The 57,671-nt window shown below is 44.0% G+C and carries 54 protein-coding genes, 2 tRNA genes and 2 rRNA genes (2 of these 58 only partly in view); 3 read left to right on the plus strand and 55 right to left on the minus strand.

Translation table 11 applies throughout. The features are described from left to right. The 20 genes from ACSQ2E_RS22510 to spoIIE form a co-directional block, all read right to left on the minus strand. Positions 1-2,257 (minus strand): 23S ribosomal RNA (locus ACSQ2E_RS22510); it reaches 679 nt to the left of the window's first position. Between the two features lie 349 nt (positions 2,258-2,606). Further along, positions 2,607-4,158 (minus strand): 16S ribosomal RNA (locus ACSQ2E_RS22515). Together the 16S and 23S rRNA genes form the textbook arrangement of a ribosomal RNA operon. Before the next feature lie 422 nt (positions 4,159-4,580). Continuing rightward, the gene (lysS, locus tag ACSQ2E_RS22520) at positions 4,581-6,077 is read right to left on the minus strand and encodes a lysine--tRNA ligase (RefSeq protein WP_435994257.1); all 1,497 of its coding nucleotides are present in this window, start codon (positions 6,075-6,077) and stop codon (positions 4,581-4,583) included. A gap of 239 nt (positions 6,078-6,316) precedes the next feature. After that, positions 6,317-6,541, minus strand: a complete 225-nt coding sequence (locus tag ACSQ2E_RS22525) for a helix-turn-helix domain-containing protein (protein WP_435994259.1) — start codon at positions 6,539-6,541, stop codon at positions 6,317-6,319. Beyond that, positions 6,493-7,017, minus strand: coding sequence for a 2-amino-4-hydroxy-6-hydroxymethyldihydropteridine diphosphokinase (gene folK / locus ACSQ2E_RS22530; protein ID WP_435994261.1), 525 nt, complete (start codon positions 7,015-7,017; stop codon positions 6,493-6,495). The genes ACSQ2E_RS22525 and folK overlap by 49 nt, the downstream gene beginning before the upstream one ends. A 1-nt stretch (position 7,018) precedes the next feature. After that, the gene (folB, locus tag ACSQ2E_RS22535) at positions 7,019-7,378 is read right to left on the minus strand and encodes a dihydroneopterin aldolase (protein WP_435994263.1); all 360 of its coding nucleotides are present in this window, start codon (positions 7,376-7,378) and stop codon (positions 7,019-7,021) included. After that, positions 7,371-8,144, minus strand: a complete 774-nt coding sequence (gene folP, locus ACSQ2E_RS22540; RefSeq protein WP_435994690.1) for a dihydropteroate synthase — start codon at positions 8,142-8,144, stop codon at positions 7,371-7,373. The genes folB and folP overlap by 8 nt, the downstream gene beginning before the upstream one ends. 52 nt (positions 8,145-8,196) lie before the next feature. Continuing rightward, entirely contained in the window at positions 8,197-9,066 is an 870-nt protein-coding gene (gene pabC, locus ACSQ2E_RS22545; protein ID WP_435994265.1) for an aminodeoxychorismate lyase, read from the minus strand. A gap of 3 nt (positions 9,067-9,069) precedes the next feature. Continuing rightward, complete coding sequence (gene pabA / locus ACSQ2E_RS22550; protein ID WP_435994267.1) at positions 9,070-9,654, minus strand: aminodeoxychorismate/anthranilate synthase component II; 585 nt, start codon at positions 9,652-9,654, stop codon at positions 9,070-9,072. Beyond that, on the minus strand, positions 9,651-11,054 hold the full coding sequence (gene pabB / locus ACSQ2E_RS22555; protein WP_435994269.1) for an aminodeoxychorismate synthase, component I: 1,404 nt from the start codon (positions 11,052-11,054) through the stop codon (positions 9,651-9,653). The genes pabA and pabB overlap by 4 nt, the downstream gene beginning before the upstream one ends. Positions 11,055-11,215: 161 nt before the next feature. Continuing rightward, positions 11,216-12,145, minus strand: coding sequence for a cysteine synthase A (gene cysK, locus ACSQ2E_RS22560; RefSeq protein ID WP_435994271.1), 930 nt, complete (start codon positions 12,143-12,145; stop codon positions 11,216-11,218). A gap of 233 nt (positions 12,146-12,378) precedes the next feature. Further along, on the minus strand, positions 12,379-13,260 hold the full coding sequence (locus ACSQ2E_RS22565) for a peptidyl-prolyl cis-trans isomerase (RefSeq protein WP_435994273.1): 882 nt from the start codon (positions 13,258-13,260) through the stop codon (positions 12,379-12,381). A 25-nt stretch (positions 13,261-13,285) separates the two neighbouring features. Next, entirely contained in the window at positions 13,286-14,167 is an 882-nt protein-coding gene (gene hslO, locus ACSQ2E_RS22570; RefSeq protein ID WP_435994274.1) for an Hsp33 family molecular chaperone HslO, read from the minus strand. A 19-nt stretch (positions 14,168-14,186) separates the two neighbouring features. Continuing rightward, positions 14,187-14,954, minus strand: coding sequence for a type III pantothenate kinase (locus tag ACSQ2E_RS22575; RefSeq protein WP_435994275.1), 768 nt, complete (start codon positions 14,952-14,954; stop codon positions 14,187-14,189). A gap of 622 nt (positions 14,955-15,576) precedes the next feature. Further along, complete coding sequence (ftsH, locus tag ACSQ2E_RS22580) at positions 15,577-17,538, minus strand: ATP-dependent zinc metalloprotease FtsH (RefSeq protein WP_435994277.1); 1,962 nt, start codon at positions 17,536-17,538, stop codon at positions 15,577-15,579. A gap of 103 nt (positions 17,539-17,641) precedes the next feature. Then, positions 17,642-18,190 carry a hypoxanthine phosphoribosyltransferase gene (gene hpt / locus ACSQ2E_RS22585; RefSeq protein ID WP_034762998.1) on the minus strand — a complete coding sequence of 183 codons (549 nt, stop codon included), beginning with the start codon at positions 18,188-18,190 and terminating at the stop codon, positions 17,642-17,644. 3 nt (positions 18,191-18,193) lie between these two features. Continuing rightward, positions 18,194-19,597 (minus strand): tRNA lysidine(34) synthetase TilS, encoded by a 1,404-nt coding sequence (gene tilS, locus ACSQ2E_RS22590; RefSeq protein WP_435994280.1) that lies wholly within the window; start codon positions 19,595-19,597, stop codon positions 18,194-18,196. Between the two features lie 68 nt (positions 19,598-19,665). Continuing rightward, positions 19,666-20,673, minus strand: coding sequence for a protein kinase domain-containing protein (locus tag ACSQ2E_RS22595; RefSeq protein ID WP_435994692.1), 1,008 nt, complete (start codon positions 20,671-20,673; stop codon positions 19,666-19,668). Continuing rightward, on the minus strand, positions 20,642-21,382 hold the full coding sequence (locus ACSQ2E_RS22600; protein ID WP_060674201.1) for a VWA domain-containing protein: 741 nt from the start codon (positions 21,380-21,382) through the stop codon (positions 20,642-20,644). Before ACSQ2E_RS22600 ends, ACSQ2E_RS22595 begins: the two co-directional genes overlap by 32 nt. A 91-nt stretch (positions 21,383-21,473) precedes the next feature. Continuing rightward, positions 21,474-23,960 carry a stage II sporulation protein E gene (gene spoIIE / locus ACSQ2E_RS22605; RefSeq protein ID WP_435994283.1) on the minus strand — a complete coding sequence of 829 codons (2,487 nt, stop codon included), beginning with the start codon at positions 23,958-23,960 and terminating at the stop codon, positions 21,474-21,476. Positions 23,961-24,249: 289 nt separating this feature from the next. Here spoIIE and ACSQ2E_RS22610 point away from each other — a divergent pair. Together ACSQ2E_RS22610 and ACSQ2E_RS22615 are read left to right on the plus strand one after the other, a co-directional pair. After that, positions 24,250-24,326, plus strand: a tRNA-Met gene (locus tag ACSQ2E_RS22610). 9 nt (positions 24,327-24,335) lie between these two features. Continuing rightward, a tRNA-Glu gene (locus ACSQ2E_RS22615) sits at positions 24,336-24,407 on the plus strand. 324 nt (positions 24,408-24,731) lie between these two features. Here ACSQ2E_RS22615 and ACSQ2E_RS22620 read toward each other — a convergent pair. The 26 genes from ACSQ2E_RS22620 to metG all read right to left on the minus strand — a co-directional run bounded on the left by ACSQ2E_RS22620 (position 24,732) and on the right by metG (position 50,448). Further along, positions 24,732-25,157, minus strand: coding sequence for a S1 domain-containing RNA-binding protein (locus ACSQ2E_RS22620; RefSeq protein ID WP_435994285.1), 426 nt, complete (start codon positions 25,155-25,157; stop codon positions 24,732-24,734). A 74-nt stretch (positions 25,158-25,231) separates the two neighbouring features. Next, on the minus strand, positions 25,232-25,621 hold the full coding sequence (locus ACSQ2E_RS22625) for an FtsB family cell division protein (protein WP_435994287.1): 390 nt from the start codon (positions 25,619-25,621) through the stop codon (positions 25,232-25,234). A 43-nt stretch (positions 25,622-25,664) separates the two neighbouring features. Further along, the gene (yabQ, locus tag ACSQ2E_RS22630; RefSeq protein WP_435994289.1) at positions 25,665-26,318 is read right to left on the minus strand and encodes a spore cortex biosynthesis protein YabQ; all 654 of its coding nucleotides are present in this window, start codon (positions 26,316-26,318) and stop codon (positions 25,665-25,667) included. Then, the gene (yabP, locus tag ACSQ2E_RS22635; RefSeq protein WP_060674270.1) at positions 26,315-26,614 is read right to left on the minus strand and encodes a sporulation protein YabP; all 300 of its coding nucleotides are present in this window, start codon (positions 26,612-26,614) and stop codon (positions 26,315-26,317) included. Before yabP ends, yabQ begins: the two co-directional genes overlap by 4 nt. Before the next feature lie 99 nt (positions 26,615-26,713). Continuing rightward, complete coding sequence (locus tag ACSQ2E_RS22640) at positions 26,714-26,980, minus strand: RNA-binding S4 domain-containing protein (RefSeq protein WP_435994694.1); 267 nt, start codon at positions 26,978-26,980, stop codon at positions 26,714-26,716. A gap of 22 nt (positions 26,981-27,002) precedes the next feature. Continuing rightward, on the minus strand, positions 27,003-28,463 hold the full coding sequence (mazG, locus tag ACSQ2E_RS22645; protein WP_435994291.1) for a nucleoside triphosphate pyrophosphohydrolase: 1,461 nt from the start codon (positions 28,461-28,463) through the stop codon (positions 27,003-27,005). 13 nt (positions 28,464-28,476) lie between these two features. Beyond that, a complete protein-coding gene (locus tag ACSQ2E_RS22650) occupies positions 28,477-30,093 on the minus strand; it encodes a putative polysaccharide biosynthesis protein (RefSeq protein ID WP_435994293.1) in 1,617 nt (538 codons plus the stop codon). A gap of 158 nt (positions 30,094-30,251) precedes the next feature. Then, a complete protein-coding gene (gene spoVT, locus ACSQ2E_RS22655; RefSeq protein ID WP_435994295.1) occupies positions 30,252-30,788 on the minus strand; it encodes a stage V sporulation protein T in 537 nt (178 codons plus the stop codon). A gap of 299 nt (positions 30,789-31,087) precedes the next feature. Next, positions 31,088-34,618: a transcription-repair coupling factor gene (mfd, locus tag ACSQ2E_RS22660; protein WP_435994297.1), complete on the minus strand. Its 3,531-nt coding sequence runs from the start codon at positions 34,616-34,618 to the stop codon at positions 31,088-31,090. An 85-nt stretch (positions 34,619-34,703) separates the two neighbouring features. Beyond that, on the minus strand, positions 34,704-34,934 hold the full coding sequence (locus ACSQ2E_RS22665; RefSeq protein WP_435994299.1) for an anti-sigma-F factor Fin family protein: 231 nt from the start codon (positions 34,932-34,934) through the stop codon (positions 34,704-34,706). A 115-nt stretch (positions 34,935-35,049) separates the two neighbouring features. Next, on the minus strand, positions 35,050-35,607 hold the full coding sequence (gene pth / locus ACSQ2E_RS22670) for an aminoacyl-tRNA hydrolase (protein WP_435994301.1): 558 nt from the start codon (positions 35,605-35,607) through the stop codon (positions 35,050-35,052). Positions 35,608-35,692: 85 nt separating this feature from the next. After that, positions 35,693-36,346, minus strand: a complete 654-nt coding sequence (locus ACSQ2E_RS22675) for a 50S ribosomal protein L25/general stress protein Ctc (protein WP_435994303.1) — start codon at positions 36,344-36,346, stop codon at positions 35,693-35,695. A gap of 244 nt (positions 36,347-36,590) precedes the next feature. Beyond that, positions 36,591-37,550 carry a ribose-phosphate diphosphokinase gene (locus ACSQ2E_RS22680; RefSeq protein ID WP_435994305.1) on the minus strand — a complete coding sequence of 320 codons (960 nt, stop codon included), beginning with the start codon at positions 37,548-37,550 and terminating at the stop codon, positions 36,591-36,593. 13 nt (positions 37,551-37,563) lie between these two features. Continuing rightward, complete coding sequence (gene glmU, locus ACSQ2E_RS22685) at positions 37,564-38,937, minus strand: bifunctional UDP-N-acetylglucosamine diphosphorylase/glucosamine-1-phosphate N-acetyltransferase GlmU (RefSeq protein ID WP_435994307.1); 1,374 nt, start codon at positions 38,935-38,937, stop codon at positions 37,564-37,566. 282 nt (positions 38,938-39,219) lie between these two features. Continuing rightward, the gene (spoVG, locus tag ACSQ2E_RS22690; protein ID WP_032085215.1) at positions 39,220-39,513 is read right to left on the minus strand and encodes a septation regulator SpoVG; all 294 of its coding nucleotides are present in this window, start codon (positions 39,511-39,513) and stop codon (positions 39,220-39,222) included. Positions 39,514-39,682: 169 nt separating this feature from the next. Then, positions 39,683-40,057 carry a RidA family protein gene (locus ACSQ2E_RS22695; protein WP_435994309.1) on the minus strand — a complete coding sequence of 125 codons (375 nt, stop codon included), beginning with the start codon at positions 40,055-40,057 and terminating at the stop codon, positions 39,683-39,685. Positions 40,058-40,072: 15 nt separating this feature from the next. Continuing rightward, complete coding sequence (gene purR / locus ACSQ2E_RS22700; protein ID WP_435994311.1) at positions 40,073-40,909, minus strand: pur operon repressor; 837 nt, start codon at positions 40,907-40,909, stop codon at positions 40,073-40,075. A 71-nt stretch (positions 40,910-40,980) separates the two neighbouring features. Continuing rightward, a complete protein-coding gene (ispE, locus tag ACSQ2E_RS22705) occupies positions 40,981-41,835 on the minus strand; it encodes a 4-(cytidine 5'-diphospho)-2-C-methyl-D-erythritol kinase (RefSeq protein ID WP_435994313.1) in 855 nt (284 codons plus the stop codon). 231 nt (positions 41,836-42,066) lie between these two features. Then, positions 42,067-42,249, minus strand: a complete 183-nt coding sequence (locus ACSQ2E_RS22710) for a small, acid-soluble spore protein, alpha/beta type (RefSeq protein WP_435994315.1) — start codon at positions 42,247-42,249, stop codon at positions 42,067-42,069. A 118-nt stretch (positions 42,250-42,367) separates the two neighbouring features. Then, entirely contained in the window at positions 42,368-42,637 is a 270-nt protein-coding gene (gene veg / locus ACSQ2E_RS22715; protein ID WP_435994317.1) for a biofilm formation stimulator Veg, read from the minus strand. A gap of 560 nt (positions 42,638-43,197) precedes the next feature. Next, a complete protein-coding gene (gene yabG / locus ACSQ2E_RS22720) occupies positions 43,198-44,091 on the minus strand; it encodes a sporulation peptidase YabG (RefSeq protein ID WP_435994319.1) in 894 nt (297 codons plus the stop codon). A gap of 230 nt (positions 44,092-44,321) precedes the next feature. After that, the gene (rsmA, locus tag ACSQ2E_RS22725) at positions 44,322-45,200 is read right to left on the minus strand and encodes a 16S rRNA (adenine(1518)-N(6)/adenine(1519)-N(6))-dimethyltransferase RsmA (RefSeq protein WP_435994321.1); all 879 of its coding nucleotides are present in this window, start codon (positions 45,198-45,200) and stop codon (positions 44,322-44,324) included. After that, complete coding sequence (rnmV, locus tag ACSQ2E_RS22730) at positions 45,193-45,753, minus strand: ribonuclease M5 (protein WP_435994323.1); 561 nt, start codon at positions 45,751-45,753, stop codon at positions 45,193-45,195. Before rnmV ends, rsmA begins: the two co-directional genes overlap by 8 nt. A 118-nt stretch (positions 45,754-45,871) precedes the next feature. Beyond that, positions 45,872-47,098, minus strand: a complete 1,227-nt coding sequence (locus ACSQ2E_RS22735) for a ubiquitin-like domain-containing protein (RefSeq protein ID WP_435994325.1) — start codon at positions 47,096-47,098, stop codon at positions 45,872-45,874. A 250-nt stretch (positions 47,099-47,348) separates the two neighbouring features. After that, complete coding sequence (locus ACSQ2E_RS22740) at positions 47,349-48,116, minus strand: TatD family hydrolase (RefSeq protein WP_435994327.1); 768 nt, start codon at positions 48,114-48,116, stop codon at positions 47,349-47,351. Positions 48,117-48,441: 325 nt separating this feature from the next. Continuing rightward, the gene (metG, locus tag ACSQ2E_RS22745) at positions 48,442-50,448 is read right to left on the minus strand and encodes a methionine--tRNA ligase (protein ID WP_435994696.1); all 2,007 of its coding nucleotides are present in this window, start codon (positions 50,446-50,448) and stop codon (positions 48,442-48,444) included. Between the two features lie 446 nt (positions 50,449-50,894). On the opposite strand from metG, the gene ACSQ2E_RS22750 reads away from it, so the two are divergent. Further along, entirely contained in the window at positions 50,895-51,176 is a 282-nt protein-coding gene (locus ACSQ2E_RS22750) for an AbrB/MazE/SpoVT family DNA-binding domain-containing protein (protein ID WP_034762946.1), read from the plus strand. Positions 51,177-51,232: 56 nt separating this feature from the next. Here the strand turns inward: ACSQ2E_RS22750 and rsmI are convergent, their stop codons facing one another. The 9 genes from rsmI to ACSQ2E_RS22795 all read right to left on the minus strand — a co-directional run. After that, positions 51,233-52,105 carry a 16S rRNA (cytidine(1402)-2'-O)-methyltransferase gene (gene rsmI / locus ACSQ2E_RS22755; RefSeq protein WP_435994330.1) on the minus strand — a complete coding sequence of 291 codons (873 nt, stop codon included), beginning with the start codon at positions 52,103-52,105 and terminating at the stop codon, positions 51,233-51,235. 26 nt (positions 52,106-52,131) lie between these two features. Beyond that, positions 52,132-52,887 carry a tRNA1(Val) (adenine(37)-N6)-methyltransferase gene (locus ACSQ2E_RS22760; RefSeq protein WP_435994332.1) on the minus strand — a complete coding sequence of 252 codons (756 nt, stop codon included), beginning with the start codon at positions 52,885-52,887 and terminating at the stop codon, positions 52,132-52,134. A 358-nt stretch (positions 52,888-53,245) separates the two neighbouring features. Beyond that, positions 53,246-53,620, minus strand: coding sequence for a DNA replication initiation control protein YabA (yabA, locus tag ACSQ2E_RS22765; RefSeq protein WP_034762941.1), 375 nt, complete (start codon positions 53,618-53,620; stop codon positions 53,246-53,248). 14 nt (positions 53,621-53,634) lie between these two features. Continuing rightward, the gene (locus tag ACSQ2E_RS22770; protein ID WP_098438567.1) at positions 53,635-54,462 is read right to left on the minus strand and encodes a PSP1 domain-containing protein; all 828 of its coding nucleotides are present in this window, start codon (positions 54,460-54,462) and stop codon (positions 53,635-53,637) included. A gap of 7 nt (positions 54,463-54,469) precedes the next feature. Further along, positions 54,470-55,453, minus strand: coding sequence for a DNA polymerase III subunit delta' (gene holB / locus ACSQ2E_RS22775; RefSeq protein WP_435994335.1), 984 nt, complete (start codon positions 55,451-55,453; stop codon positions 54,470-54,472). Positions 55,454-55,470: 17 nt separating this feature from the next. Beyond that, positions 55,471-55,911 carry a YaaR family protein gene (locus tag ACSQ2E_RS22780; protein ID WP_435994337.1) on the minus strand — a complete coding sequence of 147 codons (441 nt, stop codon included), beginning with the start codon at positions 55,909-55,911 and terminating at the stop codon, positions 55,471-55,473. Positions 55,912-55,926: 15 nt separating this feature from the next. Further along, a complete protein-coding gene (locus tag ACSQ2E_RS22785; protein ID WP_034762933.1) occupies positions 55,927-56,256 on the minus strand; it encodes a cyclic-di-AMP receptor in 330 nt (109 codons plus the stop codon). Between the two features lie 135 nt (positions 56,257-56,391). Beyond that, positions 56,392-57,024, minus strand: a complete 633-nt coding sequence (gene tmk, locus ACSQ2E_RS22790) for a dTMP kinase (RefSeq protein WP_435994339.1) — start codon at positions 57,022-57,024, stop codon at positions 56,392-56,394. Positions 57,025-57,039: 15 nt separating this feature from the next. Then, a protein-coding gene (locus ACSQ2E_RS22795) for an aminotransferase class I/II-fold pyridoxal phosphate-dependent enzyme (protein ID WP_435994341.1) crosses the window boundary here: on the minus strand, positions 57,040-57,671 show its 3' portion. Its footprint extends 784 nt past the window's final position; only the last 632 of its 1,416 coding nucleotides appear in the window; the start codon falls outside the window, past its right edge; its stop codon occupies positions 57,040-57,042.

Here is a 57,671-nt window from a genome sequence, read left to right on the forward strand (position 1 = left end):
CACCCCGATAAGGGGCGCGGGTTAGAATTTCAATACAGCCAGGGTAGTATCCCACCGATGCCTCCACCGAAGCTAGCGCTCCGGTTTCCAAGGCTCCTACCTATCCTGTACAAGCTGTACCAAAATTCAATATCAGGCTACAGTAAAGCTCCACGGGGTCTTTCCGTCCTGTCGCGGGTAACCTGCATCTTCACAGGTACTATAATTTCACCGAGTCTCTCGTTGAGACAGTGCCCAGATCGTTACGCCTTTCGTGCGGGTCGGAACTTACCCGACAAGGAATTTCGCTACCTTAGGACCGTTATAGTTACGGCCGCCGTTTACTGGGGCTTCGATTCGCACCTTCGCTTGCGCTAAGCACTCCTCTTAACCTTCCAGCACCGGGCAGGCGTCAGCCCCTATACTTCGCCTTACGGCTTCGCAGAGACCTGTGTTTTTGCTAAACAGTCGCCTGGGCCTATTCACTGCGGCTCTCTCGGGCTTGCACCCTACCAGAGCACCCCTTCTCCCGAAGTTACGGGGTCATTTTGCCGAGTTCCTTAACGAGAGTTCTCTCGCTCACCTTAGGATTCTCTCCTCGCCTACCTGTGTCGGTTTGCGGTACGGGCACCTTTTTCCTCGCTAGAGGCTTTTCTTGGCAGTGTGGAATCAGGAACTTCGCTACTATAATTCGCTCGCTGTCACAGCTCAGCCTTCACGATGACGGGATTTGCCTCATCATCAGCCTAACTGCTTAGACGCACATATCCAGCAGTGCGCTTACCCTATCCTCCTGCGTCCCCCCATTGCTCAAACGGAAAAGAGGTGGTACAGGAATATCAACCTGTTGTCCATCGTCTACGCCTATCGGCCTCGACTTAGGTCCCGACTAACCCTGAGCGGACGAGCCTTCCTCAGGAAACCTTAGGCATTCGGTGGATGGGATTCTCACCCATCTTTCGCTACTCATACCGGCATTCTCACTTCTAAGCACTCCACCAGTCCTTACGGTCTAGCTTCGCAGTCCTTAGAACGCTCTCCTACCACTGACACCAAGAGGTGTCAATCCACAGCTTCGGTGATACGTTTAGCCCCGGTACATTTTCGGCGCAGAGTCACTCGACCAGTGAGCTATTACGCACTCTTTAAATGGTGGCTGCTTCTAAGCCAACATCCTGGTTGTCTAAGCAACTCCACATCCTTTTCCACTTAACGTATACTTTGGGACCTTAGCTGGTGGTCTGGGCTGTTTCCCTTTCGACTACGGATCTTATCACTCGCAGTCTGACTCCCATGGATAAGTCTTTGGCATTCGGAGTTTGTCTGAATTCGGTAACCCGATGAGGGCCCCTAGTCCAAACAGTGCTCTACCTCCAAGACTCTTACACATGAGGCTAGCCCTAAAGCTATTTCGGAGAGAACCAGCTATCTCCAAGTTCGATTGGAATTTCTCCGCTACCCACACCTCATCCCCGCACTTTTCAACGTGCGTGGGTTCGGACCTCCATTCAGTGTTACCTGAACTTCATCCTGGACATGGGTAGATCACCTGGTTTCGGGTCTACGACCACATACTAAATTCGCCCTATTCAGACTCGCTTTCGCTGCGGCTCCGTCTTATCAACTTAACCTTGCATGGGATCGTAACTCGCCGGTTCATTCTACAAAAGGCACGCCATCACCCGTTAACGGGCTCTGACTACTTGTAGGCACACGGTTTCAGGTTCTATTTCACTCCCCTTCCGGGGTGCTTTTCACCTTTCCCTCACGGTACTGGTTCACTATCGGTCACTAGGGAGTATTTAGCCTTGGGAGATGGTCCTCCCAGCTTCCGACGGGATTTCACGTGTCCCGCCGTACTCAGGATCCACTCAAGAGGGAATGAAGTTTCAACTACAGGGTTGTTACCTTCTTTGACGAGCCTTTCCAGACTTCTTCGTCTACTTCATTCCTTTGTAACTCCGTATAGAGTGTCCTACAACCCCAAGAGGCAAGCCTCTTGGTTTGGGCTATATCCCGTTTCGCTCGCCGCTACTCAGGGAATCGCAATTGCTTTCTCTTCCTCCAGGTACTTAGATGTTTCAGTTCCCTGGGTCTGCCTTCCATACTCTATGTATTCAAGTAAGGATATTGTTCCATTACGAACAATGGGTTCCCCCATTCGGAAATCTCTGGATCAAAGCTCACTTACAGCTCCCCAAAGCATATCGGTGTTAGTCCCGTCCTTCGTCGGCTCCTAGTGCCAAGGCATCCACCGTGCGCCCTTCATAACTTAACCTAAATTTCGCTTTATCAGCTTCGAATCTCTTCGTCAGCTTCAGTCGTTCACATCCTCACGCACGCTAAGTGCGCTCCGGTGTTCACTCCTTCGCTTCCTCGACCTTCTCGCTGCTAAATCAAAATTTGATCACTTACTAATTAAGGTTTAAAACCTAAAATGGCGATACTCGGTAATTTCTTGACTATCAATTTATCTTTATCTAGTTTTCAAAGAACAAATCCTTTTTTATCTCGTAAGAGACAAAAAGTTTTGATGGTGGTTATTTTGCTGTCGCAAAAAACCTTGTTGAACCATCAAAACTGAACAAAACTTCGACGTGTCAAACGTTTTTGTAAATCTTCCTTAGAAAGGAGGTGATCCAGCCGCACCTTCCGATACGGCTACCTTGTTACGACTTCACCCCAATCATCTGTCCCACCTTAGGCGGCTGGCTCCAAAAGGTTACCTCACCGACTTCGGGTGTTACAAACTCTCGTGGTGTGACGGGCGGTGTGTACAAGGCCCGGGAACGTATTCACCGCGGCATGCTGATCCGCGATTACTAGCGATTCCAGCTTCATGTAGGCGAGTTGCAGCCTACAATCCGAACTGAGAACGGTTTTATGGGATTGGCTAAACCTCGCGGTCTTGCTGCCCTTTGTACCGTCCATTGTAGCACGTGTGTAGCCCAGGTCATAAGGGGCATGATGATTTGACGTCATCCCCACCTTCCTCCGGTTTGTCACCGGCAGTCATCTTAGAGTGCCCAACTGAATGCTGGCAACTAAGATCAAGGGTTGCGCTCGTTGCGGGACTTAACCCAACATCTCACGACACGAGCTGACGACAACCATGCACCACCTGTCACTCTGTCCCCCGAAGGGGAAAGCCCTATCTCTAGGGTTGTCAGAGGATGTCAAGACCTGGTAAGGTTCTTCGCGTTGCTTCGAATTAAACCACATGCTCCACCGCTTGTGCGGGCCCCCGTCAATTCCTTTGAGTTTCAGTCTTGCGACCGTACTCCCCAGGCGGAGTGCTTAATGCGTTAGCTGCAGCACTAAGGGGCGGAAACCCCCTAACACTTAGCACTCATCGTTTACGGCGTGGACTACCAGGGTATCTAATCCTGTTTGCTCCCCACGCTTTCGCGCCTCAGTGTCAGTTACAGACCAGAAAGTCGCCTTCGCCACTGGTGTTCCTCCAAATATCTACGCATTTCACCGCTACACTTGGAATTCCACTTTCCTCTTCTGCACTCAAGTTCCCCAGTTTCCAATGACCCTCCACGGTTGAGCCGTGGGCTTTCACATCAGACTTAAGAAACCACCTGCGCGCGCTTTACGCCCAATAATTCCGGACAACGCTTGCCACCTACGTATTACCGCGGCTGCTGGCACGTAGTTAGCCGTGGCTTTCTGGTTAGGTACCGTCAAGGTGCCGCCCTATTCGAACGGCACTTGTTCTTCCCTAACAACAGAGCTTTACGATCCGAAAACCTTCATCACTCACGCGGCGTTGCTCCGTCAGACTTTCGTCCATTGCGGAAGATTCCCTACTGCTGCCTCCCGTAGGAGTCTGGGCCGTGTCTCAGTCCCAGTGTGGCCGATCACCCTCTCAGGTCGGCTACGCATCGTTGCCTTGGTGAGCCGTTACCTCACCAACTAGCTAATGCGCCGCGGGTCCATCTGTAAGTGATAGCTAAAAGCCACCTTTCAACATTTCCTCATGCGAGGAAATGAGTTATCCGGTATTAGCCCCGGTTTCCCGGAGTTATCCCAGTCTTACAGGCAGGTTACCCACGTGTTACTCACCCGTCCGCCGCTGATATCAGGGAGCAAGCTCCCTTCAATCCGCTCGACTTGCATGTATTAGGCACGCCGCCAGCGTTCGTCCTGAGCCAGGATCAAACTCTCCGATAAAAGTTTGAATAGCTCTTTAAAAATAAATCTTAAATTAACGTTGACGTATTGTCTTGTTTTGTTCAGTTTTCAAGGTTCAATGTGTATGTGCTTCTGTTTGAAGCGACCCTTTAAATATTACATTATCGACTCTTTTAAGTCAATAACTTTTTTCAAAAAGTTTTTCATGTTGTGTGTCGCGTTTTGCGGCAACAGATAATACTATACCACCATAAAAACCTTGGCGCAAGAGTTTTTACGGTTCTTTTTTAACTTCTATATAATATCAGTCTAATGACATTGTTTCCTTTCATTTTTACGTAAGAGAAAGAACATCTTTAGTCCCGATTGAGTGTTTGCACCAAATTATTATCTACCATTCTTTTCAATACAATTCAAAAAAACAGCCAAGGTTGAACCCTTGGCTGTTTCTACATATCTTATTAGTCACGGTGACGCATTAATGGGAATAATAGTACGTCCCGGATGGAAGGGGAATTGGTTAACAGCATAACCAGTCTGTCGATGCCGATTCCAAGGCCACCAGTTGGGGGCATTCCGTATTCAAGAGCCTCGATGAAATCATTATCCATCATGTGGGCTTCGTCGTTTCCTTCTTCTCGCTCTTTTAATTGTGCCTCAAAGCGTTCTCTTTGATCGATTGGATCATTAAGCTCCGTGAAGGCATTGGCATGTTCACGGCCTACGATGAATAGTTCAAAGCGATCCGTGAAGCGTGGGTCTTCGTCATTCTTCTTCGCAAGTGGAGAAATTTCCACTGGATGACCATAGATGAAGGTAGGCTGAATCAGCTTATCTTCCACCTTTTGTTCGAAGAATTCATTGACGACGTGACCATATTGCATATTGTCTTTTATTTCGATTCCGTGTTCTTTCGCAAGGGCACGGGCATCTTCATCGGACATTTTCTGCCAGAAGTCCACACCTGTGTGCTCTTTAACGGCGTCTACCATATGAAGACGAGTCCATTCCGGCTCAAGATTGATTTCATTGTCGGCATATTGAACCGTAGTCGATCCGAATACTTCCTTTGCAATATGGGCAACAAGATTTTCAGTTAGAGCCATGATATCACGGTAATCTGCATACGCTTCATAAAGCTCGATCATCGTGAACTCAGGGTTATGTCTTGTTGAGACTCCCTCGTTACGGAATACACGTCCAATTTCGTATACTTTTTCAAGCCCACCGACGATCAGGCGTTTTAGATGAAGTTCGATTGCGATACGCATATAAAGCGGCATATCAAGAGCGTTATGATGTGTATTGAATGGACGGGCAGAAGCCCCTCCTGCGATTGCGTGCATCATTGGTGTTTCTACTTCCAAATAACCGTTACTGTCCAGGTATCTTCTCATAGATTGAATGATGCGGCTTCTGGCGATGAACGTTTCTTTGCTTTCCTGACTTGTAATCAGGTCCAGATAACGCTGACGGTAACGTTGTTCAACGTCTTTTAAACCGTGGAATTTTTCAGGAAGCGGTCGAAGTGCTTTCGTCAGCAGGTGGAATTCTTTCGCTTTAACAGACAGTTCCCCTACTTTTGTTTTGAATACAGTACCGGTGATCCCTACGATATCACCAAGGTCTGCTGTATTGAAAACCTCATATGCTTCTTCACCGATGGCATCTTTACGAACATAGATTTGAACTTGTCCTGCCAGATCCTGAAGATGGGCAAATCCCGCTTTTCCTTTTCCACGCTTCGTCATGATACGGCCTGCGATCGTGACAGTGATATCTTTCTCTTCCAGTTCCTCTTTAGAAAACTCATCGAATTGAGATTTGATATCCAATGAACTGTGTGTACGATCATAGCGTTTACCGAATGGATCCTGTCCTTTTTCACGGATGGCATCCATCTTTTCGCGTCTGACGCGAAGCTGGTCATTGATTTCTTCGTGACTCATGTGTTTCACTCCTATTCTATCTGCTTGCTTTAGTAGACTAATACGGTTATATACCATACTATTTTACACAATATCTATGTTTGTAACACCCCTAAAGTATGAGTAATTTCAGAAACGTACGTCGGGGTGCCTGAAAACCTATTGAAAAAATCTAAAAAAGGCCGATCCAATTGGGTGACAGTGTCACATATTGGTTACAGCCTTATCTAGAATAACATAAAAAGGAATACAGGTGAATCAAGCGGCTTTTACTCACTACGGTCAGGTTTTTCTTGAGGGATCAGATCGTTCAGAGGAATGTTCAGTACTTCTGCAACGTTCACCAAAAAATCCTCTTTCGGTATCCGACTCCCTCTTTCCACTTCTCCAAGGACCGAAACGGAGATGGAGAGTTCCTTCGCCAAACTTTCCTGAGTAAATCCTTTTAGCTTTCTGAATGCACGAATGCGTCTTCCCCATTTATCTGTTTCCATAACCGAACTCCTTCTTTGTCAGGTATTTCGTCCAGAAATTCAGCTAACGGGGCATTAAAAGAAGGATGCTCAACCCTCGGAGCCACCTCTAATAACGGGATTAATACAAATGCTCTTTCTTGCATCCTTGGGTGAGGGATGTATAGATTCTCTGTTTCGATCGTTTCTTGATTAAAGAGTAAGATATCGAGGTCGATTATCCTCGGACCCCATTTGAACTCCCTTTCCCTTCCAAGATCGATTTCCACCTGCAAGCACTGATGTAATAGAGTTTCTGGACTTAAACTGGTACGAATTTCGATGACCATGTTCAAAAATTGATCTTGTTCTGTAAATCCTACGGGGTCTGTTTCATACAGAGAGGATCGTTTCGTTACCTCTATCTTACCATGACTGCCTAAGATGTTTATGGCTTTTTCTAAATAAACCGCCCTGTCTCCCATGTTGGAACCAAGGGAAATATATGCAGTATTCATCCTATCGACTCCTATTAATCTCCACCGCCACCGATTGGTAATGACCAGGAATGGGTGGGTCAGGCTTGATTAGTGTGATTTTACAGCTTTTGACCGCGTTGAATGTTTCCAGGATCCGGGAAGAGATGTCTTCAGCCACGGCTTCGACCAAATTCTTGGGCTCTCCCTCCACAACAGACTTAGTGATGGAATAGATCTCCGCATAGTTTACGGAGTCTTCAAGCTGATCGCTTTGACCGGACTTCCTTAAATCTAAATGCAACTCTACACTAACACGAAAACGTTGTCCAAGTTTGTTCTCCTCCTGGAATACACCGTGATAGCCGTAAAACTCCATTTCGTTCAATAGAATCTTATCCATACCTTTTCTCCTTTCCAACAAGGACATCCATCATTTTTGCCATACGTGCCATTTCCTTTACATCATGAACACGTACGATGTGACAGCCTTTTTGAATACCGTAGCAAACTGTAGCCCCCGTCCCCTCCATCCTCTCCTCTACAGGGAGATCAAGGACATGTCCAATGATGGATTTCCGTGACGTTCCGAGCAGGACCGGATAGCCAAGGGAGACGATGACATCCAGACGCCTCATCATATCTATGTTCAATTGTACTGTTTTGGCAAAACCAATGCCAGGATCAAGGATGATCTGTTCATCTTTTACGCCCGCTTCTTTTGCGATGAAGATGCTTTCCTGCAGATCTTGAATTGCATCCCGTACGAAGTGGCTGTACTCCCGGGTATCCCGGTTATGCATGAGAATGATCGGGGCACCGGTATCCGCCGCTACTTGAGCCATTTCTGGATCCTTTTTCGCACCCCATACATCATTTATGATACTCGCCCCTGCTTCAAGCGCTTTTCTTGCCGTGGCAGCCTTATACGTATCAATGGAGATTGGTACGTTCACTTCCCGGGAGATCGCTTCTATAATCGGCACCACCCGCGAAATCTCTTCTTCGGCAGGTACGACCTCGTGGCCAGGCCGGGTGGACTCACCACCTATATCAATGATGTCTGCTCCCATCTCCACCATTTCTTTCGCACGTTCCACAGCCCGGTCTAGCTCATTGAAAGACCCGCCGTCCGAGAACGAATCGGGAGTGATATTAAGTATCCCCATGATAAAGGTCTTCCCTGTGAAATCAAGTTCGTATTTTCCGCACTCCACTTCGTCATCCCCCTCGCTTTAATTCCTGTATTGAATTCAAGTATGGTGTATATTCGGTGTACTGCTCATGAAGCTGCCCAACATACTTTCCATGTCGTCCCGGTAAACGCAAAGACCCCATTTTGTTCACCGGGATGATCTCTTGAACGGAATTCGTGAAAAACACTTCATCCGCTTCAAGTATTTCCAATTTCCCAAACATCCCGACCTGTACTGGGATACCCAATCGATCGGCAAGAGCCAGGATGAACTGCCTGGTGATGCCGTTTAACAGTCCGGTTTCCACCGACGGCGTATATATTTCCCCGTCCTTTACCCAGAAGAGGTTGGAGGTGATCCCTTCACAGAGGTATCCTTCTTTTGTCAGAAAGATACCTTCTTTGTCTGGTGTTGCTCCGATTTCCCTTTTTGCCGCCATATTGTTCAGGTAATGATGGGATTTAAGTCGTTCTCCCGTTTCAGGAGTATTTCTCCTAAGCTTTAGGAATACACCTTCTTTTTCTTTTAAAGGGGTGGAAGGCGGTAATTCCTTTTGAAAAAGTATGACGGTTGCGCTCTCATAAGGAGTCGTCTTCAAGCCGATTTCTTCAGCCCCGCCTGACACATTGAACCGGCAATACGCATCCATAAGGTCGTTTTTCTTTAACAACTCCGAAATGGTCAACCTGATCTCTTCCTCATCCAGGTCAACTTCAATATTTAATTCCTTTAACCCCAGTGAAAGCCTGTTCAGATGATCCTTTAGCAAAAATGGATGGCCGTCATAAGTTCGAAAGGTTTCAAATACTCCCATCCCGTACAAGTAGCCGTGATCAAATGGAGAAATGACCGCTTCCGACAAGTGAACGATGTCCCCGTTTAGGTATAGATACATGGGTCAGGCCATCCCGACTTTTTTATATGCGTTCAGAAAATTAAGGAGCAGCCGCTTCCCTTGCTCCGTCATGATGGATTCAGGGTGGAACTGTACTCCCTCCACAGGAAGGTATTTATGTCTGATCGCCATGATTTCTCCCTGTGATGTCTCCGCTGAAATATCGAAGCAATCCGGAAGGGTCTCCCGTTTCACGATCAGGGAATGATACCTCGTTGCATTGAATGGATTCGGCATCCCTTCAAACACGGTTTTCCCATCATGGATCATCGGGGAGACCTTTCCGTGCATTAACCGTTCGGCACGAATGACGTCTCCTCCGAAAACCTGGGCGATTGACTGATGTCCGAGACAAACGCCGAAGATCGGAATCTTTCCGGCAAATGTTCGGATCGCTTCAAGACTTACACCCGCTTCGTTCGGGCTGCAAGGACCCGGAGAAATCATCAAATAATCCGGGGACAAAGCTTCAATTTCATCGAGGGTGATCTCATCGTTTCGCTTCACGATCAGCTCTTCTCCAAGCTCCCCTAAAAATTGCACAAGATTATAGGTAAATGAATCATAGTTATCAATCATGAGAATCATAGATTTTCTCCTTCCGCCATTGCCTTCGCGACCCAGAGGGCTTTTGCTTTCTTCAGAGATTCCTTGTATTCGTACGTTGGGTTGGAATCAATCACCACTCCCGCACCTGCTTGAATGTGACCTTTTCCTTCTTTCACAAACATCGTCCGTATGACGATGTTCAATTCCATATCGCCATTGAGGCCAATCCAGCCAATGGAGCCTGTGTAAATTCCCCGCCTGACCGGTTCAAGCTCTTCGATGATCTCCATCGTCCTCACTTTAGGCGCACCGGTAATCGTTCCCCCAGGAAAAACAGATCGAATGACGTCCGCCCCCGTTTTGGTTTCATCCAGTTTCCCCTTGACATTGGATACGATGTGCATGACGTGGGAATATTTTTCGATCACCATGAACTCGTTGACTTCGACTGTCCCGTACTGGCATACCTTCCCCAAGTCATTCCGTTCCAGATCCACAAGCATCACATGCTCGGCTCTCTCTTTTTCATTATGGATCAGTTCCAGGGCAAGTCTCTCATCCTCATCTGCATCCTTCCCACGGGACCGGGTGCCTGCAATCGGCCTCGTGCTTACTTCCGTTCCTTTCTTCTTCACAAGCAGCTCAGGTGATCCGGAAACAATCTGGAAATCCGGGCTGTGGATATAACTCATATAAGGAGAGGGATTTAATTCCCGAAGCTTTTTATAAACCGCATATGGCCCTGTTCTCAACTGTTGAGACTGCCGGACAGATAAATTCACCTGAAAGACATCCCCCTGTGAGATATAAGATTGAATTCTTTTCACTGCTTCTGAAAACTCATCCTCATCCATGGACACCTCTATATCCGCCCTGCCTTGATGCAGAGGGGTGCTCTTCGTTTCATTCATGGATGACAGGGCATTATCCCAGGAGGAAGTCCACTGTGAAAGCTTCTCTTCTGCCGATCCCGTCTCTTGATCGGATAAAATCATCGTCCATAAACAATTCTCCTGATGATCGAAGACCGCCCACTCTTTCAGATAGTAAAAATAAAGGTCGGGGATCTCCAGATCATCACGCCCAAGCGAAGGGAGTTTCTCGATCTTTCTTGCATAGTCATAACTAAGAAAACCGATTACTCCCCCCTGGAAGTCAGGGAGATCCTCTCTTCTATCCGTTCGATGGGGGGCCATCCATTTTTCCAATTGAATCAACGGATCTCCATGTATCACTTCAGCTCCAGTTGAGTCTTGTATTCTCAAACCTTCCGGAATACTTTGTAAAATGACGTCAGGGTGCAGTCCAGCCACACTATATCGTCCACCCCGTCCACTTTCTAACAAAATATGATGTGTTTGATGCTGACTGAGCTGTTCGTATGCTGCGAAGAATTGTTCTTTGGTTGTATGGTTTTTATGAAAGTACAGGTGCTGCACGGACCCCTCACACTCCTAATGTTTATCTCCTTTCATAATACATGAACTTCGGGAAGGTTTCATCGTTAAAAAAGTGAAGTCATGTGCGGGCTAAAGAGGTTTCAAACATTAAAAAAACGGATCCCGAAGCAATGTGCACTTCAGGATCCGGCATTCACATTCTATTCTTCATCAAATTGGTAAAGTGGGGTGCTTAAATAGCGTTCCCCGTTACTAGGGAGGATGGCAAGCACTTTTTTGCCCTTCCCTAACTTCTTCGCTACTTCAAGGGCTGAATAGATGGCTGCCCCGGAGGAAATTCCGCCTAGGATTCCTTCTTCTTTTGCTGCTCTTCTTGCATACTCAAAAGCTGAATCATTATCGACCTGTATGACATGGTCATATACATTTGTATCTAAAACCTCAGGGATGAATCCGGCTCCTATTCCCTGAATTTTATGAGGGCCCGGCTTTCCACCTGATAAAACGGGGGAATCCGACGGCTCGACTGCGTATAGTTCAACCGATGGATAATGCTTTTTCAACACTTCACCAACGCCTGTAATGGTTCCGCCTGTACCGATACCCGCGATGAAGGCATCAAGCTGATCACCCATCTGTTCAACGATTTCCGGTCCGGTCGTTTCACGATGAACCTTGGGATTAGCTTCATTTTTGAATTGCTGCGGCATGAAGAAGCCTTTTTCTTTCGACAGCTCTTCCGCTTTGCGAATGGCGCCATTCATTCCTTCAGAACCCGGTGTCAGCACCAATTCAGCACCATATGCTCGTAACAGGTTGTGCCTTTCTGTACTCATCGTGTCCGGCATGACGAGCAAAGAACGGTATCCTTTAGCGGCAGCGACCATGGCAAGGCCGATACCTGTGTTGCCGCTTGTCGGCTCAACAATTGTATCTCCAGGTTTGATTGTACCTGCAGCTTCCCCTGCTTCAATCATAGCCAGGGCGATCCGATCTTTCACGGAACTGCCCGGATTCATGTATTCTAATTTCAAATATACATCCGCACTATTCTCATCCACTAATCGATTCAGTTTTACCACTGGAGTCTGACCTATTAATTCTGAAATTGAATTGGCTACTCTCACCATTCGTTCATCACTCCTAATTCCAAGTAAATTTGTTGGTTTTAATAAAATGTAACAATATTCAATATATTTGTCAACGATATTGCTTTTCTTTCCCGGGCACTGCTCCACGGGCAGACGCCGCGATTGCACACCCTGCTCACTCACCTACATTTATATGCACCTTACACTTATCCTATGTTTCGTTGAAAGGGTTCGAACTATGTAAAAGGAGCTGACCGAAGCCAGCTCCTTCATTACTCCTGTTTGCCATAAAACCACTCGACGTTCACTTCATCCCAAAAGGATTCAGGCTTTAGTGGTGTTTGGACTTGTTCTAAAGCAATCTGTCTGCGAATTTGTGATTTTACTTCCTTAAAAGAAAAATCTCTCTCCTTCAGGATACCGTCAACGTAATAAATCACATATTCTGAATCCTGTCGAATCGGTGATGTCCATTCACCCTGTGATAACGGTTCTACCTCCGACTTCGCTTCCGGAGAAAGAATATCCCCATCAATGGGAACATACCCAATGTCCCCCCCTAAATGTGCGCTTTGCTCATCGGTAGAGCGTTCCATGGCCAATGCTTCAAAGTTAGATCCCCCATCGAGTTCCTTCAGAACCTGCTCCGCCTCTGTTTGATCCGCTACCTTCAACTGCTTCAGCTTATACATTTTAGGGATGGAATACTGATCCTCATTTTGTGTGTAGAATTTTTTCATCTCTTTTTCAGGAACCTGGACATCCTTCGTGATGAGTTCCTCTAATAATAATTCCGATTCGATCTGCTCTTTCAGCGTATCTTCATCTTCAAGGTTTTCTTCGTCATAGGCATTATAAACGGATTGAATAAGATAGTATTCCTGTTCTACTTCTTTATTTGAAACAGAAATATCGTATTTCTTCGCTAAGTGGTCGATCACTTTTTGATTGATCATAGCCCTCAGCTCTTCTTTTCCATGTTGCTGTTCCAATGCGTATAACCAATCCTCCCGGGTCACGGATTCTCCGCCAACCGATGCCACTACTTCCGGAGTACCGACTTTCCCTGAGGACCAGTTCCACACAAGCGTGATCAGATTCGTAACAAGTAGTACCCCGATGACCACCATGAGGACAGACCGTTTAATTCTCATTTCTCCCATTCTCCCTGGATGTAATTTATTCCTTAGCGCTTGATTTCAATTCTTCTAATTCTTCTTTAGAAAATATATAGGTTTCATTACAGAAGTGACAACTTGCTTCCGCACTTCCATCTTCATCGATCATCTCTTGAATTTCCTGTTCCCCTAAGCTGATGATGGCATTCGAGAAACGCTCTTTATTGCATTGGCATTTAAATGCCACTGGAAGTGTTTCAAGTACTTTGACTTCCCCTTTTCCAAGTACTTCTTCCAATACCTCTTCAGGACTAAGACCTTTTTCAATCAACTTAGAGATTGGAGGGATTTTCGCCAGACGTTCCTCAATCTTTGTAATCGTCTCATCCTCCGTACCCGGCATAAGCTGGAGGATGAATCCTCCTGCAGCAAGAATCGAGTTGTCTGGATTGACCAAAACTCCGACCCCTACAGAAGAAGGCACTTGTTCTGATGTGACAAAATAATAGGTGAAATCTTCCCCAAGTTCTCCTGACACAATGGGAACCTGACCGGAGAAATGATCTCTCATACCGATATCCTTTACAATCGATAACGTACCTTCCGTCCCGACCGCACGGCGGACATCAAGTTTTCCGTGCTCATTCAAATCAAAGTGGACATGGGGGTTGGTCACGTATCCTCTGACCTCACCTTTTGCATTGCTGTCCACAAGGATCGCTCCGATCGGACCGCCGCCTTCTACTTTGATCGTTAATTTATTTTCACCTTTGAGCATAGCCCCCATCATCACACCGGCACTGATGCTTCGACCAAGTGCTGCTGATGCAGTCGGCCATGTACCATGTCTTCTTTGCGCTTCCCCTACTGTATCCGTACTTTTGACAGCATAAGCACGCACTTGTCCGTCATAAGCTAACGCCTTTACTAAATAGTCACTCATGGTTGTAGCCCCTTTCTCTTTAATTCACATTTCTCTTGTAGATTAGTTTAAGTCCTTTTAACGTCAGGAATGGATCTACTACGTCAATGCTATTGGATTCTTTCGAAATCAGCGTGGCTAATCCTCCAGTGGCAATGACCGTTGGCTCTTTCTTACTTTGTGCTTTCATTCTTTGAACGATACCTTCGACTTGTCCAACATATCCATAAAGAATACCCGCCTGCATAGCTGTCACTGTATTCTTTCCGATGATCTGTTCCGGACGGGCGATTTCAATCCTTGGCAGTTTGGCCGCCTTCGAGTACAGGGCCTCCGTTGATATACCTATTCCCGGGGCAATCGCACCACCCATATATTGTCGTTCTTCATTGATATAGCAATACGTCGTCGCTGTTCCGAAGTCAACGATGATGAGCGGGCCACCGTATTCGTGAATGCCAGCGACTGCGTTGACGATTCGATCCGCTCCGACTTCCCTGGGATTTTCATACTTGATGTTTAAGCCTGTCTTAATCCCGGGTCCCACGACAAGTGGAGTAATATGAAAATACTTCTCACACATGCGTTCCAAACTGAACATGATCGGAGGGACAACGGAAGAAATGATGATCCCGTCAATTTCCTCAAACGTCAAATTCACATGCTCAAATAGATTCTTTACAAGCATGCCAAACTCATCTTCGGTTTTATGTCGATTCGTTTCAGCTCTCCAATGATATTTTAAATGGTCATTTTCATACACACCAAACACAATATTGGTATTCCCTACATCCATTACAAAAATCAATATCCTCACCTACTAAGCCAATTGTTTTCACACTGCCAACATCATACCATAATTTATTTAGAATAGGTACAAAAGCGCAAGGGCTTTGCCTAGAGGCGACAAGCATAAGATGAACATGACTAAAAGGCGGTTTTTTGCCTTTTGGGCATGTTTAGCTTATGACCTCGAGCCTCTAAGCCCTGGAGCTGGATGATACAAAAGCGGAACCGGCTTGGTCAGATCCGGCAAGCATAAGGCGACTTCACCGGAAAGGCGTTTTTTGCCTTTTTGGTGAAGTTGCCTTATGACCTCGAGGAGCTAGCCGGTGGAGCTGGATGGTACAAAAGCGCAAGGGCTTTGCCTAGAGGGGACAAGCATAAGACGAATGGGCGGCTCGTTGCGAGAATCTGGCCGTTTTTCATCATAATCCGGCCGAAATGCTGTTTTATCCAGCCGAAATTGAGCAGAATCCAGCCATTTCAATTGAAAATCCGGCCAAAACCGGGAAGAATCCAGCCGTTTTACAATTATACCCAATTCTAAAAGGGCAGGAACCAGCACCAATCGACAAACACCCCGCCAGCGTAAGCCAGGATCCCCACAACAAAAAGGATGCACCCATAAATGGATGCATCCCTCTCTATTAAGTGCGATCAGAAGTAGAGTCGTCTTCTTTGGAAGTCGTGTCTTCTACAATCGCAGTCTCTTCATTTTTCTTCTGGATGTTCACCTTCACGTCACTGTTGTCCTGATCGGATTCATATGTGCGTTCAGGCAGTTTGCCGTGATCCATTAGAGACTTGATTTGCGCTGCGTCTAGTGTTTCTATATCTAATAAAGTTTTGGCAATGAGTTCAAGCTTGTCACGGTTCTCAGTAAGAATTCGCTTCGCTCTCTCATAGCTTTCTTTAATAAGACGCTGCATTTCTAAGTCAATTTCATACGCGATGGCATCTGAATAGTTTTGTTCACTATTGATGTCGCGTCCAAGGAACACTTGACCACCTTGGGATTGACCGAACTGAAGTGGTCCAAGCTTATCACTCATACCATATTCAGTGACCATTTTACGGGCGATTCCAGTTGCACGTTGGAAGTCATTGTGCGCACCAGTGGATACATCACCGAAGATGATTTCCTCTGCTACTCGACCCCCAAGTAAACCGGTAATCTTATCAAGAAGCTCAGGCTTCGTCATAAAGTAACGGTCTTCCTTAGGAAGCATGACAGCATAGCCGCCAGCCTGCCCACGAGGAACGATGGTCACCTTATGTACCATGTCAGCTTCATCAAGGACTAATCCAATCACGGTGTGACCCGCTTCATGGAATGCCACGATTTTACGTTCTTTTTCAGATATGACTTTGCTCTTCTTGGCAGGACCTGCAATGACACGGTCCGTTGCTTCGTCGATATCGCGCATATCAATTTTCTTCTTATCTTCACGGGCTGCCACAAGTGCCGCTTCGTTCAGAAGGTTTTCCAAATCGGCTCCGGAGAAACCTGGTGTTCTCATAGCAATCGCTTTTAGATCGACTGAATCATCAAGCGGTTTGTTATGAGAATGTACTTTAAGGACAGCTTCACGGCCTTTTAAGTCTGGACGATCTACTGTGATTTGACGGTCAAAACGTCCCGGACGTAATAATGCCGGATCCAGAATGTCAGGTCTGTTCGTTGCAGCGACGATGATGATTCCTTCGTTCGCTCCGAAACCATCCATCTCGACAAGTAACTGGTTCAGGGTTTGCTCACGCTCATCGTGACCTCCGCCCAAGCCTGCTCCACGTTGACGACCGACTGCATCAATTTCATCAATGAAGATGATACAAGGCGCGTTCTTCTTCGCGTTTTCGAATAAATCACGTACACGAGATGCACCGACACCGACAAACATTTCAACGAAGTCGGAACCACTGATTGAGAAGAATGGAACTCCCGCTTCTCCAGCTACCGCTCGTGCAAGCAGGGTTTTACCTGTACCAGGAGGTCCCACTAGCAGGACACCCTTCGGAATGCGGGCGCCCACTTCAGAGAACTTGCGTGGATCCTTTAAGAATTCCACTACCTCTACAAGCTCCTGCTTTTCTTCATCTGCGCCCGCTACATCTTTAAAGCGGACTTTCTTCTTCTCTTCACTGTAAAGCTTTGCCTTACTCTTACCAAAGTTCATGACACGGCTTCCGCCGCCTTGAGCTTGGTTAAGTAAGAAGAAGAACAGAATGAAGATGATGACAAACGGAATGATGGTTGTGAAGAAAGATACCCAGCCGCTTGTTTCCTTGGCCTGTAATACTTCCACATCGATGCCTTGCTCCGATGCCGCAGCATTAATCTTATCCATCAGCTTTCCATCTGTGGTAAGGACATAGGTCAAGAAGTACTCTCCTTCTTTAGCCCCTTCCATTTGTCCTTTTACTTCATAAACACCTCTGCCAGGCTGAATTGAAAAAGAAGAAACATCTCCGTCTTCAAGGTTATTAATAAATGTACTGTACTCGATATTTTTGGTTGGCTCGTTGTTGTTACTGAAATAACTCACCACACCTATGATCACTAAAAAGACTAGTAAATAGAATATGGTGTTTCGAAAGATCCGGTTCATCCCTTACCTCCTCCCACGGGTAAACAAACTAAGTAAAATAGTATCATAGAAAATCATGGCATTACAACAAATTGCACTTACAAGATTCCTCTTTAGAATATACTTATTCTCCCGTTGTATACACTCTTGGTTTTAAAACACCGATATACGGCAGATTACGATATCTTTCAGCGTAATCGAGACCATATCCGACCACGAACTCGTCAGGAACAATGAAGCCCACGTAGTCCGCTTTGATATCTGCTTTACGACCGGTTGGTTTGTCAAGCAGCGTCACAATGCTGATGGATTTCGCCTTACGATAGCGGAAAAGCTCCACCAGATAGCTTAATGTCAATCCGCTGTCGATGATATCTTCAATGATGAGAATATCCCGGCCTTCTACCTTTGTATCTAAATCTTTCACAATCTTTACTTCTCCTGAAGAGACAGTAGAGTTCCCGTAGCTGGATACATCCATGAAATCCATTTCCATATGAGTATCCATGCGCTTGCAAAGGTCAGCCATGAAGGGCATCGCACCTTTTAAAACGCCAATCGCCAAAGGAAAACGGTCTTGATATTCCTCTGTTAATTGTGCACCTAACGCTTTAATCTTTTCTTGAAGTTCTTCTTCTGAAATTAACACTTTCTCAATATCTTGGTTTAACAATGTTCAACTGCCTCCTAGAAGATGATTGCTTGTAAATTGTAGTACTAAACTATTTTCCTGCTCTTCTCCCAAATCGTAAATAGACTTCTTCATTCCCGGAACCCAGAGTATATGTTGTTCAGCATCCACTACAACCGGCCACTCCTCACGAAGGTGAGCGGGAAGTTTATGATCGATAAAGAGGGTTTTCAGCTTCTTGGAGCCTTCCATCCCCTTCACTTTCATTCTATCCTCTTTTCTTCTCGTTCGCACGTAAAGAGGGAGGGACACAGCGCTTGGATCAAGATAGATCACATCACCGGTACAGTCCGGGGTGTGCGGGGAAGAATAGAGATAAAACTGATATTCACCTTGAATGTCCAGCCCCTTATCAACCTGCAGCTCATAACAATATGGAATCTCGGTCAAGGCTAATTCTCCAAAGTGAAAATAGCATGTATGATACGCACGTGTTACCTTAAGCCCCTGTGGTAAGTCTATGCTGGCATTAGGCGCTTTTCCTTTTAAAATACTCAGTACATCGTAAATATGTATAGACGATAAGGAAGATGGTCTTAGTTTGTAAAGATAGTTTAATATTAGATTAATCCCTCTTCTTTGTAAAGGCTGAGCCATTGCAAGAAAACCATCGATATGTATGAAGGAGTGCTCCCCAGTGTTATTCCATACCTTATTCAACTTTTCCTTTGTTAATTCCTCTAAATATGCCTCATCTTCTGTCAATTCTTCACTAAACCGTTGAAATTGAAGATGGACATGAGGGTTTTCCTGTTTTAAGAATGGAAGGATCCTCTTTCTAAACCGATTCCTTGTATAGACTTCCTTCTGGTTACTGGGATCTCTTCGCGGCTCCAGATCATGCCTTTCACAATAGTTCTCGATCTCCACTTTAGTCACAGTCAGGAACGGCCGGATAATGTCCCCGTCAGCAAATGATCGTTTCAGGGGAATGCCGGCTCTACTCGCCCCCGATGCCCCTCTTGTCAATTTCATCAGGATGGTTTCGACTTGATCATCCCCGTGATGACCCAAGGCAAGCTTGGTGGCTGACACCTCTCTCATGACTTCCTCCAGAAACCCATAACGAATTTTTCGGGCCATATCCTGCATGCTTCCATTTACGGCTTCGATTTCCTTCGAAACATCCACTCTTTCTCCGTAAAAGGGGATATTCCGCTGATGACAGAAATCCCGGACGAACTGAAGCTCCTGAAAGGATTCGTCCCCCCTGAACATATGATCCAGATGGGCCGCGGTCACTTCCACCCCTAACTCTCCTTTGTTCGAGTCAAGAAAGTGCAGCAGCGCGAGGGAATCAGGACCGCCTGATACTGCTACCAGAATGCGATCGCCCTTTTGAATGAGCCGGTGATCTTGAATGAATCGTTTTGTCGTATGCTCTAACATTGTGCTTCCTCTTTCTAAAACCATTTTCCCCATTGTATCAATTTCTACTGGTTTCTCACACCGTTACGCTACAGCAATTCTCCATAAATATACAAAACGTACAGGAGAGATACAATGATCACGACAAGCACAGTCTCCAGAAAGTGACTTGAATTTTTATTCCGCTGATTTTGATATCTGCTTGGGTGGGGGGAGGATGTTCGTACAGTAGAGCTCTGTGGAACGGTTCTTTGGGCAATAGGTCTCGGTTTAGGCTGTTGCACCGTTCGGGCATGTGAGAGTCCATGTAAAAGACTCTCTCTCATATCACTGGCGGTTTGAAATTTGCCATCGAGTGCCTCCAGGATCGTCCCTGCGAATTTTTTCAGCTGGTCCTTGGAATCCACGGCCTGCCTCAGTTGTTTTATATTCCCTTCCCCGGTCTTAGTGAAACGCGTTGGATAGGCCAAATTGATAAGAATCATCCCTACTGAGAAAAGATCATAGGAAGGTTCCGCCCTCCTTGATCCCCCAATCCAATACCCTCTATCAAAAAACTCCGTAAACTCCTTGATCGCCCGGCCATTAATGGTCGTCCCCCCAACGTCAATACAGCGAATTCTGTATGGAGGACCTGTCACAATTAAGTTTTCAGGCTTTAGATCCCCAAAGACCCAGCCTTCCTTATGAATCCGCTCCAGGTCTGTCAGGAGCTGAGCAACGAGGACACCTGTCCAGGAGAATCCCTTCGATTGAACAAACGACAGGAGATCGGTTCCCTGTATATATTCCATCACGTAGAAATGGATTTTTTGACCCCTTACCTCCCAATCGTCCACATCAAGAAGCTTGGGCCCAAGGGGGGAACCTTGGACCTTGGAGAAAGCTTTTAGTACATTGACTTCAGATGTGATCGATACATTGCTGTCACTCATTTTTAACGCCTGGTATCCTGAGGACCCCTGCACAAGGTATACAATCCCGTTTGCCCCATACCCCAATTCTTTTACAATCGTATAAATATGTTTATACCACTTGCCTCTTATAACTGTTCCAGGGGGGAAACTAAATGGTTTCTTCGAAGTATTGTTCATCATCGCCACGAGAGAGCAATCCCCTTAATGAACGTTTTTTCTTAAAGTGTGTGATGGCCTCTGAAATCGCCGGCCCGGTTGGAGTAATACCGCCTGGAGACAATTTAGAGAAAATACTCGTCAGTGTTTCGAGCCTTGGTGTCCAATCCAGCAATTTTTCGACATCTTGTCGTTTCCCGGGAAATACAAACACAGAAAACTTGTTATCACCCATCCTCGCGTTTAAGCTTAATGACAGATCCAGCAAGGCTTCTTTGACCGTCGGAAGCTTGTGCTTCATACTTGCAGACGTATCGACAAGAATCAACACCTCCATATCGACGGACTCACCCAGTTCATCCACTACTTCCATGACCTCTCCACGCTGTTCGGGAGGAAGCTCTTCCATGGATGCGGATTTCCCGAGAATTTGTTTCAACTCTTTATTCACTACTCCCTGTAAGGTCTGAGTCATGGCTTTCCGCGTGACCATCTGTACCGTTTGTGAAAGCGTTTCTGCATATACAATCTGACTCACTCCACCCCCCGATAGAGCAATCCCTTCAATTTCCTGCATTCCATTATCATCTATGACGTCATTATCCATTACACCAATTACATTGACCGAGATTCCCTGCTCCTTGGCAAGGGCTGCCATCGCAATTGGATCTTCTCCTTGATTCGAGCAACCATCCGTAATTAAAAGAATTTGACGAAGTGTACCTGGCTTCATCAGACTCCCCTCCTCATTCTAAAGTTGATATCATCTTCGCCGAATAAGGAGGGATTTATACTCTAGTTAACTATTTTAAAGGGTGCGGACCCTAGGAAATTTTATCTTTCGTCTTTGATTTTTGCATGGGGATGGATGACCACTTCGGTATATTATGTTTGATTTTCGATACCACAATCGTCATATCATCCTCTATTAAACCCGAGCTCGACCGGATGACCTCCTCCATTAATATGTCTGCCACTTCCTGTGGATCATCGGTTTCGAGTTCCTTTATCTTACGCTTCATCCACTGGTCATAATTTTCTACATGCTTCGGCCCCTCAAAGGCACCGTCACTCATCATGATAAGAAGATCTCCTGCTTTCAGCTGTTCCGAGACGACATCGACATCAAAGTCCTGCTGAAGCATCCCCATCGGCAAGTTGCTGGCTTCCACCTTGAGGATCTTATCCCCCCGCTTAATGAAGCTTGGGGTCGAACCTATTTTTAAGAACCTCGAAGACGCATTCTGAAGATCGATCATAGCTAAATCCAGCGTGGAGAAAATTTCATCATTTGTTCTGAGGGAGAGAATCGAATTAATGGACTTGATCGCCACCTGTTCTTCGATCCCCGACTCCAGGATCTTTTTCAATAGCCTCAGTGTTTCATTGCTTTCGTAATGGGCCCGTTCACCGTTCCCCATCCCGTCACTGATCGCAACGGCATACTTCCCCCTTCCCAATTCAATCATGGAGTAACTGTCTCCTGAAATCAGTCCGCCCCCTTTTGCCGCATGGGATGCCCCTGTATCGACGACAAATTTCTTTGCAGATTGGAAGGTTACGTGACACTGACCATTTGGAAATTGAGCGCACTCCTCCTTTTGTACCACGATGTTTTCACCTAGAATATCGGATAACATGGGTGCGATGAGCTTTTCCCCCTGTCCGTGACCTCCGCAATAAGGCATGGTCATGTCGATATCGACATTCCCTTGCTCCAGATTATAGATTTCTATGTTTTCGATCTCGATCCCGAACTCTCCGATACTTGCCAGGATCTGCTCTTCCTGAATATGATGATTCTCCCTTTCTCTCTGGATTTCTTTCGCGAAATTCCCCATGACTTCAGATACACCAAGCAGCTGGTCAGCCACAAGCTTCCTGCTTTCCTGTACCTGTTTCTTCAATTTCAGATTGGCCTGATAGAAAGTGAGCTCCTGATAGATCGTATCCTTCAATTTCTTCTCTCTCGTACAATGCTTCTCTACTTCTCTTGCAAGTCTCGGGGAAAGGGGGACCCTTCCCTGATCGTACTCAGTCATCACATCTTTCATGAGATTATAGGTTTTATCAAAATTCCGCGCCCAGCACTGATCCTTCTTAAAGCAGGTTTGACACGTCTTCTCAGTGACATTGCTGAGAAAATAGTCAAATTCTTTATCTTCCTCCTCTTCAAACCGGTCTTCTATTTGTTGAAAGCTGTTCGAAAGAGCCTGAAACACTGACGAGAATTGGGTGACCCGGTGGGCGGTCACATCCCTCACCCGGCGCATATACCCTTGTTGGTCCTGCTGATATTCAGCTGTACCAGGTATATGCCTCGCAATTTTAGACGTTAAACTTTGAGGAGTGAGAAATAGAAGTAATATCGCTACCCCCGATTCATAAAGGGTTTTCGTAATGACTGTATCCGTATCTCCGTACATGCCCATTAGTAATGTAGCGATTAACAAACCGATTGCCGCTCCGAATTTCTTCCCTTCTTTCATGAGTCCGCCCAGAAGTCCGGAAAAAGCAAGCAAGCTCATTTGATAAAAGCTTGAAACGTTGGCTAAACTGAAGACGAGGCCGGTCACGACCCCTACCGTCGAGCCCACTGTGGCCCCTGCAATAAAGGAGAACAGCAGTACCAGGTATCTTGATAACACATGTTCTACAGACAGATTGTATACTGACCATCCGATCGTTCCCGTCATGATCGAGGCCAGGAGGATGATCAAACTCACCACTTCTTCTGTTTTCAGTGATTTCCTTCTGCGCTGAACCGTTACAAGGGGGACGCTCTGGATGAAGATATAGGTTAAGAGAAACGCAAGGCTTGCTTCAATTACCGCCATGACACCGTTATAAATCGTCAAGTCCTGTCCCTGTTGGATATAATCGAACCCAAGCTTTGCAGCCATCACCGTAAAGAACACATAGAAGGCGACAGCCCTCACATTATTCTTGTGATATTTCTGCGATAATCGATACGTTAACAGGAATAATACCGCACTGACAAACGTATAACTGATACTAGGAATGGATAAGGTGAGCGCTCCTGCCAGCAATCCGATGAGTGCGATCGGCGACTTCTCTCTCCTTATAATATAAACCGACGCAAAGAACGGCAGAGCAAAAGGTGACAGATGTGAAAGGATTAAAGCTCTACCGAGGAGAAACCCGATGACGAATAGAGCAACCCCCTTTTCTACGAATAACCACTCAAGCTTTGAATAAATGGACCGGATCCCCTTGGACAGTTCCACCCTAGTGTGTTCAATGTCTACGTTCTGAACAGGTTCGATGATCGACTGATCGACTTTCCCCATGTATGAAACACTCCCCATTTCTTTTTTGTTCAGTATAAAGGGTACAAGCTCAAAACTTTGTCAAAATGAGGGAATGCATTCCAAGAATGTTTCGACGTCTTTCTATGGTTTCCGGTAAAATATTCAGAATATTCAAGTTTACTCTCCTTACAAGATAGGATCTTTTCTTTTCAAATGCTTATGTAACCATGCTTAAGGGAATTTTGACAATTTCTTTATGATTGTATATTGACAAGATAATTCTTTCTAGGTATCATAGTTTTTGTGCCAAAAAGGTGCATATCCATATGGCGGTGTAGCTCAGCTGGCTAGAGCGTACGGTTCATACCCGTGAGGTCGGGGGTTCGATCCCCTCCGCCGCTACCATATTGTTCCGGCCCGTTGGTCAAGCGGTTAAGACACCGCCCTTTCACGGCGGTAACACGGGTTCGAATCCCGTACGGGTCATAGAAAAAAGACTATCATGATGATAGTCTTTTTTGTTTATTCTATTTTCCCATCAAACCTCCATGGGCTTGAACCATTCACATTCACTGAGCAGCTTCAATTCCTCCAACCACATCTTAAATGACTCATAATGATCGATAATCTGATCGTATTTCATCCATTTTCGCCCCCACTCAAGTTATTTATCTCTAACTATTCGATAGGAGCAGGGGATTTTCCTGTGTAATGATGTCTATCAAAAATATAAAAAAACAGGCATACCCATCAAAATGGGTATGCCTGTTTTCCGTTCACAACCTGCTATATGGGTTAATAGACAGCAAGTTAACCTTTTTTCGCCCCTTTTCCACCACGACGAGACTCAGTATTTTTCTTTAAAGATGATAAACGATCTTCACTGTCTTTCAAAAAACGTGCCATCTTTTGTTCGAAACTCTCTTTGGTGCGAGTGTCGGTCGGTTTATTATTACTACGCGGGCGCTGAGGACGCTGAGGGCGCTGCGGGCGTTGTGGTTGATCTTTCGCTTTACGGATGGATAAACCGATCTTTCCATCTTTCTCAACATTAATAACTTTAACCGTTACTTCGTCGCCGACTTTAAGGTGTTCGTTAATATCCTTAACATAGTTGTCTGCAACTTCACTAATGTGAACTAAACCTGTTGAACCTTCCGATAATTCCACGAACGCTCCAAAATTTGTAATACCTGTTACCTTACCCTGTAACTTGCTGCCTACTTCGATTGACATAAAAGAAATGCTCCTCCTTAAAATTATAAAAGATAAACCTTACTATATATTATAGCCAATTAAAAAAAAGAGTGTCAATAAGACACCTCTTCTTCTTTCTCTTTATCTGGCTCAGGTATGTTGAAAATAATCTCACCTTCATCTGATAAAAAGTAATCCCGGCGCGCCAGTTTGGCTATATATTCATCATCGTTAAGCTTCACAATCTCTTCTTCCAAGGCTGATTGCTTATCTTTCAGGTCTTCTAACTTTTTTTCCAATTGTGCTTTTTCCGTTTGTTTATCTTCTAAAACCTGGGCTCTGGAAATGAGGGTCGAGATTAAAAATCCACTAATTGCCAACATTAAAACAAAGAAAACTGCTAATCGACGGACCAAACGCTTTTTTCTCTTAGAAGAAGATTTATGCATATGCTCCTGATGACGGACATATTCATTTTCCATTGGTGTCACGTTTTTTCTCATTCCCAAACCTCCTTTACAATATGGAGTGGCAAAGCCTTAAGCCCTATTCTTTATCTTTAGGTGTCTTTTTGAACTTTTCTACCACTCTATATACTTTTTTGATGTACACTTTAAAAATTCCTGCCACTTTATTATATAACTTCTCGACTCTTTTTGTAAGATTTTTCGGCAATAAATTCCAAATACCCTTCAATATCCACCATATCGGTGTGATTACGAGCTTAATCGCCCATTGCATCACTTTCATGATCACCTTTAAAAGGAATATTATGACGGATAAGAGCCCTTTTCCTATAGATAATACAATCGTGACCAGAAGCACAATCATCCATTTTATCGGTGAATAAATCAATTTCTTCACCATTTTCACCCCGAAATTAAACAGGGAGATAAAAAACAGAATCAGCCTTTCAAGAAACGCTAAATAATGTTGCTTGATCAACGCCTGGTATGCAGCAAAACCGCATAACAATGCAATGAAAATATAAAATCGGATCTCACCGAAATTCACGACGAATAAAATATAAAAAATCGCCAGTGCCTGCAAAACCCAAAACAGGATGTCATTGATGAATACAAGCCACCGTTTTCTCTCGGACCGGTGTAAAAACCGGGAATACGTGTCCAACGTCATACCAAATAGTGCCCCCATGCCGATCATGGAGAGCATGGTATAGAACTGGGTCGAGAGGGTCATCGAAACAGCTTGCTAAAGAAGCCTTTAGCCTTCTCCCCATTTTGTTCATCCAGGTAAACGAGATCGAACACCTTTCCTTTTATAGAGACGATGCCTTTATCCACATCCAGATTTTTCATTTGAAGATTCTGGCCCCTGACAGAGAGGAATCCCATGACGGTTTCAAGAAGAAACTCTTCGTTATCGAAGCTTTCCACTTGCTTCACTCCTGTAATATCGAGCAGTTTGCGGCCCCTCATCATCACGTCATGTTCTTGAAAGGTCGTTTTATCTTTGTTTCCATCATACTGATTCATATCCATCCCTCACATTCCCATAGTACAAGCTTTGTAACTATGTTTATGTGTATAGGGGAAAAATAGAACCAAAAAACAGACCAAATGCTATGTATCCCTTTACTCCGTATCCCCGACCCTCTCCTCTGAAAGGACAGAATACAGCCCGCTCGCTTCTTCTTTTTTCGTTGTTTCAAGAAGCCTTTCAATCTTTACCCTCATAATTCTCTGGCCAAACCTTACGCTTAATTCATCCCCGACTTTTACATTGGAGCTTGCTTTGGCCTGCTGTCCGTTCACGGTGATACGTCCCTGGTCGGCAATCTCTTTGGCCAGTGTTCTTCTTTTAATGAGCCTGGATACTTTTAAGAATTTATCTAATCTCATGGATACCATTGTACATTTCCCCTTATTCAATATTCATCTTTTTCGCTTCGTTCCAAAACCGGTCTAACTCTTCCAATGAAAACTCCTCAAAACCCTTACCCGATTTGATTACTTGCTCTTCCACATAGGAAAACCGGCGGTAAAATTTCGTATTCGTCATGGCTAATGCTTCCTCAGGGAAAATCTTATAAAACCTGGCCACATTGATAAGAGCGAATAACACATCTCCAAATTCTTTTTTCATGTCGTGTTCATTATTATTCTCGACTTCTCTTTCAAATTCCTTTAATTCTTCCCATACTTTTTCCCATGCCCCTTGAGGGTCTGACCAATCAAATCCCGATTTCGCGGCTTTTTTCTGGTATTCATATGCCTTCATGAGAGCAGGCATCCCTTTAGCCACGTTCTTGAGCATCGGTTCAGTTCCAACCTGCTTTTCACGGCTTTTGATCTCCTCCCAGTTCGCTTTCACCTGTTCCGAGTTCTCCACTTGAACGGTTCCAAATACATGAGGATGTCTTCGGACCATCTTGGAGGCAAGTCCTTCAATTACTTCCTCCATTGTGAACATGCCCTCATCCTCGCCTATTTGCGCATGGAGCATGATTTGAAGGAGGACATCCCCCAGCTCTTCGATCATATGATCAACATCTTCTTCCTCTATGGCTTCCAGTAACTCATATGTTTCTTCAAGGAGATATTTCTTGAGTGTGTGGTGGGTTTGTTCTTTGTCCCATGGGCAGCCATTCGGTCCCCGAAGCGTCGAGATGATTTCCCTTAATGTCGCATATTGCTTAAAGGAAGATTCCATTTCGTTCACAGCCGGCACATAGAGGCTTGTCAAATTACTAAGGCCGGCAACCCTGTCAAGCTCCACCAGCGGGATCCGCTCCACCTTTTCTTCCCCGCTTCCGGCAGCCGTTACAAGGGAGACCTCATAATCATATGGATAAAGCTCCATCAGAGTGAGCTTCACTTCAGAAGCGATGAAGGCATCGTACACCTGCCCGATGATGAGCTGCTGGTTCATGTGGATATCATGAAGCTTTAAGCTGGTACCATCGAGGAGCTGAAACCCATCAATCGGATCCGCTCCTACAGAAGCAAATAAAGCGTCGATAAAGCTCTGTCCCCCACCGATTTCGACGTGAATCTTCCCTTCTTTATGAAGATCCAACAGCATTTGGACAGCTTGTTCAGCGACCAACGGGTGGCCCGGCACGGCATAGACAAGGGAATGTTGCTCTGATGCTGTGATCAGTTCTTGAACAATCTCTTCATATACGAGATTGAACTGATCATATTTTTCGTAGACAGCATCGAAGGAATGATACGTGATTCCTTCTAATGCTAAATCCTTTACGACGGGATGCTGATCCGTCCTTAAGTAAAGGTGTGAACTGTTTTTAATTCTTCTATATACTCCCAATGGCAGCTGTTCCATATCTCCTGCGCCTAACCCGACTATCGTTATCGTATTCATGTTAATCTCCTCGCTACTTATTATTCGGTTGAACTTTATTCATCAACCACACCCATTTACTCCCAAAAGGCAAGAAACTGATGTCTTCTCTTGAGAGGACATTCCCTCTTAAAAACACGATCAAAAAAATAATGCCACCGATACAAACGCCTCCCAGTGAAAAAAGAACGGAAAGCGGACGACCGGGCATTCCATTATCCAGAAGTGTATCATATATCCACAACAGCCCCTGTAATCCAATTGTCATGGCCGCTCCGCTCAAGAGCAATGTTTTATAAAATGAGTAAGTGAAAAAACGGATTGGAAACAGTTCTCTCAACTTTATCACCATCATAATGGCAATCATACTTAAAGCGCCAACAGTCGAGATGGATGCCCCCATGACTCCCATCATGGGGATGAGACAGGCATTTCCCAGGTATTTCACTAAAATCCCCATTACTATACAGAATGCCGGGTAATAAATCCTCCCGATTCCCTGAAAAATGCCTGCAAACGTCAAAATAAGGCAGCTGAAGAATATCGATAGACAGAAGACAGCGATAATCCTGGAACCGAGGGCATTTTCAAAGAGCATCGTATTGGTCGGCACCATGATATTGATGATTCCCAGTGTAGCAGCGAATCCGGTGGTTATGCTGATCTTAAGGGACAGCTGACTGTACTCCCTTACTAAAGATTCTCTTCTTTTGAGATAGGCATTTGTCACCAAGGGAACGATGGTCAGTGAGATGGATGTAGCCACTACCGTCCCGAGCTGGACAAAGGGTTGTCCCCGGTCATAAATCCCCTTCCACGTTTTTGCGCTTTCCGCTTCCATCCCTGACGACAGAAGAAGAGAGTATACATTTAATGAATCAACGAATTGGAGTAAGACGAGCAACATGGCACTTACACAGATAGCTGTTCCATTCTTGAATAACCGGGACCAGATCTGTACGTAATCGGCAGGAAGGGAAAGGTATTTCCTTGAAAACAGCTTTTCCCTGCGCGCAGTAAGGAAGGAAAGAAGAACAAGAAGTCCGCCCAGACCACCGGTAATCGACCCGAACAGCGCTCCTTTCCCTGTCATATATAAGGAGTACCCTTGGGTTACCAAAATGCTCGAAAAAATCAGGATCGTCGCCACCCTGATCGCTTGTTCCGTCACTTGAGAAACAGCCGTTGGCACCATATCTTCTTTCCCTTGATAATACCCCCTGATGACGGAGAGGGGAGCTAATAATAGGAACGATAAAGAAATCACTTGAAGTAACGGCTTTAAAAGGGGATCTCCCATCCAACGTGCGATCACGCCTGCACCGAAGTAGACGAGCAGAAACCAGGAAAGACCAACGAGACAAAGGAATAGAAAGGAGGTGACGGCCACTCTCTTTGCGCCTTCTTCATCATCTCCTTCTAATTTCTCTGCTACCATCTTTGAAATGATGACAGGGAATCCGTAAGTGGATAGGGCGATGGCAATCCCGTAGAACGGATACACCTGCTGATATATATAAAATCCGATATCTCCAACAATATTCTGAAAAGGAACCCGGTAAACAGCACTTAATACTTTTGTTACCAATGCCGCAATCGTTAATACCATGGCCCCTTTTAAGAATTGAGTGGAGGAGTACTTCTTACTCAACCCGTTTTCCTGCCTTTCTGTACCACTTACTTCAAGTCTTAACAGACCGAAGAAAAAATCATTTATGTACTGGTCATTTTACCATAAAGGGCTGTATGTTTTCTCTAGTGTGAATGACGGCAAAAAAAAGAAGAGCGGCTATTTGCCACTCCTTTAGGTTATGACTCCATTTGTCTTGCTAAAAAGCCAGCTGCCGTTTCTACTGCCTTTTGTTCCACTTCGCCTACTGTACGTTCCTTTGAGAAAATCGCAACGGCACCAATCGGATCTCCATTTGCGACAATCGGAGCAATCGTATAGGAAGCAAGTTCCTCACCATGTCCTTCAACAAGCTCAGCTTGTCCCTGTTGAGTGTGTAATAGAGACGTACGGTCATCCATTACCTTCTCGACGAGCTCACTGACGTTCTTATTTAAATACTCTTTCTTCGAAGCGCCGGAGATGGCAATGACAGCATCCCGATCACAAATTAACACGGCACTTCCCAAACTGTCGTACAATGCTTCGCCATATTCCTTAGCAAAGTCACCAAGTTCACTGATTGGGGAATATTTCTTTAAGATGACTTCTCCGTCACGATCAACGAAGATTTCCAGGGGATCTCCCTCGCGAATCCTTAATGTCCTGCGAATTTCTTTCGGAATGACGACACGTCCTAAATCATCAATACGACGAACAATACCAGTTGCTTTCATCTATAGTTGCCTCACTTTCATCAGATGATTTTTATTTGGCAATGCATCCACCTTTGTTGAATACTTTACCATTGTTGAGTTTAGTATCTTACAACTTAGAAGTTCTATACACATTCAAGTTTTTTTTCTTTAATTTCACTAAAATTCTAATACAGGTATCTTTTTCCATTGTTGGCAGCTGCATAAATACTAATACCCTTATCATAGTAAAGTAAAACAATTCACGCGTTTACATTTTGGTTACATTATTATAACGAAGGGAAGAAATGCCACTGGTTTGTGTCGAAATGATGAAATGATTACACGCTTTCTTCTATTTTTACCGCTTCATCCAGGTGTTTGATGATGTCATAGGCCATGTTAAACCATTTGGACGCTTCCAAGCGTGTTGTGTTAATCGATATTTTAAGCTTGGAGCCTTCCATTCCAAGTCCGACTGCACGGCCGTGTTTGTTGCAAAGATTGAATACTTTGGATCCGTCGATGTGTGCCGTTCCTTCCGGTGACATAAAGATATTCACCATTTTCTTATCCTGCTTTATGGATTCGAGCTTTGTATTCTTGGCATAGATCTTCATTTCAGAGATGAGGAATAAGTAGCCCACCTCTTCGGGATATTCCCCGAACCGGTCCAGGATCTCTTCTTCGAGCTCCTCTATTTCAGGAAGGGAAGAAAGAGATCGGAATCGTTTATACATTTCGATCTTTTGATGACCATCTTTAATATAATCATCCGGAATATAGGCATCGATTTCAATATCCACTTCGAAGCTCGACTCAGGCCGCTTAGGTAGCTCGTCTTTCCGTTCCTCGATGGCTTCTTTCAGCATCTGGGAGTACAGATCGAATCCGACAGAATCGATGAATCCGTGCTGCTGCGCCCCGAGGAGGTTACCCGCTCCACGGATCGTCAAGTCCCGCATGGCAATTTTGAACCCTGAACCAAGCTCTGTGAATTCTTTGATCGACTGCAATCGTTTTTCAGCCACTTCTGTCAGGACCTTATCTTTCCTATAGGTGAAATAGGCATAGGCCACCCGGTTCGAACGCCCGACACGTCCCCTTAGTTGATAAAGCTGGGATAAGCCCATCCGGTCGGCATCAAACACAATCAACGTATTAACGTTCGGGATGTCAACACCCGTCTCAATGATCGTCGTAGTGACAAGCACATCGTATTCTCCTGCAAGGAAGCTTAATATGACGGCTTCGAGCTCATTCTCGCTCATTTGACCGTGAGCGTAGGCGATCCGGGCATCAGGTACTAGCATGGAGATCTCATCGGCTTTTCTTTCAATATCTTCTACGCGATTATAGAGGAAATACACTTGGCCATTCCTTGCCATTTCTCTTTCAATCGCTTCTTTAATCAAAGCACCGTTGTACTCCATTACGTAGGTCTGAACCGGGAATCGATTTTCAGGCGGTGTTTCAATAACCGATAAATCCCTTACACCGAGCATCGACATATGAAGGGTACGGGGTATCGGTGTGGCCGTTAAGGTCAGAACGTCAATATTGGTTTTTAATTGTTTGATCTTCTCTTTATGCGTGACACCGAACCTTTGTTCTTCATCGATGATCAAGAGTCCTATATCCCGGTATTGAATGTCTTTTGAGAGAAGTCGGTGGGTTCCCACTACAATATCCACCGTTCCATTCTTGAGCCCCTTCGTTGTCTCCTGCTGCTGCTTTCTCGTTCGGAAACGGCTTAATAAACCGATTTCCACCGGAAAGTCCTGAAAACGCTCTTTGATTGTTTCATAATGCTGTTGGGCAAGGATGGTGGTAGGCACGAGGATGGCCACTTGTTTTCCGTCTGCAATCGCCTTGAAGGCGGCCCTGATCGCAACCTCGGTCTTTCCATAACCTACGTCCCCACATAATAATCGGTCCATCGGACGTTCTCTTTCCATATCGTGCTTGATTTCACTGACAGAACGCAGTTGATCATCCGTTTCTTCATAAGGGAAAGCCATTTCAAATTCTCTCTGCATGTCCCCATCTGGAGAAAAGGCGTAACCTTTTGCCGCTTCCCGTTCAGCATAAAGCTTGATCAGGTCATCAGCGATATCCTGAACAGAAGATTGAACCTTCGACTTGACCTTCTTCCATTCACTTCCACCCAGTTTATAAAGCTTTGGATCCTTATTTTCGGATGCAACATATTTCTGGACTAATTCAATTTGATCGACCGGTACATAAAGTTTGTCATTCCCTTGATACTTCACATGGAGATAGTCTTTGTGGACCCCGTTGATCTCCAATGTTTCAATCCCAAGGAATTTACCGATCCCGTGATTCACATGAACCACATGGTCCCCGACCTTCAGCTCAGAGTAACTTTTGATCCTCTCTGCGTTTGAAAGTTTCTGTCTTCTCGGCTTCTTTTGGGTTTTCTTATTGAACAATTCTTCTTCCGTAATAACTGCAAGCTTCTGAAGGGGGAGCTCGAACCCGCTTGTCAGGCTTCCATTGATCATCTGGATCGTTCCCGGCAGAAGCTTATCTCCATCTTCGACATAGGCAATTTCAATTTTGTAATCGTCCAGCACCCTTTGAAGCTTCTTAACGCGCTCTTCATCCGGTCCTAACAAGACAACGGTATATCTTCCTTTTTTCCACCTGTCCAACTCTGCCTTCAATACGTTCATCTGCCCATGGAAATTCTGCATGGGCTTCGTTGACACATTGAAGATATTTTGTGGACTGGTATTCGGAATATGACGCAGGAACAATGAAAAATATACCTTTGGCAGCTTCGTCCTACTGACTAACGACGAAAACGTATGGGACACCTGTACGTCGTGAATGATCTGTCCTTCCTGAAGCAGGGATGTATACCATTCTGCTTCCTCTTTTTCCAGGGATTCACTCATTTCCTGGACGCGACTGAACTCATCAAAGAACAGGACCCCGTCCTCGGGTAAATAATCTAGCAAACTACTAGGCTTTTCATACGCGAGGGATAAGTACTTAAAGATTTGCTCAGGAACCTGCCCGTTTTCGAGCTGCCCTACCTCATGACTTATGTACTCTGTCATCTTCTCCTTTACGGCCGCCGATTTGATCTTCTTCAAGCTTGCGGAAAGACCTGAGTTGATTTCATGAATGAGCCTCTCCATATTTTCATACTTCAATAAGACCTCTGTGGCGGGGCCAATTTCTATCTCATTAAGTTTATCAATCGAACGCTGGTCTTCAACCGAAAAGATGCGGATCGAATCAATTTCAGTGTCGAATAATTCGATCCTGATAGGATTCTGTGTTGTTAATGGGAAAATGTCGACAATCCCCCCGCGAAGGCTGAATTCCCCAGGTGTGCTGACCATCCCTGTCCGTTGATAGCCCATTTGCACCAATTGATTTAACACTTCATCCAAGTCGATATCTTCACCCATTTGAAAACGGATCTGATTCGTTGACCACATCGACTTAGGTGGAAGGATTTTACGCAGTCCGGCAACAGGTACAATATAGACACCCTGCTGATGATTGGAAAGCTTATTCATTACTTCGATCCGTTGTGCCCTCAACTCCGGGCTTGCCACACTTAGTTCAGCTGCGATCAGCTCATTAGCAGAATATAAATATACTTCGTCCTCAGACAAAAATTGAATGAGATCGTCATAGACTTTCTGGGCTTGAAACAAATTATGCGTCACCACTACGGTGGATTTATTCGTTTGTAAATATACATCTGCTATATAAGCTGTCCGGGATGAGCCGGACAATCCTGCCACAAGTTGTTCAGACAGACGTTCCTCCACTCCAGCGATGATGGACTGTAGTTCTTCACTTTGGTGAACCTGCTTTAAAATACCTTTCAAGTGTACGCTCCTCCCCTATGGTTCTTTCTATAAATAATCTAAAAGTATAAACAGAAAAATGCTTTGGCTCTTCACCAAAGCGTTCTTACTGAATGATATGATCTAATTCATGGTAGTCCGGATTTCTCTCCAGGCTCTCCTGACAATCTTCACAGATCGTTTTCACTTGGATGTCCCCGTTGTCCTGATAGTGAACCATATGTAACCGTTCTTCATCTGTCAGCATATGAATCCCGAGCTGATCGGAATGCACGGATACATTTGAAAGGGTCCCAACATTTGTTCCGCAATGCCGACACTGGTAATGGATCGCCATATCTTTCCCTCCATACACATTTATACTGTTAGTATGAACCTGTTAGAAGGGAGTTATTCAAACCGGTTAAAGGATTGATGATGAAGGAACCCTGGAAATTCATTATATGACACGGTCAGTTGAATTTATTCATGACCTCAAGGAATGGTTTATCCAACCAGGTTTCACATGCTTCCACGCTAGAAGAAATGGCTTTATCCAGTTCCGGCTGCTCTTCCTTCGAAAATTTACCCAGGACATAATCCGGGACGCTCAATCCATTGGTTGGACGGTCGATGCCCACCCGCAGGCGATTAAATTGCTGGGAACCTAAATGGGCAATGGTCGATTTAATGCCATTATGCCCCCCGGCACTTCCCTTTTGCCTTAATCTTAATTTTCCTACAGGTAAGTCCAGGTCATCATAAATGACAAGTAAATCTTCATCTTCAATTTCAAAATAATCCATCAGGGGGACAATGCTTTCCCCTGACAAATTCATATACGTAAGCGGCTTTAACAGAACGACCTTTTCTCCCTTATGATGATATGTGCCGTAAACCCCTTTAAACTTGGACTGGTTCAACGAAACGCCCAATCGATCGGCTAATGCATCTATAATAACGAAACCGATATTATGTCTCGTTTTCTCATATTGTGATCCCGGATTCCCGAGTCCAACAATTAATTTCATTTCTAACACCTCTTCTGACCATATACCTCTAGAATAACGTAAAAAGCGCAACCTGCAAAAGGTTACGCCAAAAAATATTGATTTTTTACTCTTCCTTCGATTCACTTTCATCACTGGCTTCCGATTCTCTTCCTTCTTCATTCTCAGGTGTGCCAGCTTCCTGCTCTTCACCGCTGTCGATTTCTTCTTCTTGTCTCGGAGCAAGAATCGAAGCAATGGTACGGTCATCCTCTTCATTAAGAGTAACACTGTACTTATCGCGGATATCGCTGATTGTTACCGTTTCTCCTACTTGGAGCTCGGTTACATCCACTTCGATGGATTCCGGGATATCCTTCGGTTTGGCTGTTACAGATACCTCATGCAATGGCTGCTGCATGACGCCACCGTCTTTCACGCCTGCTGCTTCTCCTACAAGTTCGATACGAACATCCGCATCAATCTCTTCTGACATATTCACAGCAAGGAAATCAACATGTGTGACGGCATCCTTCAGGTGATCCTGCTGGTAATCACTTAAAATGACGTTTTGTTTATTGCCATCTACGTTTAATGAAATGATTCCGTTTCTTCCGACTTCGCGAATCGTTTTAATAAATGTAATGGCATCTACCATAATTGATGTATTATCTGCTTTGTAGCCGTACACGACTCCAGGGATATTCCCCTCATGTCTCAGCTTTGTTAATGAAGAGCGTTTAAAATCTTTCCTCGTATTTGCTTTTAATTCTGTTGCCATGTCTAATCCAACACCTTCCCTAATCTTTTATGTTAGTTAAAGTTCTATATATAGTAATTACCCTAATGTGATTTGAAATAAACATAGAAAAATCAATTCACTACAAGAAGAGTGCTCCGAGGATGTTGACAGATCGGGGTTTGAAGCTTCCACGACGGCAGCAGGAAGAACGAAAAAGAAGAGCTTGCCCCAATACTAAGGGGACAAGCTCTCCTTTCTATGCACAAACTACAAATATTAATTCTTAATCGAAAAGCGTGCTGACAGATTGTTGCTCATAGATGCGGATGATCGCTTCGCTGATCAAAGGAGCCACTGACAGGGATTTCACTTTACCGATCATTTTCTCTTCACCCAGTGGGATGGAGTTCGTTACAACCAGTTCTTTAATATTGGAGTTTTCGATGCGCTCGATGGCAGGACCTGAAAGAACCGGGTGCGTACAGCAAGCAAAAACTTCCTTCGCTCCGTTTTCAACTAATGCATTCGCTGCGAGTGTAATCGTGCCAGCGGTATCAATGATATCATCGATCAAGATCGCGATTTTCCCGTCGATATTACCGACGATGTTCATAACCTCTGCCACATTCGGCTTCGGACGACGCTTATCAATGATCGCGATAGGCGCTTTCAGACGTTCTGCAAGCTTACGTGCTCTAGTAACCCCTCCATGGTCCGGGGATACGATAACAAGATCCTCCGTATTGAATCCTCTCTCTTCAAAGTAATCCGCCAAGATCGGCACACCCATGAGATGATCGATCAGGATATCGAAGAAACCTTGAATTTGAGGAGCGTGCAGATCCAGTGTGATGACACGTGTAGCGCCGGCTGTTTCTAAAAGGTTCGCCACTAATTTAGCTGTGATCGGCTCACGTGCTCTTGCTTTACGGTCTTGACGGGCATAACCATAGTAAGGCATCACGATATTAATCGTCTTGGCAGAAGCACGTTTCAGGGCATCCACCATGATCAGAAGCTCCATCAGGTTTTCATTTACCGGCTGACAAGTGGATTGAATGACAAATACGTCACAACCACGGATACTTTCTTCGATGTTGATTTGGATTTCACCGTCACTGAAACGTTTAACGGACGATTTACCTAAATCCACTCCTACTTCATCAGCAATTTCCTTTGCAAGATGGTAGTTTGAATTAAGAGAGAAGATTTTCAACTTGGAATTAATATAAGAGTTTGGCATTGTGGACCTCCCATTATTTCTTATGATTTAGATTTTGAACATAATTTTCTTTGTTTACTTGGCGAGCTCTCGCAATGGAAAGAGACTCACCGGGAACATCCTCAGTAATGGTAGAACCAGCAGCAATGTATGCACCTTTCCCTACGTTGACAGGGGCAACCAGATTAGAATTGCAGCCTACAAATACGCCGTCTTCAATCCTTGTCAGGTGCTTATTCTTCCCATCATAGTTCACTGTGATCGATCCACACCCGATGTTGACGTCACGTCCCACTTCAGCATCACCAATGTAGCTTAAATGTGAGGCCTTACTCGCTTTACCGAATGTTGCTTTCTTGATTTCTACAAAGTTACCGATCTTCACTTCATCTTCAATGGTAGAAGCAGGGCGAATATGAGCAAATGGCCCAATTTGAACATCCGCACCGATCGAACTGTCATGAGCCACAGACTGCTTCAAGACTGTACGGTCCCCGATCTGACAATCCTTCACCTCTGAGTTCGGTCCGATCATGGCATCTTCACCGATTGATGTGCTGCCTTGAAGCACTGTGCCAGGCAGGATCACGGTATCTCTTCCGATCGTTACATCTGCATCGATATACGTATTGTTTGGATCTTTGATCGTTACACCATTGCGCATATGGAATTCATTGATGCGCTTTTTCATTGTGATCTCTGCTTGAGAAAGGGCGACGCGATCGTTGACACCAAGCGTCTCATCAAAGTCACCTGTCTGGTATGCACTGACGATTTCACCTTCCGATTGAAGGATCTCAATGACATCCGGCAAATAATATTCACCTTGCACGTTATCATTCGAAACCTTCTTCAGGGCATCGAATAACGCTTTATTATCAAAACAATACGTTCCGGTATTAATTTCTTTCACGCTTCGTTCTTCTTCACTTGCATCCTTATGTTCCACAATGCGTTCCACTAAACCATCCTGATTGCGGATGATCCGTCCGTATCCATCAGGGGATTCCGTATGACCCGTCAAAATGGTCGCTTTGGCACCTTGTCCTTCATGATGCTGCACCAGTGCTTCCATCGTCTCTCCTTTAATGAGCGGCGTATCCCCACATACCACTAAAGTCGTTCCTTCCAAGTCACCCAGGACATCTTCAGACTGCATCACAGCATGAGCTGTTCCTAATTGCTCAGCCTGAAGAGCAAAATCACTCTTGCCTTCTAAATGCGACTTCACAAGCTCAGCCCCATGACCGATGATTGTGACAGTCTTCTCTATATGTAGTGTTGAAATTTGGTCGACCACATGTTCCACCATCGGCTTGCCACACACAGGATGAAGAACTTTATAAAGCTTCGACTTCATTCTCGTACCTTGTCCAGCAGCTAGTATAACGGCATATCGATTTGTCATTTTTGGTCCTCCAATAACCTTTTTATCCATAACGAATATATCCTAAAAACTCTACCATTTCAAGGATTCATATAAAAGTACATATATTTGACATCAGAAAAGCGGAGGCGGCCCTTGTCGAATTTTCTTTACCACAAAACACAAAAAAATGTTTATTTAGAGGTTTCGCCTTTCTTTAAGCCTGGGTATAAAAAAAACGTAAGAACCAATTTTTTAAAAGGGGCTTTAAAAAGACAAAAAAAAGAGCCTTACAAAAGTAGGCTCTTGATGCTATAGATCCTATTAGGAAGCCCCAGCTTCTTCTAACTCAACTTCTTCCAGCTCTCCTAAACGATGGTACTCAGCTAAAACGGCATCTTGAATCTTGCCGCGGGTACCCGAATTGATTGGATGAGCAATATCACGGAATTCTCCATCCGGAGTCCGCTTACTTGGCATCGCTACAAATAAGCCATTGTTCCCATCAATAACGCGAATGTCATGAACAACAAATTCATTATCCAGCGTAATAGATGCGATAGCTCTCATGCGACCGTCGGTGTTTACTCGGCGTAATCTTACGTCTGTTACTTCCATTCTGTTCACCACCTTTTTCCCTAGATGAAATCTACTCTATGTATTCAACGAATTATTTAGATATTCCTTCTTAAATTGTAAAATTTTTTGAAAAATTTTATTTTTCACATCTTTTTTCTATTTCGTTTGAACTATACTTCTTTTTGATACAAAAAAACACCCGTGAAGATTACTTCACGAGTGCGATTACTTCAATTTCAACCTGGGCATCTTTAGGTAGCCGGGCTACTTCCACACAAGAACGGGCTGGCTTGTGGTTGCTGAAATATTCCCCATACACTTCATTGATCGCCCCGAAATCATTCATATCCTTGATGAAGACCGTTGCTTTGACTACTGTTTCAAATGTTGCCCCAGCTTCCGATAATACGGCTTGAAGATTACGGAACACTTGATGCGTCTGTTCCATTACATCTCCTTCAATCATTGAACCCTCAGGCGTTAATGGGATTTGTCCTGAACTATAGAACAAATTATTTACGACGATCCCTTGTGAATATGGCCCAATTGCTGCTGGTGCTTCCTTAGTTGAAACTACACGCATAGTAGATGCCTCCCCTTATGGTAAAAATGTTAGATCGGATTGAAAATAATTCCCTTCCGTCAAGGAAATCTGTTTATCCTTTTCATTTACATCAGACAATTTTAACAATGAAACATAATCATCTACCAGTCGACCGTCCAAGCTATTGGATTCTACCAAAACCCCGATTCCCGACAAGGTAGCAGAAAACTCTTCCAACAGGTTTTTCATCCCATTGATGGTTCCGCCCGCCTTCATGAAATCATCGACTACCAATACTTTAGACCCTTCCTTCAAACTTCTTTTAGAAAGAACCATGGATTGGATTCTCTTCGATGAACCGGACACATAATTGATGCTCACTGTCGATCCTTCAGTTACACGACTGTCCCGTCTGACAATAACCACTGGAACATTCAAATATGAGGCAATCGCATTGGCAATCGGGATTCCCTTCGTTGCCACTGTCATAATGACATCAATATCTTTTTCAGCAAATGCAGATGCCAGTAATTTCCCGACACTCTTCATCAGCTGAGGATTACCAAGCAGGTCAGTCATATAAAGGTATCCGCCAGGTAAAAGACGATCGGAGCTTTCCAATTGAACACAAAGCTCTTCAATCATAGCCTTCGCTTCCTGACTGTTTACCTTTGGTACATATTTTACTCCGCCTGCTGCCCCGGGAACCGTTTGGACCGTCCCGACACCCCTTCCCTCAAATGTTTCCTTTACAATCGTCAAGTCTTCACTGATAGAAGACTTGGCAGAACCGTACCGTTCAGAGAAAAAAGTCAAGGGAACAAGTTGGTGGGGCCGTTCTAATAAATAGTGCGTCATATCAATCAATCGTTCGCTGCGCTTAAATTTCACCAAAGAAACCTCCTGAATCCGAATATTATAATGTAAATATATCATTAATATACGGATTTCGGCAAGAGCTCTTAATCTCCAAGCATGCGCACTGCGAAAACTTGATCACAAAACCCTCTTAAACCATTGTAGATTCGATGAAGTCTTGATTCATATTGCACCAATCCATATACTGTCGGGCCGCTTCCGCTCATCAGAACGGCATCGGCACCAAACCGCTCCATCTGATCTTTAATCTGGGATACTTCCGGATGCATATCCAATGTAACCGATTCAAGTACATTCCCGAGATTGGAGCAAATATCGTGATAATTCCCATGTTCTAAAGCTGAAACCATTGCGTTGGTATCCGGATGTTGTATGTTTTTCAAATCCAGATTCTTATACACATCCGCTGTTGAAACTCCTATCGTCGGTTTTGCCAGGATCACCCAGCAATTCGGTGGAGCAGGTAGATGTTTGATTTTCTCTCCTCTTCCCGACGCTAAAGCTGTGCCTCCGTAAACACAGAAGGACACATCTGAACCGATTTCTGCACCGAGCTCTGCCAGTTCGTCCATACTAAGACCTAAATCCCATAAACGATTCAGCCCTTTCAACGTCGCGGCTGCATCGCTGCTTCCCCCTGCCAACCCTGCAGCAACAGGGATCACTTTGTCGATGGAAATGGCTACACCCTTCTTGATGTTCAGTTTCTCTTTCAGCAGATGTGCAGCCTGATAGGCAAGGTTTCTTCCATCATCCGGCACAAATCGATTGTGAGAAAGAATTTTGATCGTATCGTCTGAAAGATTCGTCAGTTCAATTCTATCCGCTAAATCGATTGTCGTCATAACCATCTCAACTTCATGGTAACCATCTGAACGTTTATGTAAAACATCAAGTGATAGGTTAATTTTTGCCGGCGCCTTTACTAATAACCTCATATCATCACCTTCTTACCAATACTCTTTGTTATATTGTATCATACACTTATTAATAGAGAGTGTTAACTTCTAAACATACTCATATAAGTATGTTATTTTATCACGTAAAGTACTGATAGGAAAGATGGTTTGCCCTTTATAAACAAAGGCCGCCGGAAAAGCATGACACTTTTTAGGCGACCCTTTGTATATGGTACTGATAAAAGATATAATCCATATGTGTAAAATGAGTTAGTATGGATGATTTTTGGACAGCTGCCGGCTTGCCCGCTCAACTGCACGCTTTACCATATTCCCTGCGTCCCGGGACGTGATCCCGCCCCAGCCATCCTTCTGAACAACATCGTAGAACCCTAATTCCTGAGCGATTTCTTCTTTTAATTGATCAGACATGATTCCTCTTCTTCTACCCATTGTCTACCTCCTTTACATGCACCACATCGTTAGTATGTGCATGGGAGGTCAAAAAATAACGGTAGATATTATGCAAAACATGTATTTTCAAACAAATAAAAAAGCAGTAAACGAATGTCTACTGCTGGCTAAAGATGAGATTTCCTGTTGCTTCATCATAAAATGTTAATTGAACTGTCTCAGTGAGAACATCTGCATAGCTGTAAGAAACTCGTTCGAACGCATTCTCTTCTTGATCCAGTTGAACCACGAAAACAGAAGGATACGTTTCGGATAGAACACCTGAACGCTCAATTGTTTTTCGACGTCCACCGTTTGCTTTAAGCATTAAACGTTTCCCCAAATTAGAATCAAGGGACCTTTTAATGTCGGCTAATGTTTTTGGCATTTCGCTTCCACCTCACTGTTATTAAATATAACACATTATGTAATTTTAGTCAAATAAATTTCTTATTTTAACAAGAATCATGAACACCTGTCAATATATTTTATTCAACAAAAAGTACGTTTTTTCTACAACCCTAACATTCCCCAAAGATTGAAAAATTATGTAAACACTAAAAAGTGGAGGCGGCTCGCCCAGGCCCGACAAGCATAAGATGAATGGGCTGAGAAGGCGTTCTTTGCCTTCTTGGACCATTTAGCTTATGACCTCGAGGGACTAGCCGCCGGAGCTGGATAACACTAAAAGCGAAGGCGGCTTGCCCAGGCCCGACAAGCATAAGATGAATGGGCTGAGAAGGCGTTCTTTGCCTTCTTGGACCATTTAGCTTATGACCTCGAGGGACTAGCCGCCGGAGCTGGATAATACTAAAAGCGGAGGCGGCTCGCCCAGGCCCGGCAAGGGTAAAAACCACCACCCAACCAGTATATGAACCATCAAAGTGAAAAAGACCTTGCAATTTATGCATAAATTGCAAGGTCTTCATAGGTTTTGTCGAACCTTCCCTATTCTTCTTCGGTTATTTTGTATGGCATTCCCGTCCGAAGAACACCTTTTGTCTCGATTCCACCCAATCCTTTGTCTCCGGTGAGGGTATTGCGTATGACATCCCAGACATTCACCGAATCTTTAAATCCCGTGAAACAGATCTTTGCCACGATATAAACGGGATCCAGGGCATGGATATTGACCCTCGAAGGGGAACTTGCAAAGTTGGCACCTGCATGGATCAGGGATTCAAAGTGGGATTGACAAGCGCCGGCAAAGATCACAAGCTGATCCAGATGGGGGGATTTGCTGCGGGCCTCTCTTACTGCCTGAACAAAATACTTCGAATGGCGATATGCGTTGATATCAGCCTTGGCCCCTTTCGACTTGGAGTACGCATCGTGACCTGTTAATACAATAATATTCGGTCTATATTTATCGATAAGGGAACCGATTTGTAGAGGCATCTCTGTTTCACTGCAGTGGACGCCTTTTACCGGGACACCAATTTTCTCATAAAGATCTAGGCATTTTCTTAAATAGCTGGGATCTCCATCAAGATGAAGCACTTTCCCCGGAACTTGGAAATAGTTATAATCGTCTCGATAAGCATTCGTTACCCTGTATTCCTGCTTATACTTGAGAAGCTCTATATCCTGGCGGAACAGGTCCAGGGATTGTTCTTCTTTCGAACGAAATTCCTGCGTAATGCGGTCCTGTTCTCTAGGGTCCATCTTCTTCAAATCATGAAAAGGAGCATCCGCTATTAATCGAAAATCTTCACCATACAGTACTGCCGTTTTATGACCATCTATCATGCGGATATCTATTACCCTGAATAAAATATCACATTGATATGAAAGGCGACCTACGACATCATTGATTTCGATATTCACATCAGTCACTCCCATGGGCTAAACATTCGTTGATCAAACAAAATAGGAAATCAATTAGCCGAAAAGGGTCAGTATCTGCACTGCCCTTCTTCAGCCTTTCCTTATCATCATTAAGTAAATATTCCCTGTGATAACCTATGCATATCCGGAATATTCGGTGTCAATAAGATGGGAATCGACTGTTCAGTTTATCTAGACAAAAAAATGGCTAAACGCTCCTTCACGTTTAGCCATTTTTCCTTGCTTTAGTTGAAATTCGGGTATAGCTCATCGCTTAATCGGCCGAATTCTTGTATCGTCAGTGTCTCCCCCCGGCGGGTAGGTTCAACCCCTGCTTGGGACAAAGCATCCAGGATCAACTCTTTCTTTTCTTTCCCTTGAGGGAGTTGACTCGTTAAGTTATTCAAAATCGTCTTTCTTCTTTGAGCGAAGGACGAACGTGTAACGGTAAAAAAGAAGTCTTCACTGATGACGTCTACAGGAGGCTTCTCACGCTTCGTTAGACGGATGACGGCAGAGTCTACATTCGGCTGGGGCATAAAGACCGTTTTCGGGACAGTCATGACCATCTCAGCCTCTGTATAATACTGAATGGCAATGGAAAGTGATCCATATGCCTTTGTCCCCGGCTGTGCCGAAATACGGTCTCCTACTTCCTTCTGAAGCATGACGCAAATTCCCCTGATCGGAAGACGCTCCATCAATAACTTCAGGATGATGGGTGTGGTAACGTAATATGGAAGATTGGCTACCACCATAATATCATCGAATCCTTCAAATTCCTTGTTTATGATCGCTTCAACATCCGCCTCCAGGATATCTTCATTAATAATCTTCACATTATCATAAGGAGACAGGGTGTCATCGAGGATCGGGATCAATCGCTGATCGATTTCAAAGGCTACAACCTTTCCAGAAGTACGGGCAAGGTGTTCTGTCAGCGCTCCGATCCCAGGTCCGATTTCAATGGCGGCTGTTTTCTCGGATAGCCCCGCATATTCTGTTATGTTCCTTAAAATATTGGGATCAATTAAAAAATTCTGGCCAAGGCTTTTCTTAAACGAAAAGCCGTACTTGGTAAGGATTTCCTTCGTTCGTATCGGGGTTGCAATATCTTTATGCATGTTCTTCCTCCTGAATGATTTCCATTAACGCTTTTTTAAACTCTTCTTTTTGAATATTAAACATCCGCAACCGCTTCTGCAGTTGTTTTCCATTAGTGTATCCGATTCTAAGCTTCTCACCAAGGGCTATTCTCCTGTCCTTTGACTGCGGACTTCCAATTAAACCGGCATCGATCAAATCTTCTTTTGAAATGATTTCTGCCTGATCGACATCCAACAAATGAGCTTCCTTCAAGGACTCCCTAATGACATTGGGGCTTGCATGTTCTACACCTATCCCCCTGCCTGATTTCGGCAGCGCGTCTTTCTTCTGTACAAAGGCATGCCTGCATCCCGGTACCGCTTCACTCACAATCTTTCGAATTCGCTCTCCCGGATAATCGGGATCCGTAAATATGATAACGCCCCTTTTTTCCTGGGCGTGCTTGATTTTCTCTATAGTAGCAGGAGACACAGCAGAACCATTCGTTTCGATCGTATCTGCATTGACGGCACGCTGAATGGCAACCGTATCATCCTTCCCTTCCACTACAATGATTTCTTTTATTTTCATAATTCCTCCAAAAAAGTTGAAACATTTTTGCATTTCAATTCGTCTAATAAATGAAGACCTAAAGCTATTATAACGGTTTTAACCGAGAAATAAAAAAAAGCAGGAAAACACCCTGCTCTTAGTTCAATATTTTCACTTTGATGGTTTTCCTTCCCCAACGATAAGCGTCTGATTGGGATGAGAAGAATACATCGATTTTATTCCCTTTGATCGCTCCGCCAGTATCTGCCGCAACAGCATATCCATAGCCTTCCACATAGACCTTTGAACCTAAAGGAATAACGGAAGGATCGACTGCGATCACTTTAACGTTAGGATTCGATTTTAGATTGATTCCTGTAGCCGTATGGCCGGAGCATCCATTACAAGAAGCTGTGTACGCAGTAGAACTGACATAGAACTCACGTCCGCCACTAGGAGCAGCTGAAGCTTGCGCACTGGATGATGAACGTCCACGTGAAACCTGGGCCACTAAAACCTTTGTTCCGACATTCACGATTTTATCCTGACTTTCTTCCACGACTTTTTCACTCACTAGTTTTCTCGAAACCTCTTCGCCATTTTCTTTTACGATTTCATACTTCTTTTCAACTTTTCCGTTTTTGCCTTCTTGAACGACTTTCTCTTTTCCTTTTGACAGGTCGGAGTCCTTCTTCGAAATAACGGTGAAATTCTTTGTCTCTTCCACTACATCGGTGACTTTTTCAACTCGAACGACATTTACGACATCATTTGCTTTAACAACTTTGTCTAAACTTGGTTCAACACGGTCTGAATCTTTTAGTGTAATTCCTTGTTGCTTTAAAAAGTCAGCGACCGTAGTCGAAGTAGACCATACTTTTTGCTCTTTTCCACCGTTTACAAGCTTAAGTGAAAATGCGGTATCAATCTTTACATTCATGTTCCCTGTTACTTTTTCTGATAAGCCGGGTTGGACCTTATCATGTTCTCCTACCTGTATTTCATTTTCAGAGAGTAACTCTTTTACTGTTCCAGCAGTCGTCCAGATTTTTTTCTCCTGGCCTCCTACTGCTATCCCTACCTGTTTTGCCGGTTCCCAAACAATATTCATGTTATTTGAAACCTTCGTATTCCCCGAGGGGTACAAATAGTCTTCTGAGCGGGGTGAAATCTCTAATTCTTTTAATATATCTTGAATCGTGTTTGCATGCGTCCTAATCTCTTTTTGCTCGCCGTCTAAGGTCAATGCTACAGTGTTCTTGGATCCTTCATAAAAAAGAATTCCGAATACAGCTGCCGATGTTACTATTGTTCCGATTGTAACAATCCATTTCCTTCGACTCAAAGACTTGGAAAACAGGCTTTTCATGGCTTTAAAGTTCATGAAAAACGCCTCCTTTTCTCGGAGTGATTATATAGAGTTATCCAGTGACTGTCAACCTTTACTTCTTCTAACCTAATCTAGCAAAATATTACAACCCGGGGAACACAAAACATATTATGCAGAAAATGCAAGAAAAAGAAAAGAGAGAGTTATCGACACGTTTATCCTATGAAACACGATTCCTATGTAGAACTTTTTGTTTTGATTTACTATTTGGACAAGCTCTCTCAATTCTCGACAATATTTGATATCAGTTTATGTTGAATAATTTCATTGCATTTTCTGTTGTGATCTTTTCTACTTCCTCCAAAGGCACTTCTTTCAGTTCAGCGATTTGTTCCGCTACAAGCTTCACGTAAGCCGGTTCATTTCTCTTCCCTCTATATGGATGAGGGGCCAAATAAGGACAATCGGTTTCAATCAGAAGCTTCTCAAGCGGGATTTCTTTGGCCACATCTTTTGGTTTCTTGGCATTCTTAAACGTTAAGGGACCTCCAAGGGAAATATAGAAATTCATTTCGACACATTCTTGAGCGATTTCAGGACTTCCACTGAAGCAGTGCATGATCCCTCCGACTTCCTCCGCTCCTTCTTCCCTGAGAATATCCACTATATCCTGTGTAGCTTCACGGTTGTGTATAACGATCGGGAGTTTTACTTTCTTAGCTAGTTGAATCTGTTTTCGGAATACTTCTTTTTGAACATCCTTGGGGGATTTATCCCAATGATAGTCAAGTCCCATTTCCCCTATCGCCACTACTTTAGGGTGTTGTGAGAGTTCTTCTATCCAAGCTAAATCCTCATCATTCATATCAATTGCATCCACTGGATGCCATCCGATTGCGGCATATAGAAAATCATATTGACCAATGAGTTCCATGGCCCGATTAATGGTCGGACGGTCAAAGCCGACAACCACCATTTTTTCGACTCCAGCTTCTCTTGCCCTTGACAATACCTCCTCCAGATCTTCGTCAAATTGTTCAGCATTCAAATGAACATGTGTATCAAATAGCATATAAGACACTCCTTGTAATAAAGATAAGTTTAATATAAAAACGCATGACAAGCATCACATTCATGTAACATTCATATTACATATTATGGTTTCTTTGGATATTTTTTATTTACGGAGTTCCAATTACAGTCACACTCCATTTTATCTATTTTAGTGACAGAACCAAAATCATCTGTTTATCGCTCTTTTCTAACTATATTGAAATAATTAATAATGAAGGTATATACGTCATTAACCATATAAATTACGTTCGTATGTTATATTTATATAATAAAGGGATGTTCCACGTGGAACATCCCTTTATTGGTAAATCACAAAAAATCATTTATTTAACTTTTGTTCCATTTGGCAAGGACTGATCAATGGAAGCAAGAGACAGCGTTCCATTTTCTTCTCCGGCAAGGATCATTCCTTGGGAAAGTTCCCCACGAAGTTTTACAGGCTTCAAGTTGGTTACACAGATCACTTTTTTTCCAACGAGTTCGTCGGGCTGATAGAATTTCGCAATCCCCGATACAACTTGACGTTTTTCAAAGCCGAGGTCCAATTGCAGCTTTAGAAGTTTATCGGCTTTTTTAACTGGTTCCGCTCCAAGTACTTCGGCTACGCGAAGCTCGACTTTCATGAAATCATCAATACCGATTTCCTCTGAAGCTTCCGGTGCAGATACTTCCTTCTTCTCTTCGACAACAGGGGCAGATCCCTGCATTTTCTCTTTAATAAAGGCTACCTCTTCCTGAAGTTCAAGACGCGGGAAGATAGGTTCCCCTTTTTTGACTACTTCGGTACCCGCCGGGATTGCTCCGAAACGCTCCAGGCTTTCCCATGTGTGCATCTTTTCCTCATGCAGATTCAGTTGCTCGAAGATTTTCTTAGGGGTTCTTGTCAAGAAAGGCTGTAAGAGGACTGCCACTCTTCTCAACGATTCAGCCAAGTGACTCATCACACTTCCCAGTTCTTCTTTTTTACTTTCATCCTTCGCCAGGGTCCATGGCTGCGTCTCATCAATGTACTTATTCGTACGGCTGATCAACTGCCAAAGGCTGGACAAGGCAACTGAAAACTCCATGTTTTCCATGGCTTCTTCATAGTTCTTCACCGTTTCATTGTTCATATCCAGGAGTGCTTGATCAAATTCCCCTTTGGAATCAACATAAGTTGGAATGACTCCATCGAAGTATTTATTGATCATGGCCACTGTACGATTTAATAAATTCCCCAAATCATTGGCCAGGTCAAAATTGATTCTCTCTACAAATCCTTCCGGCGTAAAGACTCCGTCAGATCCAAATGGCACTTCTCTTAACAGATAGTAGCGAAGGGAATCAAGACCATATCGATCAATAAGGGTAACGGGATCCACGACATTCCCTTTGGATTTAGACATTTTTCCGTCTTTCATCAGAAGCCATCCATGAGCGAAGACTTTCTTTGGAAGCGGAAGATCTAAAGCCATCAGCATGATCGGCCAGTAAATCGTATGGAAACGGACAATTTCTTTTCCTACCAGATGGACATCGGCTGGCCAATATTTCAAGTAGTTTGCATCTTGTTCGCTGCCATATCCTAAAGCCGTGATGTAATTGGAAAGAGCATCGATCCACACATAAATGACGTGCTTCGGATCTCCGGGTACTTTCACTCCCCAATCAAAGGTCGTACGGGAAACAGCCAGGTCTTCCAAACCGGGTTTAATGAAGTTATTTACCATCTCATTCTTCCGGGATTCGGGTTGAATGAATTCAGGATTCTCCTCATAATAAGCAAGAAGGCGATCGACATATTTACTCATCTTGAAGAAGTACGACTCTTCCTTTACTTTTTCAACAGGGCGTCCGCAATCCGGACAATTTCCGTTTTCTAATTGTCTTTCCGTAAAGAAGGATTCACATGGCGTGCAGTACCATCCTTCATACTGATCCAAATAAATATCGCCCTGCTGGACAAGCTGATTGAAGATTTTTTCCACGATATCCTTATGACGCTTTTCCGTCGTCCGGATAAAGTCATCGTAGGATATATCTAACTTCCCCCATAAGTCTTTAATGCCGCTTACAATACCGTCAACATATGCCTGAGGTGTAATTCCTTCTTCCTCGGCTTTTCTTTGGATCTTCTGTCCATGTTCATCAGTCCCTGTAAGGTACATGACATCGAATCCACGCATTCTCTTGTAACGGGCCATGGCATCACCGGCAACCGTGGTGTATGCATGTCCAATATGTAAATTTCCACTTGGATAATAAATCGGCGTTGTAATATAGAAGGTGTTCAACTTTTCTTCCACTTCCTGTTCCTCCTCATTTTTCCACTTACCCCCATAAAGCCAAATCAGACTCCGTATGGTTTACAGTGGCAGGTCTGTTATATACATCCATTCTTGACCTTACCTATCATCTTAACCTCTTATCTCATCAAAATATACCTAAAATAAAGGGTTTCTGCAACTAAACAATGCTGATTTTATGTTTTGTCGATATAGATATTGAAATTTGTCGAACTTTGTCGAATTAATATAGAGGATAAAGAAAATTCGACATTCTCATTTATTATTACTTTCATTACAATAATTTTCAATTGGTAATACATTTTTTTACAACAAAGCGTAAAGCTTATTATAACAAGACTTAATCATGCACTTATTATTAATAATTTACAGATTAAATTATTGACGAGATTCCTAATCGTTGGTATGATAGTATCAGTTAATGAAATTTGTCGAATATTGACGAAACAGATAGAGATAAATAATAATATTTATTTGGAGGAGATTCTCAAATGAAGTCTACAGGTATTGTAAGAAAAGTTGATGAACTGGGCCGTGTCGTTATTCCAATCGAACTACGTCGTACATTAGGTATCGCTGAGAAAGATGCTTTGGAAATTTATGTGGATGATGAAAGAATCATCTTGAAGAAATACAAGCCAAGCATGACTTGCCAAATTACTGGTGAAGTTTCTGATGACAACATCAAGCTTGCAAATGGTAAATTAGTTCTTAGCCGTGAAGGTGCAGATCAGTTACTGAAAGAAATCCAAGAATCTTTACAATCAAAATAATCTATTGCCATATGACAGGCCTGAGTCCATTCGACTCAGGCCTTTTTGTTTTGCAGTTATTCCACGTGGTAAGCCTGGTACACTTCCCGTTTAGGGAGGGATCTCTCTTTTGAGACTTGTTTGATGGCTTCTTTTGATGACATGCTTCCTTCATCTACATAGTGCTGGACATGATCTTGCAAGGAGTAGCTGCTCCACCAAGTGTCTTCTTCCTCTTTCTCTTGTGGACCTGCCCCTTCGATCAACAAACAGAATTCACCCCTCACTTCTCCCTCATTCGCCCATTCGATCACTTCCTCGATTGAACCGCGGATGAACTCCTCGAATTTCTTCGTGAGCTCTCGACAGATGACGATTTGTCTATTTCCTAAAACCGCATATAGTTCTTTTAGTGTTTCTTTTAATCTATGGGGTGATTCGTAAAGGATAAATGTATCTTCCAACAATTTTAGTGTTTCAAGCTCAGCTCTTTTGTCTTTTTTGCCTCTATGTAAAAAACCATAGAAATAAAATGGCTGAGGCGCTAAACCTGAGGCAATGAGGGCCGTCAGAGCGGCATTTGCCCCGGGCAATGGAATGACCGCGATGTTGTGTTCGATTGCTTCTTTCACCAATTCGTAACCCGGATCTGAAATCGATGGCATGCCTGCATCGCTGACAAGGGCCACGAGCTCCCCTCTCTCCATTCGCTCAATCAGCTTCTGACCGCTCGTTTCTTTATTATGTTCATGGTAACTGATGATTGGTGTATCGATTTCAAAGTAATTGCAAAGTTTCTTGGTGTTCCTCGTATCCTCCGCTGCAATCACCGTCGCTTCTTTCATCATTCGGATGGCACGGAACGTCATATCCTCGAGATTTCCGATCGGTGTGGGGACAAGATACAGGCTTCCTTTTTCACTGTCCTGAAAACTTTTCTGCTGGTTCATGGTGAATTTCACCTCCTGGATCATGTTTATTGGTTTGTTTTATGATGTCCAAATAGCATATCATGTACTTCCTTAGAATATTCACCCTGCTCATCGTACACATATAAAGGAGAGAGAATCTTCAGGTCCGGTTTCCCATCTTTGATTCCTTCTATTAATATCGTGTTGGCCTCTCTCCCGGGCTTTGGATAGACAAATCGTAGTCGTTTGGGCTCGAGACGATGTTTTCTCATCAATGAGAGGATGTCCATCAATCGGCCGGGTCGATGAACGAAAGAAGCCTTACCGCCTTGTTTCAACAAATAGCTGGACGCTTTGATGGTATCCTCAAGGGTGCATAAAATTTCGTGTCGGGCAATCGCATAGTGCTCGTTCACATTTCGTTTATCTCCTGGCGGCGTATTGAAATAGGGAGGATTGCATGTTACCACATCATAATGAGAATGATGGAGGAGTTGATCAATCTTCGTTACATCCCCCATTTTCATCGTTATCTGATGTTGACGGTCATTATACTCGACACTCCGCTTTGCCATATCAAATAGACGCTCTTGAATTTCCACACCTGTAATGTGGACATTGGTTCTTGCACTAAGCAATAAGGGGATGATGCCGTTCCCTGAACATAAATCAACCACTTTCCCCTTGTGAATCGGTAAATAGCTGAAGTGGGCCAAAAGGACCGCATCTGTTGAAAAGGAGAACACGGAAGGACTTTGAATGATCCTCATGTTTTCAGCTAATAAATAATCTAAACGCTCATCTTCTTTTAACTCGACCATGCCTTTCCTCCAATTTGTTAGGCTTTTCGATTTGTCCAGCTCCGGCGGCTAGTCCCTCGAGGTCATAAGCTAAATTGACCCAAAAGGCAAAAAGCGCCTTTCCGGCCAATTCATCTTATGCTTGTCGGGCCTGAACAAGCCGCCTACGCTTTTCGATTTGTCCAGCTCCAGGGGCTTGGGGCTCGAGGTCTTAAGCCAATTAACCCCAAAAGGCAAAGAACGCCTTTCCGGGTTACTCGTCTTAAGCTTGTCGCCCCAGGGCGAGCCCCTTCCGCTTTTCGAATAAAAAGGACCAATCCCACTATACGTGGATCAGTCCTTTTTATCTGTATTCTGTTTTAGAAGAATGAAGTGTCCTTTATTTCTTATTTAAGAAAGAAAGGCAGAATAAGCAGTCTTCATCCTTCCGGGGACTTCCGAAATGTATATTACAAATATGAAATCCTTCCTGGTATAATCGAGCAAGGTTGTCATAACCCTCTCCGATATCCAGTGTTTTATCTTCTAAGTCTGACTCACTCGTCGTACCCGCATCGCTGTTTGTTTGTACCTTTTTTGGTGAGTTCTCTGTTTGTTCCAGTCTACGGCGCAAATGTTCATTTTCTAACTTTAGAGAATTATTTTCCTCTAACATTTCAGCTAGGCATTGTTTGAGCTCACCTAATTGATGATATAAGTCACCAATTTGTTGTTCCATGTTACTGACTGAATCAAAGAACTCTTTCTTATCCACGACACTACACCCCGTTACTCTGTGGCTTGGAATGATACGGCACCTTCGTTCATAATTTCATCTAATGTGAATTCCAGAACCCGCTCTTCTTCTTTGATTTCGACCTGAAGAATACGTTCCAGAATATTAAGACCTACCACTTTACCTTTTCCATGAGGTGTCTTAATCACTTCTCCGATATCAGGTAATTCTTCTTTCGCTGCTTCATACTCGTCATTCTCGTATTTCAGACAGCACATTAAACGTCCGCATAAACCTGAAATCTTCGTGGGATTAAGGGATAGATTCTGATCCTTCGCCATTTTGATGGACACAGGTTCAAAATCTCCTAAAAAGGTTGAACAACACAGCATGCGGCCACAAGGACCGATACCACCAAGCATTTTTGCTTCGTCTCGAACGCCAATCTGACGAAGTTCAATGCGCGTACGGAAAATGGAGGCCAGATCTTTCACCAGCTCCCGGAAATCAACACGTCCATCAGCCGTAAAATAGAATATGACTTTATTACGATCGAATGTATATTCTACATCCACCAATTTCATATCCAATTGATGCTGATTAATTTTATCACAACATACGTTATAGGCTTCCGTTGCAGACGACTTGTTCTCGTCAACGATCAATCGATCTTTTTGATCGGCGATCCGAATCACTTTTTTCAACGGAAGAACTACATCATTTTCTCCTACTTGCTTTCTCTCTACGACTACTTTACCAAATTCGACTCCGCGGACCGTTTCAACGATTACATAACAATCTTTTTGAATGTCCAGATCACCCGGATCGAAATAATAGATTTTACCCGCTTTTTTAAAGCGAACTCCTACAACATCGTACAAAGGACCATCACCCCTGCAGTTTTAGCATAAGCTGTTCTACTAGCAGCTGCGAATTCATATTGGCGTTTAATTTGCGTTTTGCTTCAAGGATCATCGTCATATTAGTAGAAAGACGATTGGTTGATACTTGAAGTGCGTTGGATTTCCAGTTTTCCTTTTGGTCCGGGTACACGAGCTGCTCTTCTTTTCCTAACTGGATATGAAGTAAGTCTTTATATATTAGAAGTAAAAGATCCAATGCTCGATCGACTTGATCTTTTTCTTTGAAGTGCTGTACAAAATCCTCTTGTATTTTGACCATTGCTTGGAAGGGACTTTTCTGGAGGACTTCATATAATTTTAACACTATTATTCTTGCTTGTGCAAACCACTCATTTTGACATATTTCTACAGCTTCCTCATAATGGTTCGTCAAGTTGGCTGCAAGAGTTGCAAAGTGAGGGGGGATCCCCTCTTCCAATAACTGTTTTGTCAGTTGTTCTTTCGGTAACGGTTTAAATGAAACCGTCTGGCATCTGGAGAGAATGGTTGGCAGGATCCGGTGAATATTTTCAGTGATGAGAATCGCGGTTGTATCCGCGAGCGGCTCTTCCAGAAATTTTAATAGGCTGTTAGCAGCATTCGCCGTCATCTTATCTCCGTGAACGATGATGTAGATTTTCTTCTTGGATTCTACACCTGTTTTCGAAAATTCTTCTTGCAGACTTTTAATCTGATCCTTCTTGATAGATAGACCATCAGGCTCCACCAGATGCAAATCCGGATGGTTCCCGTGATTGATCCGTTTACAGTTGGAGCAGTCTTCACAGGGCTTTCCTTCTACCCGGTTCAGACATAATAATGCCTTGGCGAACAGCATGCTCATTTCTTTCTTTCGTGTCCCTTTTTCACCCTCGAATAAATAAGCATGAGCGACACGATCCTTCAATATACTATTCTGCAGCATCTGAAGGACGACTGGCTGAAATGGTTGTATCTCTTCAAACAACATGTCCTAACATCACTCTCTTACATATAAAGATTAATAAGCAGTCCTTTTATTTCTCCGATTTTTCCTAATATATCAATGGACTTCTTTTCCTTATCCAATACATCTTCCGTTAATCCTACAAGATGCTGATCCACTGTTTCGACGATATTCAGCTTTCGTCCCTCACCATATTGATTCCAAGTATGGGACTGCTTCAGGTCCATTCCGAAGTCGACTGCTTCCCGTACAAACTTCTTGACCAATGTTTTATATTTGGCTAGATCTTTGAATGTCCTTGACTGAGCTAAACGGGTGCCGGCATCCTCTATTGTCCCAAGAAGCTTATTGAGCTGGTCCATATGCATTTTCTGATCATGTTTCTGAACCAGCTGGCCGAACTTAACTTGTCCCGTACCGCCAGTTCTCTGATCTTTCGCCATGCTATCTAAGGACACGCGGTGGTCCTGATTAATTTTCATAAATCCAACCTCACTTTAAAACTGATGGAACTGCTCTACAGGGAGAACGAATACCGTCGCCCCGCCTACGGCCACTTCAACGGGATAAGGCACATAGGAATCTGCATTTCCACCCATCGGGGACACCGGTGCTACCATTTGATCACGTGACTGACAGTTTTCCTTAATAACCTGTAATGCTTTCTCCACCCGAATATCCTCAGTACCAATGATGAACGTCGTATTGCCTGACTTCAAAAAACCGCCGGTGCTCGCTAATTTTGTCGAACGAAAATTATGTTCCATCAGGGCATTAGACAAACGATTGCTATCCTTATCCTGTACAACTGCCATAATTACCTTCATGAATGAATTCCTCCGTTATAAAGCCATTTACTTCCTTCTATTATATCATTGAAAAGACTCCAATGCTTCATCTAAAAAAGAGACGGATGACCAGGAAACGATTTTTCGCCCGTTCATCCGTCTCTTCTATTAGCCTCACGTGTTTAAATAACCCGTCACGATTTCATACGCATCAGTAAACACCGCTTCCTTACTCTTACTAGCATCGATGACTCGAATGCGATCCGGATATTGTTTGATTAACTTCTGATACCCCTCGCGGACGCGAGTATGAAATTCCATCGATTCGAGATCCAATCGATTCACTTCTCTGCCGTTATGCTTTGCAATTCTCTTTAACCCCTCTTCGGGATCAATGTCAAAATACAACGTGAGATCCGGCATCTTATCTTCAATCGCAAATTGATTGATATCCATGACTTCTTCCATTCCGATTCCACGGGCATTCCCTTGATAGGCAAGGGAACTGTCAATAAACCGATCACAAATCACGATCTTGCCTTCCTTAAGGGCGGGGATCACTTTCTCCACCAGATGCTGACGCCTCGCAGCTGCATATAACAGCGCTTCCGTTCGCTTATCCATTTCCGTGTTCTTTGTATTTAATATGACTTCCCTGATCTGCTCAGCTATGGAAATACCTCCCGGCTCCCTCGTCTGGACAACATCCAGTCCATCCTGCAGCAGTTGTTGATATAACTCTGATAATATCGTTGATTTCCCGGCACCCTCGGGGCCTTCAACGGTAATGAACAATCCTCTTGTCATCTATTTCCCTCCGCTTTATCGATACACATACACACAGTGGTCAGCCAATCGGTGGTGCCCCTGAATGTTTGCCTTATTCTCTATATATTTCTTCAAACGCCGGATTACATCAGCAGTGATCCGTTCCCCCGGCACCAACAACGGGATACCCGGTGGATAAGGTGTCACCATTCCAGCAGAAACTTCTCCTTCCGCATCGTCCAGGGAAATCAACGCTTCCACTTTCCCGTCCATTTCCTCCAAGGTTAATGCCAAGGTAGAAAAAGGGGTTGTCCCACTCGAACTGCTTATCCCATCCATGGGGATGACTTCCACCACAGGCACATTCTCAAGCGCCTTGTTTATCCTTCTGATCGCTTCTGTATACGGAAACGAAAGACCCTTCTTTACTAACGGAAGAATCAACAGTACTTGATTCGGATCAGCAAGCTCCGGATAAACACCTACAGACTCTAACAACTCCTGGAGGGCATAACCCGTTCTTCCTTCGATCTTCATGATAAGTTTTAATGGATCATGTGCTTGTTGAACAATGAGCTGAGGATGGATCCGTTCAATCCGGTCTATAAATTCGCGAATGTCCTCAAGTGTTTGATCCAAGTCCTCTTGTAAAAACGTCCCGACATAGGATCTCGCATAATCAAGGG

Source organism: Rossellomorea sp. LjRoot5, from assembly GCF_964253455.1.
Taxonomy (GTDB): Bacteria; Bacillota; Bacilli; order Bacillales; family Bacillaceae_B; genus Rossellomorea.

Coding starts and splice junctions, on each gene's coding strand:
- ACSQ2E_RS22525 (WP_435994259.1), bottom strand. CDS start 6,541: ATGGAAACAGATAAATGGGGAAGACGCATTCGTGCATTCAGAAAGCTA.
- folK (WP_435994261.1), bottom strand. CDS start 7,017: ATGAATACTGCATATATTTCCCTTGGTTCCAACATGGGAGACAGGGCG.
- folB (WP_435994263.1), bottom strand. CDS start 7,378: ATGGATAAGATTCTATTGAACGAAATGGAGTTTTACGGCTATCACGGT.
- folP (WP_435994690.1), bottom strand. CDS start 8,144: ATGGGGATACTTAATATCACTCCCGATTCGTTCTCGGACGGCGGGTCT.
- pabC (WP_435994265.1), bottom strand. CDS start 9,066: ATGTATCTATACCTAAACGGGGACATCGTTCACTTGTCGGAAGCGGTC.
- pabA (WP_435994267.1), bottom strand. CDS start 9,654: ATGATTCTCATGATTGATAACTATGATTCATTTACCTATAATCTTGTG.
- cysK (WP_435994271.1), bottom strand. CDS start 12,145: ATGGTGAGAGTAGCCAATTCAATTTCAGAATTAATAGGTCAGACTCCA.
- ACSQ2E_RS22565 (WP_435994273.1), bottom strand. CDS start 13,260: ATGAGAATTAAACGGTCTGTCCTCATGGTGGTCATCGGGGTACTACTT.
- hslO (WP_435994274.1), bottom strand. CDS start 14,167: ATGAGTGACTATTTAGTAAAGGCGTTAGCTTATGACGGACAAGTGCGT.
- ftsH (WP_435994277.1), bottom strand. CDS start 17,538: ATGAACCGGATCTTTCGAAACACCATATTCTATTTACTAGTCTTTTTA.
- tilS (WP_435994280.1), bottom strand. CDS start 19,597: ATGTTAGAGCATACGACAAAACGATTCATTCAAGATCACCGGCTCATT.
- ACSQ2E_RS22595 (WP_435994692.1), bottom strand. CDS start 20,673: ATGATGAACAATACTTCGAAGAAACCATTTAGTTTCCCCCCTGGAACA.
- ACSQ2E_RS22600 (WP_060674201.1), bottom strand. CDS start 21,382: ATGAAGCCAGGTACACTTCGTCAAATTCTTTTAATTACGGATGGTTGC.
- spoIIE (WP_435994283.1), bottom strand. CDS start 23,960: ATGGGGAAAGTCGATCAGTCGATCATCGAACCTGTTCAGAACGTAGAC.
- ACSQ2E_RS22620 (WP_435994285.1), bottom strand. CDS start 25,157: ATGTCAATCGAAGTAGGCAGCAAGTTACAGGGTAAGGTAACAGGTATT.
- ACSQ2E_RS22625 (WP_435994287.1), bottom strand. CDS start 25,621: ATGAGAAAAAACGTGACACCAATGGAAAATGAATATGTCCGTCATCAG.
- yabQ (WP_435994289.1), bottom strand. CDS start 26,318: ATGACCCTCTCGACCCAGTTCTATACCATGCTCTCCATGATCGGCATG.
- yabP (WP_060674270.1), bottom strand. CDS start 26,614: ATGAATCAGTATGATGGAAACAAAGATAAAACGACCTTTCAAGAACAT.
- ACSQ2E_RS22640 (WP_435994694.1), bottom strand. CDS start 26,980: ATGAGATTAGATAAATTCTTAAAAGTATCCAGGCTCATTAAAAGAAGA.
- mazG (WP_435994291.1), bottom strand. CDS start 28,463: ATGAATACGATAACGATAGTCGGGTTAGGCGCAGGAGATATGGAACAG.
- spoVT (WP_435994295.1), bottom strand. CDS start 30,788: ATGAAAGCAACTGGTATTGTTCGTCGTATTGATGATTTAGGACGTGTC.
- ACSQ2E_RS22665 (WP_435994299.1), bottom strand. CDS start 34,934: ATGGCGATCCATTACCAGTGTCGGCATTGCGGAACAAATGTTGGGACC.
- pth (WP_435994301.1), bottom strand. CDS start 35,607: ATGAAATTAATTGTTGGACTCGGGAATCCGGGATCACAATATGAGAAA.
- ACSQ2E_RS22675 (WP_435994303.1), bottom strand. CDS start 36,346: ATGGCAACAGAATTAAAAGCAAATACGAGGAAAGATTTTAAACGCTCT.
- ACSQ2E_RS22680 (WP_435994305.1), bottom strand. CDS start 37,550: ATGCCAAACTCTTATATTAATTCCAAGTTGAAAATCTTCTCTCTTAAT.
- glmU (WP_435994307.1), bottom strand. CDS start 38,937: ATGACAAATCGATATGCCGTTATACTAGCTGCTGGACAAGGTACGAGA.
- spoVG (WP_032085215.1), bottom strand. CDS start 39,513: ATGGAAGTAACAGACGTAAGATTACGCCGAGTAAACACCGACGGTCGC.
- ACSQ2E_RS22695 (WP_435994309.1), bottom strand. CDS start 40,057: ATGCGTGTAGTTTCAACTAAGGAAGCACCAGCAGCAATTGGGCCATAT.
- ispE (WP_435994313.1), bottom strand. CDS start 41,835: ATGAGGTTATTAGTAAAGGCGCCGGCAAAAATTAACCTATCACTTGAT.
- ACSQ2E_RS22710 (WP_435994315.1), bottom strand. CDS start 42,249: ATGGGTAGAAGAAGAGGAATCATGTCTGATCAATTAAAAGAAGAAATC.
- veg (WP_435994317.1), bottom strand. CDS start 42,637: ATGCCAAAAACATTAGCCGACATTAAAAGGTCCCTTGATTCTAATTTG.
- yabG (WP_435994319.1), bottom strand. CDS start 44,091: ATGGGAGTGACTGATGTGAATATCGAAATCAATGATGTCGTAGGTCGC.
- rsmA (WP_435994321.1), bottom strand. CDS start 45,200: ATGCATAAAGATATTGCAACCCCGATACGAACGAAGGAAATCCTTACC.
- rnmV (WP_435994323.1), bottom strand. CDS start 45,753: ATGAAAATAAAAGAAATCATTGTAGTGGAAGGGAAGGATGATACGGTT.
- ACSQ2E_RS22735 (WP_435994325.1), bottom strand. CDS start 47,098: ATGAACTTTAAAGCCATGAAAAGCCTGTTTTCCAAGTCTTTGAGTCGA.
- ACSQ2E_RS22740 (WP_435994327.1), bottom strand. CDS start 48,116: ATGCTATTTGATACACATGTTCATTTGAATGCTGAACAATTTGACGAA.
- ACSQ2E_RS22750 (WP_034762946.1), top strand. CDS start 50,895: ATGAAGTCTACAGGTATTGTAAGAAAAGTTGATGAACTGGGCCGTGTC.
- rsmI (WP_435994330.1), bottom strand. CDS start 52,105: ATGAACCAGCAGAAAAGTTTTCAGGACAGTGAAAAAGGAAGCCTGTAT.
- ACSQ2E_RS22760 (WP_435994332.1), bottom strand. CDS start 52,887: ATGGTCGAGTTAAAAGAAGATGAGCGTTTAGATTATTTATTAGCTGAA.
- holB (WP_435994335.1), bottom strand. CDS start 55,453: ATGTTGTTTGAAGAGATACAACCATTTCAGCCAGTCGTCCTTCAGATG.
- ACSQ2E_RS22780 (WP_435994337.1), bottom strand. CDS start 55,911: ATGAAAATTAATCAGGACCACCGCGTGTCCTTAGATAGCATGGCGAAA.
- ACSQ2E_RS22785 (WP_034762933.1), bottom strand. CDS start 56,256: ATGAAGGTAATTATGGCAGTTGTACAGGATAAGGATAGCAATCGTTTG.
- tmk (WP_435994339.1), bottom strand. CDS start 57,024: ATGACAAGAGGATTGTTCATTACCGTTGAAGGCCCCGAGGGTGCCGGG.